The following is a 57,671-nucleotide window of genomic DNA, read 5'->3' as shown; positions in this document are numbered from 1 at the left end:
GTCCTCGGAAGTTTGGCGAGTTCAGCGAAAGCGGCGGCTGAGCGCCGGAGTGGGCGCGCGGCGTCGGCGTGGTCCACGATCGGGGAGATGGTGCCGTCAAAGTCCATGGCCACCAAAAGGTGCTCGGTGCCCGCGATCCTGCGGACGGCGTCGAGCAGTTCGGGCGGCAGGCTCAGCGGGGGAGTGGCTGCTGTCTCAGGAGTCATCGCGCACCACGATTTCTGCTAGGGCCGAGAGGAACTCGGCGGACCAATGATCGACGTCGTGGTCGAGGATTTGCTTGCGCATGGACTTCATACGGCGGCGGGATTCGTTCGGGGGCAGGTGCACGGCCCTCATGATGGTGTTCTTGAGCCCGTCGATGTCGTGCGGATTCATGAGGAGTGCTTGCTTGAGTTGATCGGCCGCGCCAGTGAACTCACTGAGGACCAAGGCGCCCGTGTTGTTGGTCCGGGCTGTGACATATTCCTTGGCCACGAGGTTCATGCCGTCGCGCAACGCCGTCACCAGCATGACGTCGGCCGCAAGGTACAGGGCCACCATCTCCTCAATCGGGTAGCTGTGGTGGAGGTAGCGAACGGCCGTGTTCTGCATCGTGTCGTAGCTGCCGTTGATGTGGCCCACGGTGCCTTCAATTTCCTCACGCAGGAGCCTGTACTGCCGCACGCGCTCGCGGCTCGGGCTCGCCACCTGGATCAGCGTGGCGTCCTCCACGGTGAGCCGTCCTTCCTTGAGGAGTTCCTCGAAGGCCTTCAAGCGGTGGGGGATGCCCTTGGTGTAGTCGAGGCGGTCCACGCCCAGGAGGATCGTTTTGGGGTTGCCGAGGTCCTGGCGGATCTGCCGGGCACGCTCGATGATGTCCGGGCGCCCCGCGAGTTCGCTGATCTGATCCACGGCGATGGAGATCGGGAAGGCCTGAGCGCGGGCAATATGGGTGATCCGGCCATCCGGTCCCTTGACGTGGATCTGTTGCTGTTTGACGCTCGCGCCAATGAAGCGGCGTGCCGAGCGCATGAAATTTGCCGCGTCACTGGGGCGCTGGAAACCCACCAAGTCAGCGCCGAGCAGGCCTTCGATGATGGCCTGGCGCCACGGCAATTGGGCGAAGATCTCCGGCGGCGGGAACGGGATGTGGTTGAAGAAACCGATGCGCAGGTCCGGGCGAGCCTGGCGCAGAATGCTCGGCACGAGCTGGAGCTGGTAGTCCTGAACCCAGACAGTGGCTCCGTGGTCCGCATGCTGGATGACCGCGTCGGCGAACCGCCGGTTGACCCGGCGGTAGCTGTCCCACCATGTTCGGTGGAACTCCGGAGGGGCAATGACGTCGTGGTAGAGCGGCCAGAGGGTGGCGTTGGAGAAGCCTTCGTAATAGAGCTCAACATCGTCCGTGCTGAGGTCCACGGGAATCAGGTCCATGCCTCCGTGGCTGAAGGGCTCCAACGCTTCGTCCGGGGCGCCGTGCCAGCCCACCCACGCGCCGTCGGTCTTGGTCATCATCGGCGCGAGGGCAGTCACCAGGCCGCCCGGAGAGCGGCGCCAACCTTCCTCGCCGTTTTCCCCGTCATCGCTCGTGTAACGGTCTACTGGAAGGCGGTTGGAGACCACCATGAAATCGTGTTTCCGGGCCTTTGGAGCCTGATTGCCTTCGGGTGCGCTGTCGATTTTTTCGCTTGCCGTTTCTTGCATTGCTGCCCCTTGGAGTTGCTTGTGACTCATCTCCCACCCTACCGGCGGGAATCATCAAGGACACTTGCTCGTTCGTCAGACTGGAGTCGAAGACCCCAGCAAAGCTGGCAGTCTTCTCCCGTAAACTGGCCCCGTTGCCATTGCTACAACCAACGCCGTCGATCAATCACGAGGAACTGATGAGCCCCGCAAACGAACCACGCCTGTCCAAGGCAGAGCGCACCGCCCAGGCCCGCGAAAAGGCCCGCGAGATCCGCGAAGCTCAGCTGAAGAAAGACAAGCGCAATAAGTTGCTCATCGGATGGGGCATCGTGGTTGCCGTCGTGGCGATCCTCGCGGTCATTGCCCTCGTGGTCACCCAGAACATTGCCAACAATGCCCCGATCGCCGATCAGGGCCCGACGCCGGCGAACGCCAACGCGCACGGCGGCGTGACGCTGCTGAAGGGCACCGATGTGACGAAGGTGGCCGCCGGCACCGTTAGCCTGGCGTCCCTGCCGTCAGCCCCGGCCACCGCACCCACCACCGTGACTGCTCCCGGCGCCGAGGCTGAAGCTGGCAAACCGGTCAAGGTTGTGGCCTACATTGACTTCATCTGCCCGATTTGCAAGAACTTCGAGACCACGTACAGCCAGCAGCTGACCCAGTTGCGCAACGACGGCAAGATCACCCTGGAGTACCGTCCGTTCGGCTTCCTGGACGCCAGCTCCAGCACCAACTACTCGTCCCGCGCCGCCAACGCCGCAGCGTGCGTGGCCAACACGTCGCCGGACAAGTACTCGGCACTCGTGGACCTGCTGTACGCACAGCAGCCCGCCGAGGGCAGCGCAGGCATTTCGGACAACGACCTCAAGAAGTTGGCCACCCAGGCAGGATCGGCCAATATCGACTCTTGCATCGACAACAAGACCTATCGGCCGTTCGTCAAAGTGGTCACCCAGGAGGCCAAGAACATCGGGATCTCCGGCACGCCCACCGTCTTCGTCGACGGCCAGCCGTGGGACAACAAGTCGGACTTCATGACCGTCCTGAATGCGGCTATCGCGGCGAAGAAGTAGTTCTCGGATTTTGACGGACGCCTGGCGGAAGGCGGCACTCGCTGTATGGCGGCGCGGTGCCGCACCCGCCGTCGTACGACGGCGGGTGCCGCACCGGCAGGCGCGGCGAGGGTCGCACCGGCCGGCGCCCGCGGAATTTCCGTGGGCGGGAGGTCTTGGGCTACCCTTATCTAGCGCTCGCGCGTACTAGCTCCGGTTTGCCGGGGCGCGCCTCCTTAGCTCAGTTGGCCAGAGCACCGCTCTTGTAAAGCGGGGGTCGTCGGTTCGAATCCGACAGGGGGCTCTTAGTTTGGCTCTGAGCTGCGGGTATGTTGATTCTGGTCAGAGCCATTTGAACTTTTTGGCTCCGGACTCACCTTTAACTCACCTAAATCAGATTTGGAGACCGGTCTTGCCAGGCGCTCCTGGTCCCCCGTTGGCTGCGTCAAAGGCGCCGAGCACGGCCCGTGTGTCGATCGCTTCTTTGTATTCCTCGACGTAGTGCTTTCGGGTCATTGACACCTTGGAGTGCCCTGCCTGGTAGGCGGCCGTTTCGGCGCCCATGGTCCGTGCGATGAGAGTCGCGTTGGCCTTGCGGAACGTTTTGAACGTCACCCACGAGTATCCGATTTCGTCTGCCGCTTTGCGCCAGGTCTTGCCGACATTGTTCGGATCGCACACCGTTCCTGTGGATGAGGGAAAGACCAAGTCCAAGGGATTCCCAGTGGCGTTGCTGCGTTGCCTGAGCTGTCGCCTTCGAAGCGACTCGGCGAGATTTGGCGGTATGGTCACGTAGCGGAATCCGTGCTCGGATTTTGGGTGGTCTTGAATGGTGACACCCCCGGTGGAAGTACGGATGACTGTGGCGTGGACATGGACGGTCGGCGGATCTGCGTCGAGGTCGACATCAGGCCAGGAGAGTGCGAACAGTTCGCCTGGGCGTAGGCCTGTGGTGATGAGGACGTCGGCGATTTGGTGGAGTTCCTGGGACCTCGTGCGGCCAAGCACCGATCCCTGTTCCCAGGCAATGAGCTTGGTCCTCAGATCCAGAAACTGTTCCGGATCCAGAGCTTGAGGCTTTGCCGCCCGACTTCTCGGGATGGAGATTCCTAGGACCGGATTGATGCTCACAGCGTCGTGGCGCAGCGCAATTTTGAACATCGACGACAACACGGCCCCGCAAGTGCGGGCCGTAGCCGGGCCGGCCGCGTCGACAACATTTCGAATGAAGTGATCCACGACGCCTGGTGTCGTCTCTCCAATGCGGACAGAGCCGATTCCAGGCAGAATGTACTTCTTGACGCTGAAGGCGTACTTGTCTTTGGTCCGCGATGCCTTGTCCGAGCGTTGCAGCTCTGCCAGATAGACCTCTGAGAGGTCGCGGATCTGGTCTGTTGCGCTGATGAGGGCGTTGCCTTGGGTCTGCCTTTTTTGCAGTTTAATTTGGAGATTTCGCCGTGCCGCTGCGGCGGATGGTCCGCGGGCTTCGATTTTTCGCGTTTGCCCGTCGAGGTCCCGGTATCTGGCCCGTGCACGCCAGCTTCTTGCTGTTGCCCGGTCAGTGCGGATGAGACCCCATGTTCCCAGGGGCAGTGGGTACCTGCTCATTTATCGCGTGCAGGTTTTGGGCCGGTTACGGCTCTGCGTGCAGCGACAGCCAGGCAACGAAGTCGCTTTGCCTGATTCGCAGGTGCCTGCCGATGCGGTATGCGTGTGGCCCGATGTGCTTGGCCCGCCACTGGTAGAAGGTCTGTTCGGGGATCTGTAGCTGTGCGCAGATCTCCTTCGGGGTTAGCCACTGTTGGTCAACCTCGACGGGCTGGTTGCGATTTGGCGTCGTCGTCATTGGAGTCTCCGTGGTCTTGGTCACCTGACATACGGTCAGGCTCTGTTCCCACTTCATGGGGGACAAAGGTGCAGACGGCATGACCGTGCGGAGGAGCAGAGTGATCTTGATGTCAGAGCTGCCAACCGACAGTAATGGGGCTGATCTGTGGGGAGATCGAATCTTCCAGCCATGGACCGGGTTGTTGTTGCCGGTTGGCTTGGGACGAAGCCCGGTCGGCAACGCGCTTGAGGTGTTCGTACTGCGATGACTGTTCCCAATCGTGGTCTGCCGGTGCAGGTCCCAGAGGGAGGGGTGAGTCGTCGATACCCCAGCGGTCCCTATAGATGGCAACCCTGGCGACCAGGCGGGCGGTGTCTGTCGCCGTCACGTTCGGCGGGAGCGTTTGGAGGAGTTTTCGTTTCCATTCAGTGTCCTGCGTCAAAGCGGCCGACGCGACTTGCTTGGCCCGCTGCCTGATCTTATGGGTTACTTGGTTGACCATGTCAGCGAGGTCGGGCCGGTTGGTATGAAGTGGTTCGGGGATGACGGCACGGTCGCTGGCCGGTATGCGGGATGAGAAGTCGACGAGCCGGGCGTGCAGAACCGCTGCGACGTCCTTTGCACCGCCGCTTGTTTCCAAAGCGGCCGTGACAATCCGCTGAGCCCCGGGCCGGCTGGCCGCGGTCGCTCGGCGCCAGGCTGCGACGGCCGCGCCCCACGAGGGGGATTGTTGCAACACCTCATCAATCTCCGGAGTGCGCGCCTTGATGAACCTTGTCAGGTCTTCGGCGGCTGCGATCTGGGCGAGGTAGTCGTATTCGGCGCTGAGCCGGTCGAGCGTGGCGGCGGTGGACTGTTCGGCGTCGCGGACTTCGTGGGCGGTTCGTTCGGCGCCTTCTGCCGCGAGCACTTCGGCGAGGATCTCCTGCCATTGCGGTTGCAAGGAGGGGTCCAGCGGTTCGTGGTCGGTGGGGTCGTTTTCGCTGACGTACGCGTAATTGGCGCCGCGTCCGCGCGTCATGCTGACGTAGAGAAGCTCACGTGTGAGACGTCCTTGGGTGACGACAGTGTGGCCGGTGTCGACCGTGATTCCTTGGGAGCGGTGGGCAGTGGTCGCGTATCCCAGTTCCACGGCCGACTCGACATACTCGCGGTGCAGTGTGACGATGGCGCCGGTGTCCCTCCGGACCGCCACCAGGGAGCCGTCGCGCTTGACGGCACGCACGACGTTGAGCAGCGTGCCGTTGCGGATGAAGTCACCGTTGCTGTCGGCAACGGTGCGGTCGTTGCGGCGAGCGATGACCGTGTCACCGCGCCCGGCACACAGCGTGTCCCCCAGGAGTACTTTCTGTTCGGCGTCTACAAGACCCTGGATCACGCGGTCCGCCTGGGCTCGTTCGTTGAGCATGCTGACGGTGTCGTTGTCGGCGGCAATAAGGATGGACGACCTTCCCCCACGGATGTCGGACTGCCACTGCAGATATGCCTGACCGACCATGTCCAGATAGGTTCCATGCCGGATCCGTTGATGCTGCTCGTAGTCGCTGATGGCTGCGACGTCCCCGGCACGGAGCTTCAACGAGGCATCCCGCTCCCAGGCGTTCTCGAAGCGCCAGATGGTGCTGAGCCGCGCGGTCTTGCCCTGCCGGTCCAGCCAGCCGAGGACACCGCCGGCGTCGATGGCATCCAGCTGCCCGGGATCGCCCACCAATAGGACCTTGGCCCCGGCATCCCTGGCCTGATGCACCAGGGCTGACAGCTGAAGGGTAGACACCATCGAGGCCTCGTCGACGACAACCAGCTGGTTCGAATGGAACCGCCACCGGTCCTGCTCGGCGGAGAGCCAAGCGGCTTTCTGTGCGAGCAGAGCGGTCTGCGGGCTTGACTTAGCCACAGGATTGGTGAGCCGCCGCTCTGCATCGAAGAACCGCTCAGCCCGGCGACTGGCCCCCTCACCGGCGGACTCGTACAGCCATTTGGCGACGTTCTCCGCGACCATGGACAGCTCCCGCCCGAGAACCTCGGCGCTCGCCGCCGCGGGCGCCAATCCGACTACGCTGCCGGGCCCGAATTCTGCTTCCCAGGCTGCCTTGATTGCACCGAGGGCGGTGGTCTTGCCTGTACCGGCGGGTCCGACGACGGCGTCGAGCCGGTTTCCGCTTAGCAGGATCTCTGCAGCGGCGGCCCGCTGGTCGTCGTGCAGCCCGAATTTGCCGTGGTGCTGGTAGCCGGCGAGTTCATCCATGGCGACCATTGGCCGGATGGCGGGGCCGCCGGCGTCGTTCCTTGCTTCCATGACGGTCTCCTCGCACGCGAGGGTGGTGGTGTCGGTGTAGAGGCGGGACCCGTGGAAGTCGAAGACGCTCCGCTTGCCGAGCCGGAGATCGGGCTGCGCGTCCGCGGGGACGCCGTAGCGGTAGTCGTTGAGCGGGACGGATTGGGTTTCGGCGGCGGTGGCGACGGCGTCGATCACGGCGTTGCGATCCTCCGGTGTGTGGCAGCGGATCGCGGCGCAGACCCGTTCGGCCTCGGCGAGGAGGTTCCAGCGATTCCAGGTGGCGCGCTTGGTGGCGACCCGCTCCCGGGTGAGCGACGCGACGGCGTCCACCCACTCGGCGGTGAAGTCGCACGAGCGGAAAGGGGCCGTGCGTGACCGCCGGACGGTGTTGGCAAGAACTAGGCGGGGGTCGAAGCCCTTGGCTGCCGCGCGCGCCTGCCACTGTGCGGAGAGTTGGTGCAGGGGCGCGATGGTTTCGGTTTTGGGGGTTCGTGTGTTGAGAGTTGCCTGCTGGCGGAGTTTGATGGTGGTTGTCGCCGTTGGGGAAGTGCCGTGGTCTGTGGTCCATGTGGCTACGAGGCGGTCGGTTTCCTGATCGATGAGGCGGGAGCGGTGGGAGAATTCGTGGATCAATGTGTTGTGGACCCCGGTGAGCTGCGGGCTGGGGTTGTGGGTGGTGGCTGCGGGCTCGCGGATGTCGGTGTCGGTCCCGAGGTGGTGGTGGAGGGAGTCGAAGAGCAGCCCGTTATAGTGCTCACTGGCAGCAACCGCGGCCTTGTAGAGGGTCCGGGAGTCGAGGGTGACCCAGGCGCCGTCGGTGATCCGCTGGACGCGGTTGGCGATGACCAGGTGCGTGTGCAGCTGCGGGTCGCCGGCGCGCGACTCCCAGTGGTCAAAGGCGGCGGCGATGGCGCCGCGTGTGCCGATGCGGGCAACGCCATTGCGTCCGGATCTTGTGTGGATGACGGACTCTTCGAGCCATTCCAGGGTGGCGGTGACGGCGTCGTGGTGGTTCTGCAGGATCTGGTCTTGGAGGCTCCGTGGGCTCAGTGCCCAGAGCACGGAGACTGATTTGGGGACGCTGAAGGTGAGGTCGAATCCGGCGACAGCGCGGCGCGTGCCGGCTTGTCCCTGGCTGTTTTGGACGAGTGTGGGTTGGCCGTGTGGGCGGCCCAGGGGAGCGCCGGTGTCCGGATGGACAGTTTCGTCGAAGATGGCTTTGGCATCGGTTTCGGTGACTGGGTCGCCGCTGGCGCGGTTGATGCCTTGCAAGCCGGAGCCGAGCCAGCGCCCTTGGGGTGTCCCTGCTTTCATGTAGTAGGTGGTCGCGTCCGGGGGAGTGGGCGAGGCGTCGTCCATCATCGTGGTCTTGAACAGGTACCTCAGACCCGACTGCGCGGAGAGCCTGGCGATGGACATGGTCATGGCCGTCTCCGTATCCGCCGTCGGCGGTCTCGCTGCCCGTTGCCGCAGCTCGTAGAGCAGAATCGCTGCGAGGTGCGAGACTGTTCGAAGTCTTGACCACATTCACCGCAAGTCTTCCCATTCACGATTCTTCATCGGGGTGGCATTACGTCGCGACATGACGTGCCGTGAGACGGCGCTCACGGCGACGACCTTTGGTGCCAGAGGTGTAGCTGATGCGGAAGTATCTTGCGCGGGCCGAGGGGTGAGAATTGTGGTGCCGCTTGGCGACGTCTATTCACATTGGTGCGGGTGAGCCCGTAGAGGTGTATGACGCGGGGTCCGAGCGCGACGGCCTAGAGAGCTGGATGCTCGCCGCGCCAGATGGGCGGCCCCTTCGCAGGCAACTCTTAGGGACATCGTGGCCGATTACCTCGCCAGGCACGGTCCTTTCCCGGACGGCATGAGTGTCGAGGTCGCGCGCCGGGACGGCTCTGGCTGGGAGCCGGTCGTCGTCATGGAGCGACCGGACACCGATGAATGGACCGTCGAGTACGACGTCGGCACCCCGGCTTGGCGCGATCACAGCGATCTGCGTCCACGCCGTTAACAGTCGTTTCCGCCGGGTCCATCCGCTGCCGGTGATATCTGTTCGGTCATCCCGTTGCTTTTGCCCATGGCGGTACGGTCTCGCCTTTAGGCTTCCAGCCGAGCTCGAGGGATATGGACATGGTTGTCGCCAGAAGGTCTGGAACGCTGCGGCGGAGTTCATCCAGGCCGGTCTTCTCCCGGAATGTCGTGATTGAGATCGCGCCTGCTACCCGGTCTGCGTGATCCCAAACGGGTGCTGCGATGCAGTTCGAGACGATGTCGAACTCGCCGTTGTCCTCAGCCCATCCGCGTGCGCGTACCGTTTCAAGTCGTTTCACGAATTCGCTCCTGGAAGTGATGGAGTTGGGCGTCCGTTGTTCGAATGTGGCGTTGTCCAGGATGGCTTCACGGCGGGTGTCATCGATGAACGCGAGAATGGCCTTACTAACCCCGGCTGTGTGGATCACTACGAATCCGCCGATTCTTGTGTTCAGGCTGATGGATTGTTCGGGTTCGACCTTATCGACGTAGACAATGCGGTTTGCTTCCGGCACAGCGAACTGAACGGTGTGCCCTAGCTGTTCGCTGAGCCGGACAATGTGGGGGTGTACGACCGACCGGAGATCGAACTGTTCCAAGGCTGACTGTGCCAGACCGGCCAGTCTGAATCCGACGCCGAAATTTCCGCGCTCGTCCGTCCGTACAAACCCCGCTTCGATCATGGTCTGCAGGATCCTCGATGCCGTTGTCCGGTGAACCCCTAGGTCCGCGGCGATGTCCTTAAGCGTCCGCGGGTGTTCACTGCAATATTCCAGAATTTGGATTGCCCGGGCTACCGTCTGCGACATGGTTTCTGCTCGATCCTGTGTTTTGGTGGTCGGTCGGGAATTACGGTTTATCAGTTGATCAGGTTTCCCAGTTTAGACAGCAGGGCACTTGACGTTGGCGGTGTCACGGGGTTTCGGAGTGTCTGAAGCATGCCCGCCAGCCAGGTCTGGCCGCCTGTCGCTGCCCTTTGCCCTGGGCGCCGAGGACGAACACCAAGTTTGTGCCCGGGAGCATCCCGCATCACCCCTCTCGCCTTGGTGCAACATGTGCACAACATGCGTATAAATCTACGTTTCTCGCCCGGCGACGGTCAAGGCGAATCGGGCCATCCCGCCATGGCCGTGGAATATTCTTGCGCATCCCTTGCACTACATGTGCATATGATGCACACTATTCCTTGAGCACGACCAGTCGCGGGATCGCCAGATGATCCGAGGCGGCTTTGAATTAAGCCAAAGGAGTCTTGATGAAGACATTGATTTCAACCAGGCAGCGCCCGGCCCAGCTCACATTTGGGGAGCTTGGAGACCGGACCCTGGCAAAGGTACGTCGCAGGATCATCCCGGTGATCTGCGTTCTCTACTTCGTCGCATTTTTGGACCGGAACAACGTCGGTTTCGCCAAACTGACCATGAGCGCAGACATCGGGCTGACTGCCTCGGCCTACGGCCTTGGTGCCGGTATTTTCTTCATCGGGTATGCGCTGTTCGAAATCCCGAGCAATGGAGGGATGTACAGGTTCGGGGCGAGGAAGTGGATCGCCCGGATCCTCGTCAGCTGGGGGATCTGCGCCGCAGCTATGGCACTGGTCAACGGTGAGACGACGTTTTACGTCATCCGTTTCCTGCTCGGAGCTGCCGAAGCCGGTTTCTTTCCAGCCGTTGTCTTCTACCTCACCCTCTGGTTCCCGGCGGCACAACGGGTCACCGTATTGGGGCTGTTTATCCTCGCACAACCGGTCTCCAACGCCATCGGCGCCCCTCTCTCCGGTCTTCTGCTGAACCTGAACGGGGTACTTGGACTCCACGGATGGCAGTGGCTGTACATCGTTGAAGGCATACCTGCAGTCATCCTGGGAATCATCGCCCCCCGTTTGTTGACCGACCGACCCGAGGAGGCCCACTGGCTCCGTCCGGACGAACGCAACTGGCTGAGCACGACCATGGCCAACGAGCTGGCGGAGAAACAGCGCGGCGGTTCACACAGCTTCCTCGACGGGCTGAAGGACCGACGCGCCCTCGTATACGCGTTCCTGAACTTCGGTATGGTCTGCGGCATCTACGGCTTTGGATTGTGGCTCCCCACAGTCGTCTCAGGACTTGGCAAACTCGATCCCGCCCAAGTCGGCTTCATCGTCGTCATTCCCTACGCGGCCGCAGCTTTCTTCGTCTTCTACTGGAGCCGCCGGTCGGACCGCACCGGCAAACGCGCAGCCCACGCCAGCATCAGCATGCTCATCGCAGCGTTCGGGCTGACGGGAGCCGCGTTCCTCCTCCCGGTCAACCCGGTCGCAGCACTGGTATTCCTGACGATTGCCGCCATGGGCGTGTTCTCCGCCACCGCACCCCTACTCTCCATGCCATCAGCCGCCTTGGGCGGCGCAGCCGCGGCAGCCGGACTGGCGCTGGTTAACTCCGTTGGAAACGTCGGAGGATTCGTAGCTCCCTACGCGGTGGGACTGCTCAATGACGCCACACACAGCAACCTCGCGGGCCTGCTCTTCCTGGCCGGCTGCCTGGTGATCACGGCAATCGCAACGTTCCTCTACGCCCGGAACCGACCCGAAGGCACAGCCGCTCCCAGCGCCGTCGCCGCAGCCGAACTCGCAAAAAGCAATTAGCCACAGCCGGAGAACCTGCCGGCATGAAAGGAACAAATATCGTGTTTGAACAGTCACTGCGCGGAAAGACCGCTCTGATCACAGGCGGAGGCACAGGCATAGGCCAAGGCATCGCCCTCGCCCTCGCCAAGGCCGGAGCCAGAATCGCAATCACCTACAACAATCACAAGCCCGGACAGGATTTCGCCGACGACGTGGAACGCCACACGGGCTATCCCCTCACCTCCCTGCAGCTGGATGCCACCATCGAAGCTGAAGTCCAGAAGACCGTCGAGGCCCTCGGCCGCGACTTTGGACGGCTGGACATCCTGGCAAACAATGTCGGCGGCCTCATCCAGCGTTCCGGCATCGGCGACATGGATTTCAAACTCTGGAAGCAGGTTCTGGCCGTCAACCTGGACAGCACATTTCTGATGACCCACTTCGCCCTGCCCCTGATGAACGAAGGCGGGAGCATCATCAACATCGCCTCGCTGGCAGGACGCAACGGCGGACACGCCGGGGCGACAGCCTACGCCACATCCAAAGCCGCTATCTTCGGCTTCACCCGCGGGCTCTCAAAAGAGCTGGCGTCATCCGGTATCACGGTCAATGCCGTCGCCCCCGGCTTCATTGAAGCGACACCTTTCCACGACAACTTCACCACCGAGGAATCCAAAGCCGCCACAGTCCAGACAATCCCGATCGGAAGGGCAGGCGTTCCCGAAGACGTAGCCGGGGCGGCATTGTGGCTTGCCTCCGAGCATGCGCGCTTCGTCACGGGCACCGTCGTGGACATCAACGGTGGACAGTACTTCGCATGATCACCGGACAGCTGACGCATCCACGCATCATCTCCGCACTGGCGGCCGCCGGCCACGGTGCAACAGTCCTCATCGCAGACGGACACTATTCAGCAGCGACCGCAGTCGGACCAAACGCAGAAACCGTCCACCTGAACCTGCAGCCGGACTTTCCAACAGTGCCCCAGGTCCTGGCCGCCGTCCTCGGCACCGTCCACATCGAAAAACTGACGCGGATCACCCCCGCCGAAGACGCAACTCCGTGCCTCGTTCATGCAGAGATTGATGTCCTAATGCCCGAAGGCACCGAAACGGAGTTCGTTGACCGACTCGAATTCTATGAACTCGCCAGGTCACAGAACCTTGCCTTGTGCGTCGTGACTGGCGATTCGCGGCGGTTCGCGAACGCACTGCTGACCGTGGGCGTACTCCTAAAGGGCTAAACCCTGCCGGACCCCTGACGCCATGACCAGAAACGCTTTCGTGCGGCATGCAACCGGACTTTTCAGGCTCCAGTCGCTCTGCACTTGGGAACGATCGGGTGACCGTGCCGGTCACAGGCAGCGGCTGCTGTGCCCGGCGCGGGGTCTTCCTGCCCCTAATGAAAATTGGGTGCCCGGCACCATCTCATTTCTATGCCGTGGGACGCCGGGATGCGTCCTCCGGAGCTCAACGAAAACTTGCAGAACGGAGCCGACGCCGTGTCAGGTTACCCTCCAACCGATTCATCAACGCCCGAGCCCTGAAGGCCTATGCGGGCTCAGCCCCAATTACGCGGGCCTCCGGGAAAAAGACCTACGTCGGCCGACGATTCGTCAAGAACCACCGGCTCATGAACGCTGGATTCCTATGGGCCTTTGCATCGCTCAAATGCTCATCAGGGGCCTACGAACACTACCGACGGCGCCGAACAGCTGGCCCAAAGGCGGGAGAGGTCGGATCCTGAGCTAGGGGAAGAGGTTCCGAGCTCCTCCAAAGATCTCAGCCATGGTCCAGGCATCGAAAGAGAGCAGCCTCACGGTACCTTCGGCGGTCAGACTCACGTGCTCGCCGGCCAGGGTCGGGTAAACGCGGGCGGTGAGCGGCTTGCCGTTGGCGAAAATTTCGACGGCGGACCGGTCCACCAGGACGCGCAGGTGCACCCGGCCGTCGGGCATCGGGAGTGGTCCGGCCTTGTCGTCGACATCAACGGTTGGATCGAGGCTGCTCTGAGTACGGTCGAGGCGGAGTGTGCCTTGGCTGCCGCCTTCCGTGGTCCGGCGCAGCTCGATCACTGTTTCCTCCTTGGAACTGCCGGAGACGCCATCGTCAGCTGATCCCAGCAAGCCCAGCCGCAGCACGGCACCAGGCTCGAGCTGCACATCCAGTTCGAGGTCCAGTTGGTTGCTGGACACCCCGGTCGTCATAGGTGCCCCGGGCACCAATTCCTGTACCGGCAGGCCGACGTGGTCCCGGCGCAGCTTCTCGATTTCAGGCACGGGCGCGAACACCAGGGATCCGTCGTCGGCCAGGGTGGTGACGCGCGGCAAACTCATGACGCCCGACCACCCGGCCTCGATCATCGCGGCATTGCTGCGGCCTTCCTGAAGCCAGCCAAACATGATGCGTCGGCCGGACTGATCCTGGAAGGACTGTGGCGCGTAGAAGAACCGTCCTCCGTAGTCGAGCCGATGCAGCCCGGTCGGCTCGAAGGTGTTTTCCGAATAGCGGCCGGTCCAGTACAGCGGGTGTCTGGTGTCGCCGTTGTCCCATGCGGAAAAGACCAGCACGTCGGGCGCGTCGCCAGAAGTAGGAACCGTACCCAACGAGCCCCCGCCTGCCCGAAACAGGTCAACGCATTCCCACATGGTCCCGGTCCAGTCGGTATCGGCAGGATCGCCCTGGGAGGCGTCGCCGATGAACAGGGGCCCGACGTATTCCCAGGAGCGCAGGTCGCGGGACTCGTACAGGAACGCAGTTCCGCCGCGCCCACGGATGCCCGATCCCACCAACTGCCGCCAGATGGAACCCTCGCGCCAGACGCAGTGATCACGATACGCCGTGATGTCCACGCCGGCCGGTGGAGCTGCGATGACCGGGTTCTGAGGAATTTTGCTCCAGCTCAGGAGGTCTGCGGATCCGACGGCAACGCAGGGCAACTCCTGCTCGCCCAGCCGTCCCGAGTACACCAAGGTGGGTGTTCCGCCGTCGTTCACCAACACCCCCGACCAGCAGCCGTCGGCGTCCGGACCTGCGGAAGGTTCCAGTGCCACCGGCTGGTCCGTCCAGCGGACGAGGTCGGTGCTGGTGGCGTGGCCCCACTGGATGCGGTGGTGGAAGGCGCCTTCGGGGTTGTACTGGTAGAAGAGGTGATAGGTGCCGTTCCACTGGCTCACGCCGTTGGGGTCGTTCAGCCAACCGGCCGGGGACACGAAATGGAAGCGCGGCCGAAGGGGGTCCGCATCGGCGCGGGCAATCAGTTCGTCCTGGGGAACGGTGCCGAGTGGGTGCGTCGATTCAGTCATGCGGAGGCCTTGTTATCGGTAGGTTCAGTTGCCAGGGCGTGGCCGCCGGCTCCAGCCTGCGGGCGGTAGAGGTGGCAGCGCACCCAGTGGCGGTTTTCGGGGTCGCCCACACCGTGGCGAACGGGTTCCTCGGCCGAGCAGGCCTGGTTTGGGTCGCCGTCGAAAGCGCAGCTGGTCGAAGCCATCACAGCCTGCCGCAGCTCGGCCCGGCGGACGGGATCGTAGGAGCCCGCCCTGGCCGGATCCGGGACGGCTGAGACCAGCAGTTGCGTGTACGGGTGGGCCGCATTGGCCAGGAGGTCCAAGGACTCGCCCTCTTCAACGAGCTCACCGGCGAACATCACTGCCGTCCGATCCGCGAGGTATCGGGCCGAAGCGAGGTCGTGTGTGATGTAGAGCATGGAGATTCCCTGCTCATCGCGGAGTTTGCGCATCAGGTTCAGAACACCGATGCGGACCGAAACATCCAGCATGGAGGTGGGTTCGTCAGCGAGGATGACCTGTGGTTCCACAGCCAAGGCCCGGGCGATCGCGACTCGCTGGCGCTGCCCGCCAGAGAGCTCGTGCGGGTAGGAGTTCAGCATGTCGGCCTGCAGGCCTACGGTAGTCATAAGCTCCTCGAGTCGCTGCCGTGTCTCTGTCTCGGAGCTGCCGCCCTTCCGGTGGATCGCCAGCGACCTCCGCAGGAAATGCTCCACCCTGTGGGCAGGATTCAGCGAGCCGAAGGGATCCTGAAAGACCATCTGCAGTTGGGAGCGGAAGGCGCGCGATGCCTGGAAGCGGTCGCGCTTGAGGACGTCGACGCCGTCGATCAGGATCTCCCCGGCGCTCGGTCGTTCCAGCCGGGCAACGCAGCGGGCCAGGGTGCTCTTACCCGACCCGGACTCCCCCACGAGGGCCACGATTTCTCCGCGGCCAATGGCCAGGTCAACGCCGTGCAGGGCCCGGACCGACTCCCGGGAGAACAAACCACCTAGAGGGAAAGACTTTCCTAGTCCGCGGACCTCGAGGGCCGCAGCTTCTGTGTCGGCGGAGGGGCGCCGGGATGACAGCACAGCGGGGCTCATCGTGCGGCTCCTTCCATGATGGCGGTGTCAACCGCTGAAGCGTCGGCACTGACAGGTGCCACGAAATGGCCGGGTGCTGCTTCGGTGAGGTCGGGGATGTTCCGGAACTTCACGCCGTCGGGCAGTCCGGTCAGCGGAACCCGCGGACCGGTGAGCGGTGGGAACGCACCCATGAGGGCCTGAGTGTAGGGGTGGCGGGGGTTGGCGTAGACGTCCTGGGCTTTCGCGGTCTCCACGATCCGGCCTCCGTACATCACGGCCATGCGGTGCGAGAGCTCCACCATGAGGGACATGTCGTGGGTGATGAAGAGGACGGAGAATCCCAGTTCGCGTTGGAGTTCCTTGATTTGGGCCATGATTTCTTGCTGGACCACCACGTCCAGGGCCGTGGTGGGTTCGTCGAGGATCAGCAGCGACGGCTTGAGCGCTACGGCCATCGCGATAACCGCACGCTGGCGCATGCCGCCCGAAAGCTGGTGCGGGTAGGACTTGAGTCGAGCGGGGTCGATCCTGACAAGTTCCAGCAGCTGGCCCGCGCGTCGGAGGGATTCCTTGCGGGAGTGGCCGGCGTGTGTGGTGAAGATGTCCACGATCTGCTCGCCGATGGTGAGCACCGGGTTGAGCGAGTTCATGGCCGATTGGAAGACCATAGCGACGTCCTGCCAGCGGAACCGCCGCAGTTCCTCCGGGCTCATGGCCAGGACATCCTTGCCGCCGAAGGAGATGCTGCCGCCGGCGATCTTCGCGGGATCCTTCAGGAGGCGCATGATCGAGTTGGCGATGGTGGACTTTCCACAGCCGGACTCGCCCGCCAGCCCGAACACCTCACCGGTGCCGATGCTGAAGGAAACACGGTCGACGGCGGTGGTGGAGCGGGTGTCGCCGATGTACTTGACGCTGAGGTTCTTGACGTCCAGGACGGGCTCATGGGAGCCGAAGGAAACTTGGGAGACTGTCACTTGGCGGCGCTCCTTTCGGTATTCTTTGGGGTTTTGATCTTCCGCAGCCGCGGATTAGTGACCTCGTCCACGGCATAGTTGATGAGCGCCAGTGCGAACGCGACCAGCGCGATGCAGACACCCGAGGGAACGAAGACCCACCAGCTGCCGGTCAGGAGGGCGCCCTCGTTGCCGGCCCAGAAGAGGTTGTTCCCCCAGGAAACGGTGCTCACGTCACCCAGGCCAAGGAACTCCAGGCCTGCCTGGGCGCCGATACCGTAAATCACGCAGCCGAGCAGGGTTCCCATGACGATCGATGCCATGTTCGGGAGGATTTCCCGGAACATGATCCGGCCCGCCCGTTCGCCGGACACCACGGCCGCGGCCACGAAGTCCTTTGAGCGGATGGACAACGCCTGGGAGCGCAATACACGTGCCGACCCGGCCCAGCCGGTGACCACGAGCACCAGGATCACGGTGCCCAGCCCGGGCGGAAGGAAGGCGGCCAGGATGACAAGGAGCGGGAGTCCGGGCAGGAGCAGGAAGACGTTGGTCACCAGGGACAGTGCTTCGTCAATGAATTTGCCGAAGTATGCCGACGCCAGGCCCACCAAAATGCCGATGAAGGTGGATCCGAAGCCCACAATCAACCCGACGAACAGGGAACTGCGGGAGCCATGGACAGTCAGGGCTAGTACGTCCTGACCTTTGGCCGTGGTGCCGAGCCAGTGCTCGGGAGACGGTTCCAGCGAGGCCATCGCGGTGATCCGCGATGGGTCTCCGGGGAACAGCACGGGGGCCAGCAACGCAAGCGCGATGAACACGAGCATCACGATCATGCCCACCAGGGCCTTCTTGTTGGTGATAAGTCCGTGGACGAAACTGCGGTTAGGCTTGCGGGCAGCTGTGGGCTCAGTGGGCTTCTTGAGAATTGCGGTTGTCATGATGGGTCCCTCAGTTGCTGCGCACACGCGGGTCGAGGCGGACGTAGAGGATGTCCACCAGGAAGTTCGCCAGCAGCACGGCGGCGGTGATGGTCAGGAACAGCCCCTGCATAAGCGGGTAGTCGAGGCCTTGGACGGCGTTAAGGAGTTGGTAGCCGACGCCGGGATACGCGAACACCACCTCGGTGAGCATTGCACCACCGACCACGAAGCCCAGGCTCATGCCGAAGCTCGTGACCGACGGGAGCATCGCGTTGCGGGCGGCGTAGCGGAGCATGATGCGGCCCGGCCGGAGGCCCTTGGCCTCGGCCATGGTGATGTAGTCCTCGGCGTTCGTGGCGATCATGGTGTTCCGCATGCCCAGCATCCAGCCGCCGATGGACACCAGGACGATCGTCAGCGCCGGCAGCACAAGGTGCGCGCCGACGTCGCCGATGAACTCCCAGGTGAAGGCGGGCTCCAGTCCATCCGTGAAAGCGTGGCGGATGGGAAACCAGCCCAGCACTACGCCGAACAGGTACAGGGCTCCCATGGCCAGCCAGAAGTACGGGAAGGATCCAATGAAGATCAGGAGCGGTGGCAGGGCGGAGTCGATCGCGCCGCCGCGTCGCCAGGCGGCCAGGATGCCGAGGAGATTGCCGATGATGGCGGCGAACACCAGGGCGGTTCCGCCCAGCAAAAGGGTCCAGCCGATCTGGCTGGCGATGACCTCGGTGACCGGGGTGGGGAAACGCGAGATGGAGACACCCATCTGGCCGGTCAGGATGTTGTGCATGTAGTCGACGTACTGTTCCCAGAGCGGCCGCGTATCCACTCCGAGCATCTTGCGCAGGGCTTCGATCTGTTCGGGCTGCATCTTGCCCTGGGTACGGGCGAACATGCGTGAGACGGGGTCTCCCGGCATGAAGCGCGGGAGCAGGAAGTTCAGGGTGATGGAGGCCCAGAAGGCGATCAGGTAGAAACCCAGGCGGCGCAGGATGAAGCGCACGGTTGCTCCGTTCGGGAAAGGCGGGGTCCGGGACGACAGTGGTCCCGGGCGGGAAAGATGAGAAGGTTCCCGGCCGGTGGGAACCGGAATGTGGCAACTGCAGCCACCGGCCGGGAACTGGTGCCGGCTACTTGCGTGGTTCCAGAGTGGTCAGGACCAGGACCGTGGTGGGGGAGCGGTCAGAGAGCGTTGCGTAGGGGTTGTCTTGAGTGGGCCATCCCGTGAAGTGAACGTCCGTGTAGTCGCCCCATTCGGGGCCGGAGAACAGTGGAACCGTCGGGGCCACCGCGTTGTATTCCGCCTGAAGCTGGCTCGCGATCTGCTTCTGTGCGGCTTCGTCGCCAGCAGCAGCGAACTGCTGCAGGAGATCATCGGCCTTTGGATCGCCGAAACGGTGGTAGTTCTCGGTGGCCTTGGCGCCCACCGGCTTGACGGTGGAGGTGCCCATGGTGGAGCTGAAGTACTTGAACGGGCTGGGGTCGTTCGCGCTCCAGACGATGCCGGTGTCGAACGTTCCCTGCTCGTAGCCGGAGACGACGGAGGCCCAGTCAGGGGAGTCCACCTTGGCGGTCACGCCGATGGCCTGGAGGTTCTGGGCGATCACGTTGGCCACGGAGAGCCAGTCGGAGGAGCTGGCGCCCACGGAGATCTTGAACTCGAAAGGCTTGCCGTCCTTGAGGGTGCGTTTGCCGTCCGCGCCCTTGGGGTAACCGGCTGCGTCGAGCATCTTGTTTGCTTCGTCGACGTTCATCTTGGTCCAGGTGCAGTTGTTCGCCACATCGGCGTTCTTCCAGCTCGCGTAGTTGCCGGAGAGGCCTGTGCAGTCGGCCGGGGTGGCGTATCCGCTCATGCCGATCTTGGTGACCTGGTCACGGTCAACCGCCATGCTCAGGGCCTTGCGGACCGTCGCGTCGTTGAACGGCGCTTTGCTGGTGTTCAACTGCCAGTTGATCATGGCGCCCGTGGGCGGGAACCAGAAGTGGCGGTGGTCCTTGTCCTTGGCGATGAAGGTCTTCTCGATGTTCGGGATGAACTGGGTGGACCAGTCCACATCGCCGTTGACGCTGGCCAGGTTGGCGGCATCGTTTCCGGACATTGCCAGCATTTTGATGCCGGCGATCTTCTGCTTGTCAGGCTGCCAGTAGTTCGGGTTCTTCTTCAGCACGAAGGACTGGGACTGAAAGCTGTCCACCTGGGTGTAGGGGCCGGTTCCTACGGGGTTGGCGTTGGTGTCCTTCGCGGGATCGGCGATGGATGACCAGATGTGCTTGGGGAGGATGGGGAGCTGCCCGATCTCATAGAGCGCGGGGGACCAGGGCTTGTTGAAGGTGAATGTCACCTTGTCGGTGCCCGACGGAGTGACGGAATCCAGGTACTCGAAGCCGCCCTTGAGCTTCTTCTGCAGCTGGAAGGTGTAGGCCACGTCATCGGCGACGAAAGGCTGCCCGTCGGACCACTTCACGCCGTCACGCAGGGTGAAGGTGACGGATTTGCCGTCCTTGGCAGCGTCCCAGGAGGCGCCCAGCCAGGGGACCGTGTTGCCTTTGGCCGGGTTGAAGACCATCAGGGGTTCGTAGATGGCCTGCTGGACCATGGGGTTCACAGTGGGGGCGAAGGGGTTGAAGTTACGGTCGAAGGTGCTCATGTCCTCGCGCGGGATGGTCAGGAAGGCGTTCGCGTTGGCTCCGGCGTCGGTGCCGGCGGACTTGTTGACGGTGGCAGCGCAGCCGGTCAGCAGCATTGCACCCACAGCCAGTCCGGCCGCTGCAATGCGGGCAGACCTCAAGAATCGGGGTTGTGTCATGATGGGTATCTCTTTCCTATCTTCATCAGCAAGGTGAAGTGGTGGGTAAGGGTTTGCTCTTCGACATTGATTTCACGGTCAGACCGAAGAGCGTTCTAGCAGCGGACAGTCGACCAATTGCTGGTCGGCAGTGATCGGCTGTCCTGCTGTGAGAGCTGCGAGCGTCTGGACTCCCAGAGCGCCCATTTTTTCGAAGGGCAACGCAACCGTGGTCAGCTTTGGCCTGAGGTAGGCCGCAATCAGTTCCTGGTTGTCGAAGCCGATCACGGCGATGTCGCCGGGGATGGTCAGTCCCCGTTCCTTGATGGCGTCATAAGCGCCCATCGCCATGCGGTCATTGAGGCAGAACAGGGCGGTTGGCCTTTGATCTTTCGGATAGCGGTCCAGAATTTGGCAGGCCGCCTCGTAGCCTCCATCCGCCGTCGCATGCCCGGACACCACCAGCTCCGGATCCAGTTCGAGCCCGGCGCCGGCGAGTGCTTCACGGGCACCCTTCAACCGTCCGACGGCCGCGGGAATGTGCGGGTCCAGGTTGATGACTCCGATCCTGCTGTGGCCGGCCCGGAGCAAACGTTCGACGGCGACCCTGCCGCCCGCGCGCTCGTCCGGGACGATCGAGGGCAGCTTCCCGTCCGCATCGAAACAATTGATCAGGACGGTGGGAACCTCGTGGGCGCTTTCCGGAACATGCACGCCGCGGTGGTATGTTGCCGCGTACAAAAGTCCTTCCACTCGTTGTTCCAGCAGCTTTTCCGTTGCTGCATCTTCCAGCCCTTGGTTGGGTCCCACGGCATCGGCCTGGTCCGAAGGCGCGATGAGCAGGAACCGGTGGTCAAGCCAGGCTTGATCCTGGGCGCCCTTGATGATGTCCACCGCAAACGGGGCCGTCACGATCTCGGTGACGAGTCCGTACCAATCACTGCGCTGGGAAGCCAGTGCGCGCGCTCCGGCATTCGGGCGGTAACCCAATGCCTGAACGGCGTCGTTGATGCGGATGCGTGTTTCCTCAGAAATGCTGGCGTTTTCTCGGTTGCTCAGCACGAACGAGACCGCCGTCCGGGAGACACCGGCGTGCCTGGCGACATCACTCATGGTGACACCCCGCTGCCGCACAGCCGCGGCTTTCTGGGGGGTCGTGGGTTTCGCCATTGAATGCTCCGGTGTCTTCGTTGATCCTGCGCGCAGTACCAAGGGTTCGGTCTGAGGTCGTATCGCAATCGTTGGCAAGTAACGCGGGTTACCTTCAACGGCGTGATTGAGGTTACACGCGTTACCTCGTGGCTGTCAACGGCTTCCACCGGCATGCGGACAGTTGGTTCACGACCACTTGAGCCAGGCCGGGCGTCGGAGGATTTGACTGTTGACTTGTCCGGTGGACAAGCCGTAGGTTCCCTTTTTGACAACGTTGTCTTCGTTCGGTGGATCTGACGCAAGTGCAGCATTTGAGTCGATCAAGGCCCCCACACAACCAGCCGAGCGACAACCGGCATTACCTGCCTGTCATTGTCGACACGAAAGGTGAATACGTGCGCCGCACACATTCCGGTCCCGGTCTGACACCCGGACCAAAATCAAAAAAACGTCTCAACGCCCTGATCCTCGCCGCCGCCATGGCCGCTGGCAGCGCCCTTCCGCTGTCCGGCCCGGCTCTGGCCGCGGACACCTCCGGGGCGGCCTCGACGGCTTCCGGCGCGGTCGGAACTTCCTCGCCCTACTCCGAGACATACCGGCCCCAGTTCCACTTCAGCCCGGCAACGAACTGGATGAACGACCCGAACGGCATGGTCTACTACCAAGGCGAATACCACATGTTCTTCCAGTACAACCCCTCGGGGGACACCTGGGGCAATATGTCCTGGGGCCACGCCGTCAGCACGGACCTGGTGCACTGGACGCAGCTCCCGCTCGCCATTCCGCAGGACGACAAAAACATGATCTTCTCGGGCAGTGCTGTCATCGATAAAGACAACACGACGGGCTTTGGCCAGCCGGGCAACCCCGCCATGGTGGCAATCTATACCGCCGCCGACAAGGCTACCGGGAAGCAGTCCCAAGCACTCGCCTACAGCACGGACAAAGGCCGGACCTTCACCAAATATTCCGGGAACCCAGTGCTGGACATCGGGTCAAACAACTTCAGGGACCCGAAAGTCTTCTGGTACGAGGCCGGACACGAGTGGCTGATGTCGGCCGCGTTGTCCGACCAGCACAAGGTGTCTTTCTACAGTTCTCCTGACCTGAAAACGTGGAAGCATCTGAGTGATTTCGGTCCTGCAGGTGCCACGGGCGGTGCCTGGGAATGTCCTGACCTGTTCCCCCTGCCGGATCCCGCCAACCCCGGCAAACAGAAGTGGGTACTGACGGTCAACCTCAACCCGGGCGGGATCGCAGGAGGTTCGGGCGTCCAATATTTCACCGGAAGCTTCGACGGCACCAAGTTCACCTCGGATGACAAACCCTACGTCCCCCCGGCCGGGACATCTCTGGGAAACTTCGATAACGGTACTTACGATGGCTGGCAAACCACCGGGACCGCCTTCGGCACTGCCCCGGCCACAGGAAGCCTGCCGGGCCAGTCCAGCGTTACAGGCTTTGAAGGAACCGGCTTCGCCAACAGCTTCAACGGCGGTGACGGCCCCACCGGCACACTCAGTTCCGAGACCTTCACCGTCAACAAATCCCACCTGAACTTCCTCGTCGGCGGCGGCAACCACCCCTACGCCGCCGACACCGTCCCGTTCGGCACCCTGCCGGCCGGTCAGGTGTTCAACGACTTCTCCGGGACCACCTACGGTGCCGGCTGGACCGCCACCGGTTCCTTCGCCAGCTCCGGGCCCTCGACAGAGAGCCTGCCCAACCAGCTCGGCCCCAAGGTGCTGGACACCTATGCGCCCGCCGGAGATCCCGGCACGGGCACCATCACCTCGCCGACCTTCACGGTCAACAGCCCGTACATCGACCTGCAAGTCGCTGGCGGGAACCACCCCTGGGGCCAGGCGAACGCGACCGCGGTCAACCTGATCATCGGCGGACAGGTCGTCGCGACCACCACCGGCCCCAACAGCCCTGACCTGACGTGGACGAACTGGGACGTGAGCAAGTACCAAGGCCAGCAGGCGCAGATCCAGGTCGTGGACCAGAACGACGGGTCCACCGGCGGATGGGGCCACCTCATGGTGGGCGACATCGTCTTCGCCAACGCCCAGGCCAAGTCCTGGGACACGCAGACCTCCGTTAATCTCGTCGTCGACGGCAAGGTGGTGCGCTCCGCCACGGGCGCAAACAGCGAGAACCTGGACTGGGCGTCGTGGGACCTGAGCGACCTGATCGGCAAGCAGGCGCAGATCCAGGTCGTCGACCACAACACCGGCGGCTGGGGACACATCCTGGCCGACGACTTCACCCTCTCAGACACAGCGGCACAATCCGCAGTCCAACGCGCTCACTGGGTCGACTACGGCAAGGACAACTACGCCGGTGTCACCTTCAATGACGCCCCTGGCGGCAAGCGGATCATGATCGGCTGGATGAACAACTGGGACTATGGAGGATCCATTCCCACCTCACCATGGCGCAGCGCCATGACCGTCCCGCGGGAGCTGTCCCTCCAAACCGTCGACGGCGCACCCCGCCTGATGCAGACACCGGTCAAGCAGCTCAACCAGCTCACTACGGGGCCGTCCGTCCACAAGGAGAACATGTCCGTCCCTGCCGGAAGCACCGTCCTGCCGGCCACAGGGAAGGCGCTCGACATCTCGGCGTCCTTCACTGCCGGTACTGCAAGCTCCTACGGACTGAAAGTCCGCACCGGGTCCGGCCAGGAAACACTCATCGGCTATGACAACAAATCCGGACAGGTCTACATCGACCGGACCAAGTCCGGCGCCGTGGGATTCAACCCCAGCTTTCCCGGAGTCCAGACCGCGCCGCTCACGACAAGCGGAGGAACAGTCAAACTCCGGATCCTGGTTGACTGGTCCTCGGTCGAAGTCTTCGCCGACGACGGGAAAATCGTCCTGACAGACCAGATCTTCCCGGACCCATCCAGCCAAGGCATCGAAGCTTTCGCCAACGGAGGAAACGCTGTTCTTACTTCTCTGGACGTCAAGCAGATGAAGTCGGCCTGGCAATAACCGGAAGCCCCATCGCTTTGATCAGACCGCGGCGCCCGCAACTTCACCGTTGCGGGCGCCGCACCCAGCGGCCCTTGCATCATGCACGTACCGGGGCAATCATGCCGGGTCAGGAGAGCAGCCAGCAGACCTCATCCTGCAACCGGAGCGGGCTACGAAAAAGCGCCGGAGCGGCGCCGCATCAGGAAACAGGCGTCCACGAGTCCTCCTGAGGAGGATGGGACACGACGAATGGCACTTCCAGCCAGTGCCCATCGCTTCCATGACGGAGGGGGTCGTCTGCCCGGCGGTGCCAGATTTCCAGGCGCATCATCCACTCTTGAGTATGCTTCTGCACCCGCCCCATGGTGTCCTTTGCTGGAGCGTGGCCGGGCATAGAGATGGACGGATCCCTTCTGGTGCTGCCTGTGCTTCCTGGCTTCAGTTGAATTGCGTATTAAATGCGCAATGGTCGTTGCTGCTCCCGAAGTAGTCCGGGAGCAGCAACGACCGCTGGGGTGCAGGCGCTTTTCAGCCCTGCGCACTTTTCTGCCTTGGCGGGCCCTAAATCAGTGGGCGGAGCCAGGTCAGGACGGAGCCGTCTTCTTCGATGTGCCCGGCGAGTTCGGCGTTGAATTTCCGGCCGTATTCCGCTCCGATGTGTTCCTCGAACGCCGCTTCATCGCGGTAGACCTCGAACACGAAGTATTCCCGCGGGTTGCTTTCGCGGGTGTAGGGCAGGAACATGACGTTTCCGGGTTCCCGGCGGACGTGGCCGGTGAGCTCTGCCATCATTTCGGCCACCCTCGCTTCGCTGCCTTCCCTGACGGTGAATTCCGCGTACAGTGTTTTGGTCATGTCCGGTCCTTGCTTGGTGGGTTCGGATGTTTTGCAGGGTTGGTTGTTAGTTCAGTGGCGGGATCTCGCCGGATCCCCTGGGGATCAGTTCTGACGGGACGATGTAGGTTTTCGGGGCGCCGTCGTCTCCGTCGATTCTGGCGAGGATCCGTTCGGCGGCGAGTTTGCCGATGCGCTCGGGGTGCTGGGCGATCACGGTGATCCCCGGTTCCATCATGTCGGCCAGGGTGAAGTCGTCAAATCCGATCAAGGCAACTTTGTGATGCAACCCAAGGGATCTCAGCGCGCGCATGGCACCGAAGGTGATCAGGTTCTGGCTGGAGAAGATCGCGGTGGGAGGGTTCTCCGAGGTGAGCAACTCGATCGCCGCCCGGAGGGCGGTCTCTTCGTCGTGGAGTCCGTTGCGCACCGGGATGGTCGAGGTCGCAATTCCTGCCCTGCCGATTTCCTCCAGGAACCCCGTGCGGCGTTTCGTTGCCGTCTGGATGTCCGTCCGGTCGCCGAGGTAGGCGAGTCTGCTGTGGCCGTGGCGGATGAGGTGCGCGGCCGCCTTTGAGGCGCCCACCTCATTGTCCGTGACCACCGCGTCGGCTTCGATGCCCACCGGCTCGCGGTCGATGAACACCATGGGCAGGTTCCGTGAGTGCTCCGGGATGACGTATGCCTGGCTTCTGGCGATCGGGGTCAGGACAAGTCCGTCGACCCGGCGCCCCAGGAAAGCGGAAATCAGCTTCTTCTCCCGCTCCGGATCGTCATCCAGGCTGGAGGCGAAAACCGCAATCCCGCGCTCGGTCAGTGCGTCTTCCAGTGCCCTGTGGATCTCGCCGCTGAAGGGGTTGGAAACACTGGGCAGCAATAACCCGATGGACTGGGTCTTGCGTCCGGACCGTTTCAGGCTGCCCGCCGTCATGTCAAGGTGATACTGGAGCTGTTCCGTGGCCCTGAGCACCCGCTGGCGCGTTTCCTCTGAAACACCGGGTTCGTTGTTCACGACTCTCGAGACCGTCTTGATCCCGACTCCAGCGAGATCCGCGACGTTTTTCATCGTCGGAGGCCTCCGACCGGAAACGGATTGGTAACGATTAGACACCGTTGTCAACGAACTGCTCCTCATCATCGATTAACACTTGACTCCCCAGTGTGAGCTTGGTTACATGATACATGACATCGTTGTCTGACGCCGGAAAGGCGCCACAAACACAGGAGTTTCAATGTTGAGTTCCAAAGCCCCGAGGCCGGCCGCGACCCGCCTTCTTGCCGCCGGCGCAGTCCTGACCCTCGGCGCACTTAGCTTGACCGCCTGCGGAGGCAGTTCCTCCAGCTCGTCCTCCAGCGGAGGCGCCGCCGGAAAGATCGGCGTTTCGCTGATCGTGAAGACCACCTCCAACCCCTACTTCGTAGCGATGGAGGACGGTGCGAAGAAAGCAGCCGAAGGCGGCAATATTGACCTGAAGCTCGCTGCAGGCAAGTCCGACGGCGACGAAGACACCCAGATCCAGGCCATCGAGAACGCCATCTCCAAGGGTGACAAGGGCATCCTGATCACCCCGAACGGGCCCGCCGTCGTCGACGCGATCAAGAAGGCCCGCGACGCAGGCTTGTACGTGATCGCCCTGGATACCCCGCCGGACCCGGCAAGTGCCGTGGACATCACCTTCGCCACCGACAACTTCGCGGCCGGCAAGCAGATCGGTCAGTGGACCGCGGCGCAGCTGGACGGCAAGAAGGCCACCATTGCGCTGGTGGACCTGTTCAGCGACAAGGTCGTCTCGGTTGACTACAACCGCGACCAGGGGTTCCTGACCGGCCTGGGAATCGACACCGCCGACAAGACGAAAAACGGTGACGAGGCCAAGACCGGCAAGTACACCGGCGGCAAGGGCGGGGACTACGAGATCGTCGGCAACCAGGCGTCCCAGGGCGCCGAAGACGGCGGCCGCACGGCGATGGAAACCCTGTTGTCGAAGAACCCGAACATCAACGTCGTCTACACGATCAACGAACCTGCCGCCGCAGGCGCCTATGAGGCCCTGAAGGCCGCGGGCAAGGACAAGGGCGTGCTGGTCGTCTCCATCGACGGCGGCTGCACCGGCGTGAACAACGTCAAGGCCGGCATCATCGGAGCCACCGCCCAGCAGTACCCGGTGAAGATGGCCCAGCTGGGCGTCCAGGCCATCCAGGACCTGGCCACGTCAGGCAAGAAGCCCACGGTCTCAGCGGGCCTGGACTTCTTCAACACCGGCTCCGCACTCGTCACGGACAAGGCAGTTTCCGGACTGCAGAGCATCGACACGACGGCTGCTTCCCAGATCTGCTGGGGCAAGTAACGCCTCCACTCTGCGGGGGGCCGCGCTAAAGCGTCTCCCCGCAGCATACCCAGCACGACAACAGTTATAGAACATTGAAGTTCAGGAGCTATTCAAGTGACCCAGCAACAGACCGCCGGCCCGCCGAGCGCCGGACATGCTGACCTGGCCGAGGAATTCCTCGACCGCCAGACCCCTCTCAGCAGAATCCGCAACATTCTCCACCGCTACCCGGCCCTCAGCCCCGCCATTGTCCTGCTGATCGCGGTGGTGGTCTTCGGGATCCTCAATGAGCGCTTCCTGCGGGTGGAGAACCTGTCGCTCATCACGCAGCAGGTCGCGGTGGTGGGCACCCTGGCGATCGCCCAGACCCTGATCATCCTGACCGCCGGCATCGACCTCTCGGTCGGGGCGGTCATGATCCTGTCCTCGATGGTGATCGCCCAGCTCGCCGTCAGCAACGGCATCCCCGGGCCGCTCGCCCTCATTGCCGGTCTCGCCGTCGGTCTGGCTGCCGGGGCACTCAACGGCTTCCTGGTGACCAGATTCCGGCTCCCGCCGTTCATCGTCACCCTCGGAACGCTGAACATTTTCGTCGCCCTGACGCTGCTCTACTCCGGCGGCAGCACGGTGCGCGGATCAGCGATGCCGCCGGTGCTCACCTGGCTGGGAAGCACGTTCCCGATCGGACCCGTACGCATCTCCACCGGCGTCGTCATGATGATCCTGCTCTACGTCGTGGTCGCTTTCATCCTGGGCAAGACCGCCTGGGGACGCCACGTCTACGCCGTGGGCGATGACAAGGAAGCCGCCCGGTTGGCCGGCATTCCTGTGAGCCGCGTGCTGATGAGCGTCTACCTTGCCGCCGGGGCGGTGCTTGCCGTGGGCGCCTGGATCCAGATAGGCCGGACGAACGCCGCCAGCCCGAACGCCGGGGTCGACCTGAACCTGGACTCCATCACCGCCGTCGTGATCGGCGGAACCAGCCTCTTCGGCGGACGCGGCTCCATCTGGGGTTCCCTGCTTGGCGCATTGATCGTCGGCATCTTCCGCAACGGCCTCTCACTCGCAGGCCTGGACGTCCTCTACCAGACTCTCGCCGTCGGCATCCTGATCATCGTTGCCGTGTCTATCGACCAGTGGATCCGAAAGGTCAAGTCATGACCATGACAGAATTTTCAGCCTCCCACACCGCCACCCGCGAACCCATCCTCAAGGCCAGGAACCTCGTCAAGACCTTCGGCCGCGTCGTCGGCCTCGACGGCGTGAGTCTGGACCTGTACCCGGGCGAGGTCCTGGCCGTGATCGGCGATAACGGCGCCGGCAAGTCCACGCTCATCAAGTGCCTCACCGGCGCCGAAATCCCCGACACCGGGGAGCTCTACGTATCGGGACAGCAGGTGCACTTCAAACGCCCGCAGGACGCGCGGGTCCACGGCATTGAAACGGTTTACCAGAACCTGGCCGTTTCCCCGGCCCTGGATGTCGCCTCGAACCTGTTCCTCGGCCGCGAAGAACGCCTCCCGGGCCTCCTGGGGAGCGTGTTCCGGATGCTCGACACCAAAGGCATGCGCAGGAAGGCCAAGGAAGAACTGACCCGCCTGGGCATCTCCACCCTGCAGGATGTCACAGTTCCGGTCGAGAACCTTTCCGGCGGCCAGCGCCAAGCCGTCGCCGTGGCCCGCGCGGCGGCTTTCGGGTCCAAGGTCGTCGTTCTGGACGAGCCGACGGCGGCACTGGGCGTGCGCGAATCGAACCAGGTCCTCCAGCTGGTCCGCGACCTGCGCGACCGCGGCCTGCCGGTCATCCTGATCAGCCACAACATGCCACACGTGTTCGATGTGGCCGACCGGATCCACATCCAGCGCCTGGGCAAGTGCGCGGCCACCATCACCCCGCAGTCCCACAGCATGACCGACGCCGTCGCCATCATGACAGGAGCCGCAAAGGCCTGACAGGCCCACCGGCACCTCCCGCTCCACCGGAGCCCTTTCTCCGTCCGCGGACCTGCTGACAGGTCCGCGGACGGATCCATACCGGGCTCCCACCAGTCAACCCGAAGAAAGAACCCCGATGCACAAGCCCCAACCGGACGGCTCCAACCACGAGCTGATAGACGCTGTCGTCATCGGCGAAGCCCTGATCGACATCGTCAACGGCCCCGAAGGGTCCATCAGTTATCCGGGCGGGTCCCCGGCCAACGTCGCCTATGGCCTCGGCCGGCTCGGCGTCCGGACCGGGCTGCTCACGGCTATCGGCGACGACGAACACGGCACCGCCATCACCAACCACCTCCACAGCGCAGGCGTCGAGCTTCTTCCCGGATCCGCTTCCCTTGAACGGACGGCAACCGCCACCGCGACATTGGCTGCCGACGGCTCAGCCAGCTACGAGTTCGACATCGCCTGGCAGCTGGCACCTGTGGCGCCGGCCATGATCCCGAAAATTCTGCACACGGGCTCGATCGCCACGTTCCTGGCCCCGGGAGCCGGCACCGTCCGCACTCTTCTCGAGCAGTGCCACCAGTCCTGCCTGGTCACTTACGACCCCAATATCCGCCCTGCTCTCCTTGGCAGCCACACCGAGGCAACGACGATCTTCGAGGACCTGCTTCCGCTCACGGACGTCGTCAAACTCAGTGACGAAGATGCACACTGGCTCTACCCCGGATGGTCCCCGGACGACGTCGCCGCCCACTTGCTGCAACATGGCGCGCGCCTGGCCGTCATCACCAAGGGCGCCGACGGGGCCCTGCTCGCCAGTCCCGGCGCCCGGTTCAGCATCCCGTCCGTGAAAACCGACGTTGCCGACACCATCGGGGCAGGCGACTCCTACATGGCCGCACTCATCTTCGGACTGCTGACCCGGGGCGACGAAGCATTCGGACCGGCCGCACTCCAAGACATCGGACAAACAGCGTCAATGGCCGCCGCAATCACGGTGAGCCGCCCGGGCGCCAACCCGCCGACCGCCGAAGAGTTGCAGACGCGTCTGGCAGGCCCTCGGCGACGTCGGCACGCCGTCGCCTATTCTTAACCATCCACGGCCCGATCTCGGGCTGTCAGTTCGACGCACCGCCGTCCACTTGTGTGTGCGCTCATTCAGGCCAAGAAGCGAGATCTTCAACGACGCTAATGCTCTTCATGTTCCTGCACTGCGACGGAAGCCCCAGCTGAGAGTCCCGGGCATTGGCCAAGGTTCAGCTCGTAAAGGTGACGCTCTCAAAGTCGGCGCTCCGTCAGATCCTTTGCGGCAATCCCAGCGAGAGCTCCTGTGAAACGCAAGAGCCCGGCATGGTCGTCGCTGATGAAGCTGATATCCAGTAGGCCCCGAGCCGGGTCCATCTTTCCCGTCGAGCGAGGCGGCAGTTCGGACCCTGGACCCGTCGAATTCGATTTGGAAGTGCTCGGGTCCGTCCTGTCCGGGGTCCAGGACGGACCCGTACTCGCCGTGTTTGTCTCGGTGTTATCACCCCGTCACGCCGATGTGGTCGGTGTCCAGGGTGATGCACACGAGGCTTTCCTGCGGCCAGAAACTTGGGGTGTGGCCGGGGAAACTGAGGACATCGGCAGCAGTTTTGATCATGAGCGTTTCCATGGTCCTTCTCTTTCCGAGGCGGCGTCGCCAGTGGGCGAGTGGGCGTTAGGTTCCGGCGTCGTTCTGATAGAGGCGCCCCCGCTGGGCATGAGGGGCCGGAGTGCAACTTGGGGAACCGGGAACGATCCGAAAGTTCGCGAGGAAAGAAGCGGAGCGCCGAGCGAAGTTTTGGATTGGGGCCGGCGCAAAACGCCCTGGTTGCGCGGAGGGCCGGCCCAGCGATAATCGACGATCAGAATGACAAACAGCGATGACTACGGCTGCCTGTGGTCAGCGGTAAGGGCCAAACACGACGCCACATCTGTGCGGGAAAGCAGCAGAGCTGTTGGGCTTTACTGTGCTCCTGTGGGCGAGCACGAGAATGTCCAAGTCGGGGACGAGCTCCACAAGCGGCGACTTGGCCGAGCGAGGCCCCGGAAATTGCAACCGACTCACCTTTAACTCACCTTAATCAGCGTCAACCAATGACAACCCATCACCCATCGTCGCCTACAAAAACCCCTAGATTCCGGGGGAGAGGGACATATTCAAGGCGCACAGAGGACCTGGGTCCTAAAGCGGGGGTCGTCGGTTCGAATCCGACAGGGGGCTCTTAGTTTGGCTCTGGAACAGGAAGGGATCGCCCGGCGTGTCCGGGGCGGTACGGTCTACGTCTGCACCGAGGATTTTCATCAACGCCAAGGTCGGCATTTTGCCGCAAAACGACGTATCGCCGAGAAGTTAGTGCCCCTGATCAAGTCAAACCAGGCCATCGGTCTCGATGCATCAACGACGGTCTTTCAGCTCGCAAGCGCACTAAAGGACGTCGAGCAACTCTCGGTTATCACGAACGGACTGGCCACCTTCACGGCCCTTCAACATCGGCCAGGGATACGCGCGCACCTCACCGGAGGGGAATCCGAGGAGCAAAACGCCAGCCTCGTCGGGCCGTTGGCTGTGGGTTCGTTGTCCAGTTTCCTGCTGAATACATGTTTTCTCTCGACGACTTGCATCGACCCGGTCATCGGCACCAGCGAACCCACAATGGCTCAGGTTGAGGTGAAGAAGGCGATGGCGGACGCGTCCCAGTCGTCATTGCCACGGACTCATCGAAGCTCGGTACGCGGTCCGTAGCTCGGTCCGTAGCTCGGTCCGACATCGGTCGACAAGCCCAACAGAAGGCAGTTTCCGAGGCTCAGTGAGGGACTGCGGTAGGGAAGGTCACACCTTGATCCCTGAAATGCAGTGGATCCGTGGTCGGAACGACATCGTTACGGCAACTTATAGCCAGTTCGGATTCCTCCACCAGATCAAGCAGGTCGTCCCAGACGCCAGAGGGGATCCTCCACTGCGCAAGGTCCGTGACAAAATCGGCTTGCGCCGGGGTGCTGGCGCCGACGATCGTTGAAGTGACCCGTGGATCAAGCGTCGAGAACTGCAGGGCAGCTGCCGCCAAGGGGATGCCGTACGCCGCACAGATCAACCGCATCTTATCGCTGCGTTCCAGACGTGCCGGACTTCTCTCCCGGTTTACGCCCTGGGCAGACCTTCCAACCCCATCCAGAAGTAATCTGCCGGTGAATGGCGCGGCATTTACGAACGCCACCTCCCGGGAGACGGCATTCTGGATCAGCGGCTCGGCTGCCCGATCCAGCAGGCTATACGGAACGTGGCTGATCACCGCGTCGAACTCATCAGTTTGCAGGTACTTCAGCTGGAGATCTATCGGACCGCCCGCAATACCAAGATGATTGATCAAGCCCTGATCCCGCAACCCAACGAGCGTTGCAAGGGGGCCGCTACGCGCCGTTGCTGATTCAAAGCTGAACTCTTCGGGATTACGCAGCAAGACGAGCGGGAGAAGGTCGAGGCCAAGGCGCTGAAGGCTCTCTTCCACGGCGCGCAAAATGCCGTCCCCCGAGAAGTCGAGCGCTAAGGCAGGTCCAACGCTACGTGTCAGGACAAATCCATCGGGCAAGCCGCCTGCTTCGGAAATGGCCTTCCCAATACACCGTTCTCCCTCGGCTCCTTGCCAGGATTCACCACTCGCATCGATGAAGTTGAAAGGTCCTTCCAACACCCTCCGGATGGTCTCCGAGGCGGCTTCGAAACCGGGCCCGCTATCCGGCTGTCCAGTGCACACATCAATCGTGCTAAGGCTGATGCCCACTGATGACGCCGACAGGCCCGCACGGCTAAGCATTCGTCTTCTTATGTTTACCCTCGTGCAACCCTTCAAACGGTTTTGTGAGCTTTCCTAGGCTCGGCATCTGAAGCCGAGAAATTCTTTTTTACAATCCACCCCTCGTTGGCCGTGGGCGCCTGCCGGCACCAGCCACCTGCCAGTGCCGATGCAGGCGTCGTGGCCGCCCGGCCTTCTCTAGGCACCCCAATCCCAATAGGCCTCTTCAACGTCTCGCGGCTTGTACCCGCTCGTGTGTGAGCGCGTCGCCGCCGGGAAGGCTGACGAAGGCTTCCTCGTCTATGCCGAGATCCGCGTACACCTTGTGCAGTGCGGCGACCACGGCGCCGACGGCACCCGAGAAGTCGCCCAACTCGGCAGGAGCGAGCCGGGGAGACGCGCGGAGATTCTGCTCCAGGGCCGCCTGGTAGCGGTCGAGTGTCGACGCGAGGGAGTTCGCGATGCCGCCGCCGAGGACGATCGTCTGCGGATCGCATGAAACCGTTGTGGCCGTGAGAACGATCAGGAGAGCTTGATCGAAATGGGCGCGCAATGCCTTCAGTGCGGGGCCCGCATCGCTAGCGAAGAGCTGGCTAGGGGCCGCGAGATCGATGCCCGCTTCGGCGGCACGGCGGATGATCCCGGCACCGGTGACCATGTGCTCAAGGCGAGTCCCAAGGGGGCCGACGGGCAGCTGCCCGAATTCACCGATTAGTCCGTGGTCGCCCTGAAGGATTCGGCCATCGATCGCCAGGCCGGCGCCGAGACCGGAACCGATCGTGACCATTGCAGCGTTGGACGCGGAACGTGCCGCGCCGAAATGCTGTTCACCGAGGAGCGCATAGTTGGCGTCGTTGTCGAAGCCGACCGGCCTGCCCATCGCATTCTCGACGTCGTCCAGGAATGTTGGCGATTCGATCTGGGCCAAGTTGGGTGCGTTGGAAATCGTGCGCTTCTGCTGACTCACAGCCCCCGGCAGGCCAACGCAGAGGTGTTCGACCCGATCCCAGACGTCTCCGGCCGATGTGCGGGCGGTGGAAGCCAACCAGTGCGCAAGCTCGTGCGCAGTCGTCGCAGTGGGTGTCGCGATCTCGAGGGCAAGGAGCGGACGGGCAAGCAGGTCGGCGACAACGAGACGCACGTTGGACGCTCCGAGGTCCACGCCGACGACGAAACTGCGATTAGACACCACGTCCAGCTCGACGGCCCGACGTCCGCGGGATTCGGAGATGATCTCGGCAGTCTCGGTGACGATTCCTTCAGCGATCAGCTGGTCGACGGCACGGGTGACTGTCGCCGCGGAGATGCCCGATGCTTCGGCAATCCATTTGCGGCTGGCAGGTCGCGACGTCATTAGGGCAGTCAAGACCGCCTTGCGGTTCAGTTCTCTAGTGTCTTGAACCATCGGGCCTCCTTTTGCAATCAGTGTGAATTCAAAGTTAGCCTAAATCGCCCTGGCGATCCAGCCATCTCGGGGTCGGTTTACCGGCCGGTTCTTTTTGTGATGACACTTGCCGGACGGGATGCTCCAGCAGAGGCGGTTGCGCGATTGGCCTCGTCCCGCGTGACTGACTATGACCCGTAGCCCTGATTTAACGGGGCCGAACCGTCGGGCGACGGCGCCGCTCAGACTTCTCGGTGAGAGTCATGAACGGGGCGAGAGGGCAGGGCGGAGGATGCCCCGCATCTTCGTCCGTGATCCCTCCGAGACCTATTCGTTATAATCCGAGGGTTGACTTTACTTGCGCGCTGAAATCAAAATGGATTACGCACAGTCGAAGATGACAGGCCACGGACCAGCCGCTACCTGTCACCGGAACTGGCATCCCACCCGGTCACGGAAGGTAGACCCCCATGAGCACAGCACCCACGGTCCGACGGTTCGGCCTTCGTGCCGCCGTCGGCGCATTTGCGATCACGCTCGCCCTCGCTGGCTGCTCCAGCGGAGGCGGCGGCACGGCCGCTTCGTCCGGACCCGCAGCCAAGCCCAGCCTGGAGTTCGCAGGTCCGAACGGCGAAAAGCCCGGTGCCCTCTCGGAGCTTTCGCTGACGAGCAGCGAGCAGGCGAAGGTGAAGGACGGCAAGTACACCGCCGCTTTCGTCTGGCACACGTCCTCGGACTTCGTGACCGCCGTGGAAAAGGGCGCGCGTGAGGAGTTCAAGAACCTCGGGATCGACGTCGTCGCGAGCACACAGGCCAACTTCAACGCCGCTACCCAGGCCAACAACGTTCAGACAGTCCTCGCGCTGCACCCGAACATCATCGTTACCATCGCGGTCGACCCCACTTCCGCCGCCGAGGCGTTCAAGCCCGCCGTCGCCGCGGGAACGAAGCTCGTCATCATGACCACGCCCCCCGCCGGATACCAGGCCGGCAAGGACTTTGTGTCCATCGTGACGGAGAACCTGGCCCAGGCAGGACGAGCCAACGCCGAGATCCTGGGCGACGCCCTCGGCAAGACAGGTGAGGTGGGCTATATCTCGTACAACGCCAACTTCTGGTTCACGAACCAGAGGGACAAGTCGTTCAAGGATTGGCTGGCGTACGAATACCCCGACATGAAGATCGTTGACTCCGAAGGCTTCGCCGATGAGACGGCCACCCAGACGATCGCGGCCGCTATGATCGCGAAGAACCCGAATATCAAGGGCATCTACGTGTCGTGGGCGACGGCCGCGCAGGGCGTCGTGGCCGCGATCAAGGCGGCCGGGCGGAACGACATCCAGGTGGTCACGAACGACCTGGACACCACCCTTGCGGCCTCGATGGCCTCCGGAACGAACGTGGCCGGAATGGTCGGAAACGGATCCCTCGGAATCGGCAAGGGTCTCGCCTTGGCCGGAGCATACGGCGTCCTCGGCAAGACCGCGCCTGCGCTGGTCGCCTCGGACCCGACCAAGGTCACCAAGGCAGACCTCGACAAGGGATGGCTTTCCGACTATGGCACCCAGCCGCCGTCGAGCATCACCGGCGGCTGACCTCCGACCGAACGGGGCGGACGACCTCCCGCACCGTCCGCCCCGCTCGCAACGCACCCCAAACACCAAGCACCACGAAGGAGACATCGATGTCAGGGCAAGTCACAACCGTTCTCGGTACGGTTTCGACCGATGACCTCGGCAGGGTCATGCCACACGAACACCTCCTCTCGCTGACCCCGGGACCCTGGCTCACCGGCGGGCTGCGGGACGACGCCGTCGATCGGGCGGTTGAGGCTCTCGGGTCGCTCCGAGAGCTCGGATTCGGGACCGTCGTCGACCTCAGCCCTTACGGTGTCGTCGGTCGTGACGACAATGGAGACAACGCTGCACTGCTCGCCGAGATCTCGCGCAAGACGGGCATGCACATCGTCTCCGGAACTGCGTTCTACCTTGAGTCCTACTCTCCCGAGTGGGCGCACGACGCCGACGCCGGCGTCCTCGCCGAACGCCTGATCCGGGATGTGGTCCACGGCATTGGCGACTCGGGCATCCATGCAGGCATCTTCGGTGAACAGGCGACAAGCCTGGGAGAGATCACCTCGTACGAGGAGAAGTGCCTCCGCGCGGTCGCCCGCGCTCAACGCGAGACCGGACTCGCGATCATGACCCACACCACCCACGGCACGATGGCGTTCGAGCAGCTCGAGATCCTCAGGTCCGAAGGCGTTGACCTGGACCGAGTGGTCATCGGCCACTTGGACACCCAGCTGAGCCCCGAATTCGTACGCCGCGTCCTGGATGCCGGGCCCCGTATCGCCATCGATACGATCGGCAAGGAGAGCTGGGACTTCTTCCTTGGTCCGGCCCCCGACCCCCGCCCGGACGGCGAGTTCGACAAGCACGCCTTCCACCGGTCCGACGCCGGACGCGCCGACCTTGTCGCGTGGCTGGTCTCACTCGGCTACACCGACCGCATCTTGCTCTCCCAAGACCTCACCGGAGCCGAAGTATGGATGAATCCGAAAACCCACGGGATCCACGGCTACTCCTACCTCGGCGCTGTCTTCGTTCCTGAGCTCCGCGCACGCGGGGTCTCGGACGCGGACTGCGAACGGCTCCTCACTGCCAACCCCGCAAGCGTGCTGGAGGTGCTGTGAACGTTCTCAAGCATTCCTCCGTTCCGGTTTCGCGGTTCGTCGTCGGTGTCGACCTCGGCGGAACCAAGGTGCGTGCCGGCATTGCCGGCCTCGACGGTCGGGTTCTGTTCCAGATGACCGAACCCACCGCTCCGGACGCTGGGCCCGATCTCGTTCCACAGTTGTCCGCATTGGTGGCCGCCCTGGCCTCGGCTGTCGGGGCCGATGTATCGGCTGTCGTCGCCACGGCGGTCGGAGGAGCGGGCGTTCCCGACGGCGACTCGGGCCGATTCGAGCGCGCGCCGAATCTCGGCGAGCTCGACGGGTTCAGCCTGGCAGCCGACCTGGAGGAGGCGCTGGGGCATCCGGTGGTGCTGGAGAACGATGTCAACATCGCCGCTCTCGGCGAACTGCACGACGGCGTCGGCTCCGCGTACGACAGCTTCGCGTTCGTATCGGTCGGCACCGGCATCGGCGTCGGTCTCATCCTCGACCGTCGGCTGTGGGCCGGAGCGAGCGGCGGCGCCGGGGAGATCGGGTACCTGCCGTTCGGTGCCGACCCGCTCAACCCCGCCAGCCACCGTCGCGGTCCGCTCGAAGAGGTAGTTGCGGGCGACGCCATCGGCCGTCGGTATGCGGCCTCCTCCGACGCAGCCGCCCCCGAAGCCACTCCAGATGCCGTCGAGGTCTTCGACCGGGCCGGGCGCGGGGACCCCCGTGCGGCCGCCTCGCTCGACGAGGAGGCGAAGTGGATCGCCCATGCCCTCGTCGCGGTCGACGCCGTCGTGAACCCGGGACTTTTCGTCCTCGGCGGGGGAATCGGCACCCGCATCGAACTCCTCGCGCCCATCCGCGCGTGGATGACGCGCCTCGGTCGAGGCGACCTCGAGGTCGCCATCAGCCGGCTCGGCCCCCGCGCCCCCATCGCCGGCGCCGTGCGCCTGGCCATCGACAAGGCCCTCCAGCCACAAGAAAGAGAAGCATCATGACCATCACGACCCACGTCAAGACAGGGACGGCCAGCGACGTCCTCCGGCACATCGATTGGAGGCAGTATGTCGTCTACATCGGCTTCGTAGTCGTCTTCGCCTACTTCGCCATCACCCAGGCCGGCAACTTCCTCAACACCACGACCCTGGTCAACATCATCACCCAGGCCGCCCCCATCACCGTGATGGCGGTCGGCGCGGTGTTCGTCTTGAGTGTCGGTGAAATCGACCTCTCCATCGGTTCCACCGTCGCACTAGCGTCCCTCGGGTCGGCCGTGACGCTGCAGGCGACCCACCAATGGTGGTTGGCCGCGTTGGCCGGACTCGCCATCGGCGCTGGGGTCGGCGCGGTCAACGGGATCTTCATCACTCTGGTGCGTCTGCCATCCTTCCTGGTCACTCTGGCCACGATGGGCCTGGTGGCCGGACTCGCCCAGCAGGCGACCAACCTGCAATCGGTTCCGGTCACGAACAGCGCCTTCGGTTGGCTGTTCGGCGGCGGCACGCTTCTCGGAATCCCCATTCTGATCTGGTGGACAGTCGTGATCGTCGCCATCGGCTGGCACGTGCTCCGTCAGCGCTCATTCGGCGCGCACGTACTCGCGGTGGGCAACAAATCGTCGGCAGCGGCGGTGAGCGGCATCCGAGTGAACCGCGTGAAAATGGTCGTCTTCATCGTGAGCGGCATGGCGGCGGCCCTGGCCGGCCTCCTCTACGCGGGTCGTCTTGCCGGCGCGACGTACACGCTCGGCAGCTCCGACCTGATGAGCGTGCTCGCCGCGGTCATCGTCGGGGGCACCTCCCTCACCGGAGGCAAGGGCTCCATCATCGGAGCCCTTGTCGGCAGCCTGTTCATGAGCATGATCAACTACGGTCTGCTCCTGGGCGGCCTCAACGTGGCACAGCAGCTAATCGTGCGCGGCATCATCATCCTCGCCGCCGTCTCCCTCTCGCTCCGCGCCAAGAAGAACAGTTAGGCCCACCGATGTTCGTAGACCTCCTTCGCCGCCGCAACCCGGCGCTTCTGCAAGCGGCCGCCCGGTTCCACCAGAACGGTCAGATCCCGGCCAACACCTATGTGATCGACCTCGATGCGGTGACCCGAAACGCGGCCGCCATCTCGGCCGAAGCCAGCCGACTCTCCCTGACGCCCTTCGCCATGACGAAACAGATCGGGCGCAACCCGGACGCCTCCCGGGCAATCGCCGCCGGCGGCATCGACAAAGCGGTCGGGGTGGACCTCGAGTGCGCGATCGCCGCTGCGACCGGAGGCCTCCGGATCGGCCATCTGGGCCACCTCGTCCAGATTCCCAAGCATCGCGCCGCCGAGGCCGCCGCACTCGAACCGCTCTACTGGACGGTTTTCTCGGAAACGAAGGCAGCCGAGGCCGGCGCGGCCGCTATGGCGCGCGGCCGGGTCCAAGACGTCCTGTTGCGTATCCAGGCCCCTGGCGATCGGTTCTATCGCGGACACGAGGGCGGGTTCGACGCCACCGACGTCGTGGGCGCTGCCGACCGGATCGACGCCATTGGGGGCGTTCGGTTCGCTGGCATCACCACCTTCCCCGCAACGCTCTTCGACGCCACAACGGGTGCCGCTCGCTCCACTCCGAACCTCGCCACGCTCACCACGGCCTTGCGGGCGCTGGAACGAGCGGGCCGCCGGGATGTGCAGGTGAACGCGCCAGGAACGACCTCCGTCTCCATCCTGGCCGCGCTCGCCGAAGCCGGCGCCACCCAGGTGGAACCGGGACACGGCCTGACGGGCACCACTCCGATCCACGCGGTGCAGGACCTCGTGGAGGAACCCGCCATCGCTTATGTCTCCGAGGTCTCCCACCTCTGGAACGGTGACGCCTACGTCTTCGGCGGTGGCCTCTACGTCGACCCGGTGCTCGGCGGTTCGACGACCACGGCCCTCTTTGTGGCGCCGGATACCAACGCGGTCACCGCGCCTGAGCTACGGGTGGACATGCCGGCAACCGACGCGATCGACTATTACGCCACCGTTCCCCTCGGCGACCACCGCGCACAACCAGGCGACACCGTGCTGTTCGGGTTCCGCCCCCAAGTGTTCGTCACCCGGGCCCTCACCGCCGGCATTGCGGGTCTCTCCACCGGAACGCCGACGGTCGCCGGTATCTGGTCTTCCGACGGCTCAGCACCCCTCACCATCTCTGACACCCTCGCTGCACCCAGGAGGACAGCATGATCATCGCAGACCCCACATCCACGCCGAAACCCAACGACGGAACGGTCAAACCGCTCCGGCTCGACGGCATCAGCAAGCACTTCGGCGGCATCGTCGCCATCAAGCGGTTCGACCTTGAGATCGAGCCCGGCGAGATCGTCGCCCTTGTCGGCGACAACGGTGCTGGCAAATCGACGCTCGTCAAGATCATCTCTGGCCTCTACCAGCCCACCGACGGGGAGATCTGGTTGAACGGGGAACGCACCATCTTTCGCGACGCCTCCGATGCGCGCACGAAGGGCGTCGAAGTCGTCTACCAGGATCTCGCGCTCGTCGACCTCCAGCCGGTGTACATGAACCTGTTCCTCGGCCGCGAACTGCGCAAGGCGCCGTTCGGTACGCTCGATCGCAAGGAGATGGCAACACGCACACAGGCGCTCGTCGACGAGCTGGATGTGCGCATCCCCTCTGCGAAGTCGACGCTCAGCGACCTTTCGGGGGGCCAACGACAGGGCATAGCCATCGCGCGCGCTACCCATTGGGCCAGCAGCCTTGTGCTCATGGATGAACCGACGGCGGCCTTGGGGGTGGCCGAGACCGCGAAGGTCGAGGAGACCATCCTCAAACTCAAGGAGCGCGGCGCAGCCGTACTCGTCGTCAGCCACAACATGGAGCAGGTCTTCCGCATCGCCGACCGGGTCACCGTCCTCCGACGTGGGACACAGGTAGGAACCCGGCGTGTCGCCGACACGTCCCACAATGAGCTGATCTCGATGATCACGGGGCTCGCCTCATGAGCGCGGCGATCATCGACGGGCCCGGGGCACTAATGCGGGCGGAGATCGCCGAGCAGCCCAGCCGCTGGATCGACCTTCTTGATGACCAGAGGCCCGCCATCGACGCCGCCGCCGACCTGATCCGTGAAACCCAACCAGAATTGCTCGTCTTCGTGGCACGAGGGTCAAGCGACCATGCCGCGATGTACGGCCAATACCTCGTCCACAACTTTCTTCACATCCCGGCCATGCTGGCGACCCCGGCAACGGTGACCGCGTTCGACACCAGCCTCCGCTACCCCTCGGCTGTCGCCCTCGCCGTATCCCAATCCGGCCAGTCCCCGGACCTGCTCGCGACCGCCGAATCCATTGCCGAAGCGGGCGTGCCCATCGTCGCTATCACCAACGACTCCCGGAGCGCCCTCGCCGCACTCGGCCGCGTTCATATTCCGCTCGCAGCCGGGCCGGAACTCTCAGTTGCCGCGACCAAGACATACACCGCGGAGCTCCTGGCCATCGCACTCGTGGTGTTCCGCGTCGCCGGCCTCGATTGGGACGACATCGGAACTCGCGTCCGTGCAACAGTGGAGGAGGCGATCGCAGTCCTCGGTCAGCCGGTCGACGAGCTGGTCGATGCTTTCGAGGGTCGCGAGCGCATCCTCATCGTCGGCCGAGGCTACGGGATGGCTACCGCGAAGGAGTGCGCCCTCAAGCTCATGGAGACGAATGCGATCGCCGCCTCGGGCTGGAGCGCCGCCGATGCGACCCACGGCCCTCTCGGGCAGATCGTGCCTGGTACGGGCATCATCGCGTTGACGCGCGGCGACGCAGGCCGCGACTCCGTCATCTCCTTCGCCGAAGCGGCCACCCGGCTCGGCGGGCTCGTCGCTGAGCTGGGCGGCCGGACAATCGCGGACGCCCAGGTCCGGGTGCCGAGCGACACCGTGGCGACCGAACTGTCGCCGCTCGTCGACATTCTCCCGCTGCAGAGACTGGCCCTGGAACTGGCACTACGCCGCGGACTGGACCCAGACAATCCAGTGGGTCTTGCCAAAGTCACCAAGACCCACTAATCCGCGCCACCACATCTCCCGAAACGGGAGCCGGAATGACGAGCGATTACGTCATAGTAAATCGGGATCGCGGATCATTAGCCTCAGCCAGTAGTTGGCTCTGCATACATGGAAGATGTTCACCACCCCGAAAATACTCACCGTTTGGCAGACGCCAGGCAGGAAGCTGAACAATGAGAGTAGGACTGCGGCTGCAGGGAACCAGCTGCCGGACCGTTGTAATGAACGGGCGGAATGTAGTTTCCGCCGCTCGGGAGGTGCACGCGGGCAGTTTGTCGGAAGCATTGGCATCGTCCCTGTCCATGCTCCGTCGGGAGTTCGGGTCGGGCATCACGGAGATCACTGCCGACGTCGGACGGGTCTTGGGGGAGCGGAAACTGGCCGACGTCGTCGCCATCCGCATTTCGCCCCGTCCCCCCGCGGACGCCTTCCACATGACGGTGCTGCCACCCCTTGTTGAGCCGGCAGTGACCCAGACCATGCATGTCCGCGGGGGTCACGACCTGCGGGGACGGCCTCTGGCCCGGTTGGACCTGGAGGCGTTCCTGGCCGATCTCCCCGGCATCCTTGCCGGTGACGTACGGAATGTGGCGATCACTTCCGTCGGTTCGACGGCGTCAAAGGACCATGAAACGCGCATAGCCGATGCCATCCTAAGCAACGATAGAGATATGCGGATCAGTATTTCCAGTGACTTCTATTCCAGTGTTTTCCGGGACCGCGACTACACGGCCATCCTTAACAGCGCCCTGATGGAGACGGGGGAAGAGCTGGCAGCCATGCTTGAGGAGGCAGGCCGGCGCCAGTTCCCGGCCACCCACTTGTCGTTTGCAAAGAACGACGGCGGCCGCGCACCTCTGTCACGGCTGGGCGTGGCGCCTGTCCACGGGTTGCGCGCCGAGCCCGCGATGGGAATCCTTGGCGCGGCCACGTTGGCGGGAATCCCAGAGGGGGAAGTCATTCTTTGCATGGAGGGTGGGGCCTCCGTGGGCCACACCCGCGGAGGCCTGCCTGTCGCCAGAAGCCTCATTCGCCAAGGATTTGACGCTAGCCTCGCCAGCAACGCCGCCGTTCTTGAGCCGTACACCGTCCACCATCCGGTTCGCGCCGACATCCCGTCCGTGATTGCCGACCTCCGCGAGCGGCAGGAGAGTGAGCTGCCCTTCGGGCTGGTGCCCACTCTGCCAGCGGTGAAGGACGCCGCACTGGTAGGGTCTGCCGCGGCGCCGCTCACGGCGTGGATCGACAGGCTCGAGACCGTCAGCGGCCGGGTTGACCTGAAACGCGTACAGAACCTGGCCGAAGAAGATGCTCACTCAGCGGCGGTCCAGTTAGGCGCCAGCCCCGGGCAAACCCGCATCCTTGAATCGAACGTCTACGCCATGCCCTACGGCAATCCAGGAATCGTTCGAATCCGGGTCCAAGCGGCAGGAGAAACGTCTGCCGACGGGGAATACGTGCTGCCCGCAGCTGCGCGGGGAACCAACCCATGAGCACCGTACTCACTACCGAGGACATCCGGAACCTGCGCACTGGGGCCCACTTCCTGACCTGCACCATCGACCCGACGGCCATCCATATCTACGCAGAGATGATTCAACGGGCGATGGAGGACCGGGCATTGGAACTCATCACCGTCGACGAGCTTTCTCCCGACGATCTCGTGGTGGCGGTCGGAATGGTAACGCAAGGCCTTTTCATCGCCGACATGCCTCCCGTGGGGGATGAATTCCTCGGCTGCATCCGTGCCATCGAGGCAAGTCTCGGCCGGTCGGTGCGGGCGATCTATTCGCTCGCCGCCGCCAACATCAACGGAATCGTCCCCCTCATGGTTGGGCTGCAGTCCTCGCTGCCTGTCATCGATTCCGACCCCATGGGCCGCGTTTTCCCCTTGATCAGCCAGACAACTCTGAACATTGGAAACGTGGCGATCGGCCCGATCGCGCTCATGGGGGTAACCGGGGAACGGGCGGTGGTTGAGGTCGAAAGCCCGCAGCGGGCCGAAACGCTGGTGCGTGCACTGGTGACCGAACTCGGCGGCTGGGCTGCCACCGCCATGTATCCGTGTTCCGCGCAACAGCTGAAGGAGCATGGCGTCCATGGCTCCATCAGCCGGATGATCCGGATCGGGCAAATCCTCGACGCGAGCACCGCGGTTGAGAGAAAGCTGTTGTTGCTCGCTGATCTCCTCGGCGCCACGCGCATCGCCCGGGCCCGCGTGAGCCACATCGAAAGCCTCTCCCGGCCCACTGACCTCGGCCTGCCGGCGCAGCCGTCCAGCGTAACGCTCGAAGACGAAACCACCGGACGCATCGTCCGTCTTGAAATCCAGAATGAGATCCTGCTGGTCCTCGTGGATGGTGCTGTAACAGCAGCCGTCCCGGACATGGTGACGCTACTCAATTCCGAGCAGGGCACGGTGGTCAACATCGACGACGTCCAGGTGGGCGACGTCATTGACATAGTGAAGATCACGGCAGCGGCGCAGTGGTACACGGACGCGGGGCTGGATCTCACCGAGCCAAAGGCCTTCGGCATTCCGATCGCGCACCCAAGGCGGCGAGATGCGTAGATCGAAAAATGAAACCCGGCTCGACGTCGCCGGGCTATTGGCGCACGGCTCCCTTCGTAGCACCACGCCGCTGTATCTCACTCCATCCAGCGGGTTGATAGAAAGTGTTGTTCTCGTCTCCCAGCTTGAGGCAATCCGGCAGGTGCGGCCCAATACTGTGGTGGTCCTCTCCTCAGAGATGGGATCAGGGGGTTGGCTGGTGTCCGCGGCGCTGCGACACGCCTGGGAGCGGCGGGCCAGCGCCGTCGTCGTGGCCGGCAGTGCCTATGCAAGCGCGGCAGTCGGACTGGCGGAGCGGTTGGGCATCACGCTGCTGGCCACTGACGGGGAGCCTGCAGCGCTTGCCTTGGCACTGGCGGCCGAGATCGGAGCGGCCCTGTCAGTGGTCGATGCGGAACTGGCCAGGGTTGCCCGGACAGTCGCAAAGGACACCACACTCGGGGATGTCCTCAAGACCATATCCAGGGAACTGGACGGGTTCGCAGTTTCGCTGGGGTACGACGGGGTGGTTCTGGCCTCCGCCGGAATGCCTCCACGGGAGACTGACGAGGTCGTCACCGTGGAAGCCGGCGAGGCCAATAGCGCCGTCCGCTTCACCCTCACCGCCCGCGTGCCTGCTTCCGGCGTCCACAACCTGCGGCTGGTCCGCTCAATCCTTGAGGTAGCCACCCCCGCGGTGAAGGCCGCCTGGCTGTTGGAGGACCTACTCAGCACTGCCCGGGCCGTTCCCACAGCGGCGATCTCCGGGTTGGATCAGGACTCCGCCGCGTCGGGCGCGGAGTTCGGGGAAAAACACCGACATCTGCTGAACCAGTTGGGCTGGCGCGAAGGGGAGCCATACGTGGCCGTGTGGTTCCGTAGCGGGCAGGTGCAAGAGCATCGGCCCGAGCTGACGGCCGTGTTGCGCCTGCTCTGGCGCAAGGTCACAGTACGCAGCCCCCTGGCTGAGGTTCAAGGCGGTTGGCTGACGCTCGTACCGGCCGGGGACCAGGACGCCTCGACCCAGCTCGAAACCCGAATCAGGACACGTCTTGGGCCGGCTCTTGCCGAGCTTGGCCTGGTGGGGGGACTGTCCCGATGGCAGGAGGATACCCCGGCGCTGGTGTTGATCGTGCGCGAGGCCCGGCTGGCTGCTGAATCTGCCCGGTCAACGGGGCCCGGTACGGTTCTGGGCTTCGCCGGCCTCGGGGTGGTCGCGGCCACGACATTCGTCGACAGGGACGCCGTCGCACTCGTGGCCGAACTAACACTGCCGCGACTGATGGCCTCCCCTGACCGCGACGTGATCATCACGGCGGTGGCCGTTTTCCTCGATCACCGCGGCTCGGTCAGCCTCGCGGCGAAATTCCTTAACCTGCACCGGAACACCCTGCAGGCCCGACTTAACCGGGCACGGGAACTCGGTGTCCCGCTTGATATCCCCTCTGAGCTGCTGTCCGTCCACCTCATCGCCGAAGTGCTGCGGCGATCCATGCCAGACAAAACGACTTCCGAAGACCTCATCGAAAACGAGAAAGGACTCCCATGAGTTCCCGGTTTGATTCGCCGACCCCGGTCCGTGCCCGCGGGACTGTTCCACGGACACGGAGCCAGGCGCATCCGGGCTAACTTATTTCGACGACAATCTTCCCTGACTGTTCGTTCGACTCCATGTAGCGGTAGGCATCAAGCACTTGGTCGAAAGCAAAGACCCGGTCGACTCTGGGCCGCAGGGCCCCGGAGCTAATCCGCTCGAGGATGAAGTCGACACCTCGCCGCCGTTCATCGGCCCGTCCGACGTGGTTGAACATCGAGTACGGGTGGAAAACCGATTGAGTTCTGCACATTGCGGCCATAGGGATAACGGGCTGCAAATCGCTCAGCGTTCCGTATCCGAAGATGACGGCGTTGGGTGCGAGGTGATCGACGTAGGTGCCGAGGGACTCTCCTCCGACAGGATCGAAAGCGACCCGCACGCCTTTGCCATCGGTGGTGCGGTCGATGACCTCGCCGAGGTCGTCGACTCCTACGAGGGCCACTTCGTTTGCGCCGGCCTCGAGGAGAAGCGATCGCTTCTTCTCCGACCGCGTTGTAGCGACCACCTTCGCTCCAAGTGCCCGTGCGATCTCGATGGCGCCAAGCCCGGCCGAACTGGCGGCGGCAGTGACAAGCACCGTGTCTTCGCGTCCGAGATTGGCTGCCTCCGCGAAGGCGAAGTAAGAAGTGAGATATTGCATCCAAACAGAGCAGGCCTGGGCATCCGAAAGTTCCGGCGGAGCAAGGGTTAGGTAGTCTGCCGGTAGGACGGCTGTTGTTCCCTGCACGCCGTCGGTTGCGGTGAAGAAGGGAATGCTCGTGACGCGGTCGCCTATGTTGAAGGTGGTGACGTTCTTGCCGAGCTCGGTGACGATACCCACGGCCTCGGACCCGATGCGCGAGGGGAACGCCGGGATGGTGTAGTGCTCTCCGTGGATGAACATTAGATCTGCCCGGTTGAGTGCGAATGCTGTGACGTTGATGCGGACGTCGTTTTCGGCGACTTGACGTGGAGAAGCAGATTCGACGGCCAGCACTTCGGGGCCGCCTAGTTTGCGGAAGACAACCGCGGATTCCGGCCTGCTCATGGCTGGACCAGCGAGAGGTTGGGCTTGAGGGGGGACCGCAGCCCGATAGGGACATGGTAAGCGCGGGTCGCGGTGGGGTTGATAGATAGGGTCCGTCTGGACATCGCCGTACCTTCGTTTATGCGTGGTGCTATATGCCACGTTTGATTTTGATTGGGTAGCCGGCGCTGATGCCGCCGGGGTCAGGGGAAGGATGCGGGTGCCCGTCCCCGCATTGCTGGTGACCGGCAAGGGTTCCCTCGCCTGCCTCGATCGCGGGATGTCAAGGCAAGCGAGGGTATCGGGGTACCTGCCGGCCAAAGATGCCCTAGGGGTGGAGGGGCTCTGTGACGCGCAAGCAGTCGGCGTGACAAGCGGTGCAATGTATTTACGAGGACACCGTGGTCATTGACACCATGTGCTTTGGCTCGAGGGCCGGGAAGAACCGCTGGCGTTCTTGGGCCGTGGGCCCGTCGTAACCCAGGCGCTTGCTGTGCGTCCAACCGAACCGACGAACCGAGTCGACGAGCTGCTCGGCGTGTTTGAGCGGGGCCACAGTCGCATCGATGACGGGTACGCCGATTTCTTCCTGGACCGTTCGGAAGAATCCGAATTCGGCTGTGCAGCCGAGGATGACGACGTCGGCGCCGTCCTGCTCCACGGCCTTGCGGGCTTCGGTCATGATCCGCAGTTCCGTGAGTGCCGGGTCCTCCTGGAAGTCATCGACGCCCATCTCGAGCACGCGCCATGAGGCAAGACGGTCTGACGCGCCGCAACGATGGACGTTCTCGGCCATCTCGGGAATCCACTTTTTCCTTCCTACGAGGATGGAGAATCGCTCGCCTAGACTTCCGGCGATGCTCAGCGCCGAGTGGGCCGGGCCCACAATCACCATGCGATCGGTGATTTCGCGTGCCGCCCGCAGCGCCGGGTCGTAGAAACAACCGATGACGGCGGCGTCATAGCCTTCTTCTTCCGCCCACCGCACCGTTTGCAACAGCTGCGGGAGCATGAGTGCCTCGAAGGCGTTGTATTCAATGTGGGAGGGGCCCTCTCCGTCAAGGGAGACGACGTCAACTTCGGTGCCGGGACGGACTATCTGGCGGAAGGAATCCGCCATCGCTCGGTTGTAAGCATCGGTGTAGAGCGGGTTGATCCAGAGGATTCGGGCGTCTTCGGAGAGAACGTCGAGGTTGTCGGTGGGGGTGATCATTCCAATTCACTTCCTTCGGTTTCGGGCAAGAACAGGCCGAGGATGACCGTGGCAAACAAGAACATATTGATAAACAGGATTGTCGAGGTGGCTCCAGTAGCCGAGGCTAGGAGGAACCCGACAAGACTCGGTGCGACAGTATTCGCGACGCGCTGACCGAAAATCCCGAACCCGTAACCTGAGCCACGAAGGGCCGAGGGGTAGAGCTCGCCCATCCACGTGTCCCAGACACCCCAGGCTCCCAGAGCGAAGAAGGCCAGAGAGAACATGCCGAGATACATCTCGGTCTCGGTTGAGGCTGTCGCGAAGAAGAAGCCGCCGCCAGCCGCGGCGAGGACGTAGATCGTGAATATCCACTTGCGGCCAAAGCGTCCGGTCAGGTAGGAGGCCGTCATGTATCCGGGGATCATGAGGACCGCGCTCAGGGCAATGAAGGCAAAGCTTGATGAGGCGCTCAGTCCCCGACCTTCAAGCAATGTTGGCATCCACGATTGAAGTCCCCAGTAGCCCCAAGAGAAGGTGAAGTTGATGAGGACCTGAATGACCGTGATCCGGCCCGTCCTCCCCTTGAAGAGGCCCCAGATGGACTGCTTCTTGCCCTCCGAGACAGTGAAAATGGTGCCACGGGAGATGGCGCGTGCTCCCAGATGGTCGAGGACATCGTGCGCCTCCTCGTTCCGCCCCCGCCTCGCGAGCCAGTACGGGGATTCCGGAACGACCTTGTACAGAACGATGCCCCACAGGCTGGCAAGTGCGCTCACAGCAATGACCCAGCGCCAGCCGTGCCCTCCGATCAGAGCGGCGGTGCCGAGGGCGGCCAGGATACCAATCGGCCACCCTGCGGCCAGATAGACCGTGGCCTTTCCGCGGGCCTTAACCGGGAGCAGTTCTTCAAAATAGGGGAAAGTCACAGTGAAGACGCCGGAGAACAATAGCCCGGAGAGGAAGCGAGCCACCGAGAGGGTCTCAAAGTTCGGTGCGAAGCAACTCAGGAGCGTGAAGACGCCATAACCTGCGAAGCTCCATGCACACGTGGCTTTCCTGCCGATCCGGTCAGAGATTGGCCCCCAAACTAGTGACCCGGGGATCATGCCCAGGAAGAGCGCCGAGATGGCTATTCCTACTTGCGTCGTGCCGACCTGCAGGCTGGTAGCCAGATCACCAGCAACGTAGGTGAGCATCAGCATTTCCCAGGCTTCGATTGCGAAAGCGAAGAAGAGGATCGCGCAGATTTTAAAGTGGATGGACCCGAAAGGCATGTCGCGGAACGCGTGCCCGACGGCCATGGAGCGAGGCGGGCTCGCCGTCCCGGGCGCTTGCCCTGAAATGAGTGGGTCGATACTGGACATGTCTTGACCTCCGATATTTTGGACAGGATAAGAAGTACACGCAGTGTTTCTGGGCACGGAGAACAGTCCGGATATCAAGGAATTCACCTCGGAGCAGCTCACCCAAGCCTCCACTCGGAGTAGCTCTTCCTAGCCTCCCGCCGAGTGATTGCACTCACACTACAAATCGCGAGCGCCCAGATAGTGTTCACTTTGCACTTTTTTGATCCGCCCATTTGGGCGCTAAGCACTACTGTCCAAAACGCGCACCCGTTCGCGCAGGCGGGAATACTTTTGCGAAAGACATTGAACGGATTCTCTGTCCTGGTGCGAAGACTTTCGCGACCGGCGCAGGACGTTCAACAGGACCCGGCAAAAAGTGGCGACCAGGCGCGGTCCGTTTCCGCTGTTCCTGCCTGCCGCGATCGGAAGGGTGCGCGGCGCGACTGCCAACCGCTTTTATGCACTCCGCCCATCCGGCTCCAGCAGAATCGTGCAGTATGCCCACCAGCTTGGTCGGCCCCGTATGTACCGTGATTTCCCACACACATAGTTCCATTCCAAGACCATGAGGAGATGTACATGCCGAACTACAGGGTGTCGATGGATATCGGCGGAACCTTTACCGACATTGTGGCGTACGATCAGGACGCCGGAACCTACGCGGCTACGAAAGCGTCCACCACGCCGGGGAACCTGAGTGCCGGAGTCATCGCAGGCCTCGAATCGATAGTTGATGATCTATCGGACATCGATTTCCTGGTCCACGGCACTACCCAGGGCCTGAATGCGTTCCTGGAACGTCGTGGGGTTCCCGTGCTACTGCTGGCAACGGCCGGCATCGAAGATACATATCACATCGCCCGCGGCCCCCGTCTTGAGCTCTACAATGCTCAATACCGCAAACCTGCCCCGCTGATCGATCGCAAGGACGTCATCGGCGTCGGTGGCAGGCTGGACAGTCAAGGCCAGGAACTCCGGCCCTTGGACGAACTGGCAGTCCGCCAAGCAGCGCGCCGGGCAGTGGAGGAGGGCTACGGTGCCGTCGCCGTTGCGTTCCTGTTCAGCTACAAGAACCCCTCGCACGAGCTCAGGGCCCGCGAAATCTTGATCGAGGAACTCGGGGAAGAGTTCACAGTCTCCCTCTCGCACGAAGCAGCCAAGGAATGGCGCGAATACGAACGCACGTCCTCCGCCGTCGTCGAGGCCTACACGGGACCGGTCGTACGCAACTACCTCCTGGACTTGGAAGAGAAACTCGCTGACCGGGGAGTGGAAGCCCCGCTGCACATTATGCAGTCCTCCGGCGGCGTTCTTACCGCCGAGTCCGCCCGTAAGCGCCCGCTGCAGACACTGCTTTCCGGCCCCGTCGGCGGTGCCATGGGCGATGTCGAACTGGCCGGTGTCTCGGGAAACCGCAACCTCATCGGTGTGGACATGGGCGGCACATCCTTTGACGTTTCCTTGGTGGTCGACGGCAAGCCGGATGTCTCCACGGAAGCCCACCTTGAAGGTCTGCCGATGCTCATGAGCGTCGTGAACATCCACACCGTGGGCGCTGGCGGCGGCTCCGTCGCTTGGCTCGAAGCCGGCGGCCTCCGGGTGGGACCGCGTTCCGCAGGAGCCAACCCTGGACCGGCCTGCTACGGCCGCGGCGGGACGGAACCCACCGTTACCGACGCCAACCTGGTGCTCGGCCGAGTCGACCCCGACTGGTTCGCCGGCGGACAGGTCGCCTTGAACCGCGAGGCCGCGATCACAGCCCTTAAGACAGTCGGTGACCAGCTCGGCCTTGACCCCATCGCCATGGCCGAAGGCATCTGCGACGTCGCCAACTCGCAGATGGCCCAGGCCATCCGGACCATCACCATCTCCCGCGGCATCGAACCCCGCGACTTCGCCCTCGTAGCCTTCGGCGGAGCCGGACCCATGCACGCCGTCTTCCTCGCCAAGGAACTTGGCATCCCGGAAACGGTCGTTCCCCGCTTCCCCGGCGCTTTCTCGGCCTGGGGCATGCTGCAGACCAACATCCGTAAAGACTTCTCCGAACCCTATTTCTACCTCGACGAAGACATCGATGTGGCAGATATGGCCGGCATCCTGCGCTCGATGGAAGTCGAAGGTCTGTCGTCACTGGTCTCGGAAGGGGTCCCGGAGGAAAGCCGCGCCACGACGGCGTCCGTGGACGTCCGTTATCAATCGCAGGAGTTCTCCCTGAACGTTCCTCTGACCTCCGCTGACGAACCCGAGTGTCCCGACTTCGTGGCCAACCTCGCTGTCCGCTTCTCCGCGATGTACCACGAGCGCTACGGACACTCCAACCTCGGCGCCCCGATCGAAATCGTCACGCTGCGCACGCAGGCCGTCGGCGACCTGGGACGGCTGGAAGCTCCCAGTTACGTAACCGCAAGGGGCCCGGAGTTCAAGCACGAAATCCGCCGGGTGATCTTTGACCACGTCGAGCAGGACACCATCGTGGTCCGCCGGGACGACCTCGGCGCCGGCCACACATTCGAAGGACCCGCCATCATCGTGGAGCAGACCGCCACCACGGTGGTACCCCCCGGGTTCAATGTCAGGGTCGACGAGTTCGGCTCACTGGTCATCCGCTCTGAAGACGTCGAAGGAAACTGAGGTACCAAAAATGACAATTGCAGCAGTCAAAACCCTGGACCCCGTCACCGTGGAAATCATCCGCAACGCGCTCACCAGCGCCGCGGATGACATGAACGCCACCCTGATCCGTTCCGCTTATTCACCCATCCTCTACGAGGGCGGGGACTGCGTCGTGGCCCTGCTGGACACCGAACACCGCGTGCTGGGGCAGTCCGCTGGCCTGCCGCTGTTCCTCGGCAACCTCGAAACCTGTTCCATCGCTGTGGAGGAGATATACGGCCGCGCGGTCTGGCAGGAAGGAGACATTTGGATCCTCAACGACTCATACCTGGGCGGCACCCATCTGAACGATGTGACCCTTTTTGCTCCGATCTTCGACGAAGGCGCGGTGGTCGGATTCGCCGCCACCCGTGCGCACTGGATGGACATGGGGTCCAAAGATGTGGGCGGTTCGATGGACTCGACAGATATCTTCCAGGAAGGCTTCAGAATGGGGCCGGTCAAGCTGGTCGAAGCCGGAATCGAGACTTCGGTTGTGGACCTGATCCGGACCAACGTGCGCTTCCCCTACCAGACCATTGGTGACATGCATGCGATGATCGCAGCCCTCCGGATGGGGACCACCCGGATGAAGGAGCTCGTGGGCAGATACGGGATGGAGCGGCTGGATGCCGCCCGGGATGAGATCTTCCGCCAAACGGAGGAAATTGAGCGTGTGACCGTCCGCAACATCCCCGACGGGGTCTACGAAGCCGAGGGCTTCCTGGACAACGACGGCATCAATTTGGACACGCCCATTCCGATCAAGCTGCGGATAACTGTAGCCGGGGACACCGTTGACTTCGACGTCACCGGATCGGCGGACCAGACCATGGGGCCGGTCAACTGTGGTGCCGCCCAGGCCGTCTCGGCATTGCGTGTGGGCTACAAACTCCTTGTCAGCCCGGAGTCCAACTCCAACGGCGGTTCCTTCCGGCCAATGACCACTCAGGTGCGGTCCGGCTCAGTGCTCGGGGCCGTAACGCCGGCCCCGTGCCAGTGGTACTTCTCCCACCTTGGGCTGCTGATCGACCTCGTCTCTAAGGCGATGGCCCCTGCAATGCCGGAACGGGTCGCGAGCGCCAGCCACGGTGACTCAATGATCATCACCGCAGCCGGTTTCGACACCCGCTTCGGCCGGAACTTCGTCACCATGGAAGCAACCCTGGGCGGCTGGGGTGCCTGGCAGGGCACGGATGGTGAATCAGCCATGATCAATAACGTCAACGGCTCTCTCAAGGACCTGCCCATCGAGATGCTGGAAACCCGCTACCCGTTCCGGATCAACGAGTACTCCATCCGCGCCAACTCCGGAGGTCCCGGGCAGTACCGCGGCGGCAACGGCGTCGTGCGCGAATACGAATTCCTGGCCGACTGCGTGGTCGGGCTCTGGTTCGAACGGTCGAAGACCCCCGCCTGGGGGCTCTTCGGCGGATCAGACGCCCAGGGCCCGGAGGTTGTGATTAACCCCGGCCGCACTGATGAGGTCCGCACGCTGAAGGCGAACGCCCGCAAAGTCAAGGCCGGCGATGTCGTCCGTCTCGCCGTAGGCGGGGGCGGCGGCTTCGGAGAGGTCTCCAAGCGCTCCCGCGAGGACATCACCTATGACATCGTCAACGGTTTTATCACCGAGGACTTCGCCAAGACGCACTACGGCTACTAGGCACCACCGCCAGCTGATGGTTCCCCATCTAGAAAGGAAAGGACTCTATGAGTTCCCAGTTTGAATCCTTTGACCACGTGTACGCTCACGCCCAGGAGGCAGTCGGTGTCACGCTCTTTACCGCCTCCGTGATTGCCGATAATGGCGCCAGTATGGCCCGCGTCTACACCACGCATCCCGATGTCTATCCGGTGGGCGGGAAGAAGACTCTCGCCGGGGACACGAACCAGGTGTGGCTGGAGCAGGTGCTCAATGGACAGCAGCCGTTCCTGGGGGCGGATAAGGAAGCGGTCCGCGCATTCTTCTTTGATTCGGCAACCATCGAGTCATTGGGCTGCGGGGCCATCGTCAACGTTCCGGTCGTGAGCAACGGCCAGACTATCGGATCCATGAACTTCCTTGGCCCTGAGGGCAGCTACGACCAGAGTTCGGTGGACGCAGCCGTGGACGTCGCACGGCGGTCGGTCCATCTGCTCGAAGAATCCCTTACCGCCGCCAACTAGTTCCTTCACGGGCGGGCACCAATTGGGGGCCCGCCCGCGGGGGGTAACAGGAAGGAACCGCACGTGACCACTCCGGAACGCTTGACAATACGGAACGCCCTGATCTTCGACGGTGAATCACCTGAGCTGATTGAGGGCTCTATCAGCATCCGGGATGGCCGGATCACCGCCGTAGGACGGGAGGTGGAAGAGACCGGTGCCATCCTTGACGCCGGCGGCCGAACCGTGATTCCAGGACTTATCGATGCGCATTTTCATGCTTACGCGCTCAGCCTGACGTCCGCCAGGAACGAGACGGGGCCACTGAGCTATTCCGCACTGGCCGGGGCAAGGCGCCTCGCGGCCACACTGCTCCGCGGGTTCACTGCGGTTCGTGACGTAGCCGGTGGTGACGTTGGCCTTGCCAACGCCATCGAGGAGGGTCTCTACCCTGGTCCGCGCTACTTCTTCACCGGCCCGGCGCTAAGTCAGACAGGCGGACACGGCGATATCCGGGCCGCGAACCACGGAGGATGCTTCCATGGCGGGCACATGTGCGAAGTGGTGGACGGCGCCGAAGACCTGCTGCGGGCCGTGCGTCACCGCTTCCGCACAGGCGCGTCCGCCATCAAGCTCATGACCTCCGGAGGCGTCGTTTCACCGGTCGATCCGATTCGGGTTCCGCAGTACAGCGCGGCGGAAATCCGCGTCGTTACGGAGGAGGCTTCCCGCCGGGGCAGCTACGCCACGGCTCACGCATATTCGCCCGAGGCCATTCGCCATTCAGTACTTAACGGGGTCCGCTGCATCGAACACGGCAATCTGCTGGATGCGGAAACCGCCCAGCTAATGGCTGACAATGACGTCTATCTGGTCCCCACCTTGGTGACCTACGAAGCCATGGAACGGCGCGGCAAGGAGGTCGGCCTCACCGAAGTGGGAGCGGCCAAGAACCGGGAAGTGCTAGAGGCGGGGAGGAACGCCGTGGCACTGGCCCGAGATGCGGGGGTCCGGATCGGGTTCGGAACAGACCTCATGGGTGAACTGGAAGATGAGCAACTGGCCGGACTACGCCTGCAGTGTGAAGCGCTTGGCGTGCATGGTGCACTCCGGTCGGCAACATCAACCAACGCAGCCCTGCTTCGGCGCGATGACATTGGACGGATCACCCGAGGGTCCTGTGCTGATTTGGTGGTGCTAGACGGGAATCCCTTCTATGAACCCTCGATCCTCTGGGACGAAAGCAAGACGCGTACCGTCATGAAGGACGGGCAGATCATCTCCACGGGCGCCCTTCAGGGCGCTGCGGATTTCCGTTAGGCGCTACGGTTGCCTGAGAAGGCCGGAAGACGGACTTGTGCGCGCCCCGGCACCGACCCGGTCAAGCTGGACGTAGCTCGCTTAGTGCTAACAGCGGTTTGTTTTCGGTCAGATCAGTCGGAAACCTTTCCTGCCTGGGTCGGGAAGCCAATGTTATGCACAAGGCACCTTCTCGCGTCGAGTAAGTTCCCCGTTCGACCTGAATGAGCCAGAAAACGAAAGGATGGGATGTCCGCTCTCACTGACCCCATCGACGTGCGCGTCACCGGCCACTCCGTCCTTGACGAGCGATTGGAAGCAGCTGTACGCCCCCTTCAGGGAGACGCCGTGTTTAGTAAGTCGCGCGGGATCCTGGTCACGACAGACCCAAGCGGGCTTTACTGGCGGACAGCGAGCCGGCCATTGCAACCGACTCACCTTTAACTCACCTTAATGAGCGGCAACCACTGAAAGATCATAGTCTGTCGTTGCCTGTAAAACCCCGAGAATCCGGGCGAAAACGCTGGGATTCAAGGCGCACAGAGGCCCTTGGTCCTAAAGCGGGGGTCGTCGGTTCGAATCCGACAGGGGGCTCTTAGTTTGGCTCTGACCTGCGGGTTTACTGGTTCAGTTTGTCCGGCCCCTCGCCTGTCACTCGGAAGGTTCGTCGTTTCGGATCCAGCAGCTGATCCAATATGGTTCTGGTCTGCGGGTTTGGTTCCGTTGGTGGCCAGAAAGAGGCAGATTCCAGCCGGGGCTCACCTTTAACTCACCTGAATCGCCGGTTTTGTTGTGTAAACGGGTTGGTTCTCGGCAACCTAAAGCATTCGTCGTCCCCCAGATCTTCGGTCGAAAATCGAACGCCAAGCACCCGTATCTCGCGCCAGTAGTAAAGAGCCGACGGGGAAGTGGCAGCATCTACTCCCTTATGCGTCTTTCAGCCGATCGGTTGCAAGAGAACGCCAGTATCTCTTGAGTGCCGCTCCGTCGTGTCCATTCGAGTTTCGTCCACGCGATCCGGGAACGAATAGGCGCGGCCTGATCCATGGCCGTGAGCACACTCGCCAGGACCCGATTAAGTACTGCTAACTGGGGCTGCGTACTGCCCTTACGGGGTTTGCAAACGTTTCGCCGTTGACCGGAATACGGACGCGGCTTGCTGGCCGGCGGGGCTGAGCCTGCGGTGGGCGAGGAGGATCCTCCGTGTCGGGGAGCCGGCGAGCGGAACGGCGATGAT

The 57,671-nt window shown here is 63.2% G+C and carries 45 protein-coding genes, 1 tRNA gene and 1 pseudogene (1 of these 47 running past the window's edge); 27 read left to right on the top strand and 20 right to left on the bottom strand.

Annotated features, from left to right (window positions below; genetic code table 11):
• Positions 1–206, bottom strand: the start of a protein-coding gene (otsB, locus tag QRN59_RS24180) for a trehalose-phosphatase (protein WP_284984968.1). 619 nt of this gene lie to the left of the window's left edge; only the first 206 of its 825 coding nucleotides appear in the window; the start codon lies at positions 204–206; its stop codon lies off the left edge, out of view.
• Positions 196–1,686, bottom strand: coding sequence for an alpha,alpha-trehalose-phosphate synthase (UDP-forming) (locus QRN59_RS24175; protein WP_284984967.1), 1,491 nt, complete (start codon positions 1,684–1,686; stop codon positions 196–198). Before QRN59_RS24175 ends, otsB begins: the two co-directional genes overlap by 11 nt.
• 179 nt (positions 1,687–1,865) lie before the next feature.
• On the opposite strand from QRN59_RS24175, the gene QRN59_RS24170 reads away from it, so the two are divergent.
• Together QRN59_RS24170 and QRN59_RS24165 are read left to right on the top strand one after the other, a co-directional pair.
• Positions 1,866–2,744, top strand: a complete 879-nt coding sequence (locus QRN59_RS24170; RefSeq protein WP_284984966.1) for a DsbA family protein — start codon at positions 1,866–1,868, stop codon at positions 2,742–2,744.
• A gap of 209 nt (positions 2,745–2,953) precedes the next feature.
• Positions 2,954–3,027: transfer RNA gene (locus QRN59_RS24165), tRNA-Thr, on the top strand.
• 89 nt (positions 3,028–3,116) lie between these two features.
• Here the strand turns inward: QRN59_RS24165 and QRN59_RS24160 are convergent.
• The 3 genes from QRN59_RS24160 to mobF form a co-directional block, all read right to left on the bottom strand.
• Positions 3,117–4,331: a site-specific integrase gene (locus tag QRN59_RS24160; protein ID WP_284984965.1), complete on the bottom strand. Its 1,215-nt coding sequence runs from the start codon at positions 4,329–4,331 to the stop codon at positions 3,117–3,119.
• Positions 4,332–4,356: 25 nt separating this feature from the next.
• Entirely contained in the window at positions 4,357–4,569 is a 213-nt protein-coding gene (locus QRN59_RS24155; RefSeq protein WP_234751373.1) for a helix-turn-helix domain-containing protein, read from the bottom strand.
• A gap of 112 nt (positions 4,570–4,681) precedes the next feature.
• Positions 4,682–8,254 carry a MobF family relaxase gene (mobF, locus tag QRN59_RS24150; protein WP_284984964.1) on the bottom strand — a complete coding sequence of 1,191 codons (3,573 nt, stop codon included), beginning with the start codon at positions 8,252–8,254 and terminating at the stop codon, positions 4,682–4,684.
• A gap of 400 nt (positions 8,255–8,654) precedes the next feature.
• Here mobF and QRN59_RS24145 point away from each other — a divergent pair, with 400 nt between their 5' ends.
• Positions 8,655–8,843 (top strand): hypothetical protein, encoded by a 189-nt coding sequence (locus tag QRN59_RS24145; protein WP_284984963.1) that lies wholly within the window; start codon positions 8,655–8,657, stop codon positions 8,841–8,843.
• A 46-nt stretch (positions 8,844–8,889) separates the two neighbouring features.
• Here QRN59_RS24145 and QRN59_RS24140 read toward each other — a convergent pair whose 3' ends face one another.
• Complete coding sequence (locus tag QRN59_RS24140) at positions 8,890–9,672, bottom strand: IclR family transcriptional regulator (protein WP_284984962.1); 783 nt, start codon at positions 9,670–9,672, stop codon at positions 8,890–8,892.
• A 446-nt stretch (positions 9,673–10,118) separates the two neighbouring features.
• Between QRN59_RS24140 and QRN59_RS24135 the strand changes: the two genes are divergently transcribed.
• The 4 genes and pseudogenes from QRN59_RS24135 to QRN59_RS24120 all read left to right on the top strand — a co-directional run.
• Complete coding sequence (locus QRN59_RS24135; RefSeq protein ID WP_284984961.1) at positions 10,119–11,492, top strand: MFS transporter; 1,374 nt, start codon at positions 10,119–10,121, stop codon at positions 11,490–11,492.
• A gap of 41 nt (positions 11,493–11,533) precedes the next feature.
• Entirely contained in the window at positions 11,534–12,295 is a 762-nt protein-coding gene (locus QRN59_RS24130; protein WP_284984960.1) for an SDR family NAD(P)-dependent oxidoreductase, read from the top strand.
• Positions 12,292–12,717: an RbsD/FucU domain-containing protein gene (locus QRN59_RS24125; protein ID WP_284984959.1), complete on the top strand. Its 426-nt coding sequence runs from the start codon at positions 12,292–12,294 to the stop codon at positions 12,715–12,717. Before QRN59_RS24130 ends, QRN59_RS24125 begins: the two co-directional genes overlap by 4 nt.
• 275 nt (positions 12,718–12,992) lie before the next feature.
• A pseudogene (locus tag QRN59_RS24120) lies at positions 12,993–13,193 on the top strand (transposase); the annotation flags it as partial.
• 28 nt (positions 13,194–13,221) lie between these two features.
• Here the strand turns inward: QRN59_RS24120 and QRN59_RS24115 are convergent.
• From QRN59_RS24115 to QRN59_RS24085, 7 genes are all read right to left on the bottom strand, one after another.
• Positions 13,222–14,778: a glycoside hydrolase family 32 protein gene (locus QRN59_RS24115; RefSeq protein ID WP_284984958.1), complete on the bottom strand. Its 1,557-nt coding sequence runs from the start codon at positions 14,776–14,778 to the stop codon at positions 13,222–13,224.
• Positions 14,775–15,845, bottom strand: a complete 1,071-nt coding sequence (locus QRN59_RS24110) for an ATP-binding cassette domain-containing protein (protein ID WP_284984957.1) — start codon at positions 15,843–15,845, stop codon at positions 14,775–14,777. Before QRN59_RS24110 ends, QRN59_RS24115 begins: the two co-directional genes overlap by 4 nt.
• Complete coding sequence (locus tag QRN59_RS24105; protein ID WP_284984955.1) at positions 15,842–16,804, bottom strand: ABC transporter ATP-binding protein; 963 nt, start codon at positions 16,802–16,804, stop codon at positions 15,842–15,844. Before QRN59_RS24105 ends, QRN59_RS24110 begins: the two co-directional genes overlap by 4 nt.
• Complete coding sequence (locus tag QRN59_RS24100) at positions 16,801–17,727, bottom strand: ABC transporter permease (RefSeq protein ID WP_284984953.1); 927 nt, start codon at positions 17,725–17,727, stop codon at positions 16,801–16,803. The genes QRN59_RS24105 and QRN59_RS24100 overlap by 4 nt, the downstream gene beginning before the upstream one ends.
• 10 nt (positions 17,728–17,737) lie before the next feature.
• Positions 17,738–18,715, bottom strand: a complete 978-nt coding sequence (locus QRN59_RS24095) for an ABC transporter permease (RefSeq protein ID WP_241708015.1) — start codon at positions 18,713–18,715, stop codon at positions 17,738–17,740.
• Between the two features lie 127 nt (positions 18,716–18,842).
• Entirely contained in the window at positions 18,843–20,519 is a 1,677-nt protein-coding gene (locus QRN59_RS24090) for an ABC transporter substrate-binding protein (protein WP_284984952.1), read from the bottom strand.
• Positions 20,520–20,597: 78 nt separating this feature from the next.
• Positions 20,598–21,668: a LacI family DNA-binding transcriptional regulator gene (locus tag QRN59_RS24085; protein ID WP_284984951.1), complete on the bottom strand. Its 1,071-nt coding sequence runs from the start codon at positions 21,666–21,668 to the stop codon at positions 20,598–20,600.
• A 377-nt stretch (positions 21,669–22,045) separates the two neighbouring features.
• On the opposite strand from QRN59_RS24085, the gene QRN59_RS24080 reads away from it, so the two are divergent.
• Entirely contained in the window at positions 22,046–24,652 is a 2,607-nt protein-coding gene (locus QRN59_RS24080) for a glycoside hydrolase family 32 protein (RefSeq protein ID WP_284984950.1), read from the top strand.
• A 543-nt stretch (positions 24,653–25,195) separates the two neighbouring features.
• Here QRN59_RS24080 and QRN59_RS24075 read toward each other — a convergent pair.
• Together QRN59_RS24075 and QRN59_RS24070 are read right to left on the bottom strand one after the other, a co-directional pair.
• Positions 25,196–25,489 (bottom strand): putative quinol monooxygenase, encoded by a 294-nt coding sequence (locus QRN59_RS24075; RefSeq protein WP_284984949.1) that lies wholly within the window; start codon positions 25,487–25,489, stop codon positions 25,196–25,198.
• Between the two features lie 46 nt (positions 25,490–25,535).
• Positions 25,536–26,534 (bottom strand): LacI family DNA-binding transcriptional regulator, encoded by a 999-nt coding sequence (locus QRN59_RS24070; RefSeq protein ID WP_284984948.1) that lies wholly within the window; start codon positions 26,532–26,534, stop codon positions 25,536–25,538.
• 166 nt (positions 26,535–26,700) lie between these two features.
• On the opposite strand from QRN59_RS24070, the gene QRN59_RS24065 reads away from it, so the two are divergent.
• The 5 genes from QRN59_RS24065 (at position 26,701) to QRN59_RS24045 (ending at position 32,505) form a co-directional block, all read left to right on the top strand.
• Positions 26,701–27,816 carry a substrate-binding domain-containing protein gene (locus QRN59_RS24065; RefSeq protein ID WP_284984947.1) on the top strand — a complete coding sequence of 372 codons (1,116 nt, stop codon included), beginning with the start codon at positions 26,701–26,703 and terminating at the stop codon, positions 27,814–27,816.
• 96 nt (positions 27,817–27,912) lie between these two features.
• On the top strand, positions 27,913–28,959 hold the full coding sequence (locus QRN59_RS24060) for an ABC transporter permease (RefSeq protein WP_234750546.1): 1,047 nt from the start codon (positions 27,913–27,915) through the stop codon (positions 28,957–28,959).
• Positions 28,956–29,750: an ATP-binding cassette domain-containing protein gene (locus tag QRN59_RS24055; protein WP_284984946.1), complete on the top strand. Its 795-nt coding sequence runs from the start codon at positions 28,956–28,958 to the stop codon at positions 29,748–29,750. The genes QRN59_RS24060 and QRN59_RS24055 overlap by 4 nt, the downstream gene beginning before the upstream one ends.
• Positions 29,751–29,868: 118 nt before the next feature.
• Entirely contained in the window at positions 29,869–30,831 is a 963-nt protein-coding gene (locus QRN59_RS24050; protein ID WP_284984945.1) for a carbohydrate kinase family protein, read from the top strand.
• A 1,158-nt stretch (positions 30,832–31,989) separates the two neighbouring features.
• The gene (locus QRN59_RS24045; protein ID WP_284984944.1) at positions 31,990–32,505 is read left to right on the top strand and encodes a DeoR/GlpR family DNA-binding transcription regulator; all 516 of its coding nucleotides are present in this window, start codon (positions 31,990–31,992) and stop codon (positions 32,503–32,505) included.
• Between the two features lie 61 nt (positions 32,506–32,566).
• Here QRN59_RS24045 and QRN59_RS24040 read toward each other — a convergent pair whose 3' ends face one another.
• Both QRN59_RS24040 and QRN59_RS24035 read right to left on the bottom strand, forming a co-directional pair.
• Positions 32,567–33,541: an aldo/keto reductase gene (locus QRN59_RS24040; RefSeq protein WP_284984942.1), complete on the bottom strand. Its 975-nt coding sequence runs from the start codon at positions 33,539–33,541 to the stop codon at positions 32,567–32,569.
• A gap of 238 nt (positions 33,542–33,779) precedes the next feature.
• Positions 33,780–34,958: an ROK family transcriptional regulator gene (locus QRN59_RS24035; protein ID WP_284984941.1), complete on the bottom strand. Its 1,179-nt coding sequence runs from the start codon at positions 34,956–34,958 to the stop codon at positions 33,780–33,782.
• A gap of 449 nt (positions 34,959–35,407) precedes the next feature.
• Here QRN59_RS24035 and QRN59_RS24030 point away from each other — a divergent pair, with 449 nt between their 5' ends.
• The 10 genes from QRN59_RS24030 to QRN59_RS23985 all read left to right on the top strand — a co-directional run bounded on the left by QRN59_RS24030 (position 35,408) and on the right by QRN59_RS23985 (position 46,740).
• Positions 35,408–36,532, top strand: coding sequence for a substrate-binding domain-containing protein (locus tag QRN59_RS24030; RefSeq protein WP_284984940.1), 1,125 nt, complete (start codon positions 35,408–35,410; stop codon positions 36,530–36,532).
• A gap of 89 nt (positions 36,533–36,621) precedes the next feature.
• A complete protein-coding gene (locus tag QRN59_RS24025; protein WP_284984939.1) occupies positions 36,622–37,632 on the top strand; it encodes a phosphotriesterase family protein in 1,011 nt (336 codons plus the stop codon).
• Complete coding sequence (locus tag QRN59_RS24020) at positions 37,629–38,600, top strand: ROK family protein (protein WP_284984938.1); 972 nt, start codon at positions 37,629–37,631, stop codon at positions 38,598–38,600. Before QRN59_RS24025 ends, QRN59_RS24020 begins: the two co-directional genes overlap by 4 nt.
• Positions 38,597–39,577 carry an ABC transporter permease gene (locus QRN59_RS24015; RefSeq protein ID WP_284984937.1) on the top strand — a complete coding sequence of 327 codons (981 nt, stop codon included), beginning with the start codon at positions 38,597–38,599 and terminating at the stop codon, positions 39,575–39,577. Before QRN59_RS24020 ends, QRN59_RS24015 begins: the two co-directional genes overlap by 4 nt.
• An 8-nt stretch (positions 39,578–39,585) precedes the next feature.
• A complete protein-coding gene (locus tag QRN59_RS24010) occupies positions 39,586–40,812 on the top strand; it encodes an alanine racemase (protein ID WP_284984936.1) in 1,227 nt (408 codons plus the stop codon).
• Positions 40,809–41,588, top strand: a complete 780-nt coding sequence (locus QRN59_RS24005) for an ATP-binding cassette domain-containing protein (RefSeq protein ID WP_284984935.1) — start codon at positions 40,809–40,811, stop codon at positions 41,586–41,588. Before QRN59_RS24010 ends, QRN59_RS24005 begins: the two co-directional genes overlap by 4 nt.
• A complete protein-coding gene (locus tag QRN59_RS24000; protein WP_284984934.1) occupies positions 41,585–42,640 on the top strand; it encodes an SIS domain-containing protein in 1,056 nt (351 codons plus the stop codon). The genes QRN59_RS24005 and QRN59_RS24000 overlap by 4 nt, the downstream gene beginning before the upstream one ends.
• Before the next feature lie 272 nt (positions 42,641–42,912).
• Positions 42,913–44,133: a hydantoinase/oxoprolinase N-terminal domain-containing protein gene (locus QRN59_RS23995; RefSeq protein WP_284984933.1), complete on the top strand. Its 1,221-nt coding sequence runs from the start codon at positions 42,913–42,915 to the stop codon at positions 44,131–44,133.
• Positions 44,130–45,212, top strand: coding sequence for a DUF917 domain-containing protein (locus tag QRN59_RS23990; protein ID WP_284984932.1), 1,083 nt, complete (start codon positions 44,130–44,132; stop codon positions 45,210–45,212). Before QRN59_RS23995 ends, QRN59_RS23990 begins: the two co-directional genes overlap by 4 nt.
• A complete protein-coding gene (locus tag QRN59_RS23985; RefSeq protein WP_284984930.1) occupies positions 45,205–46,740 on the top strand; it encodes a helix-turn-helix domain-containing protein in 1,536 nt (511 codons plus the stop codon). The genes QRN59_RS23990 and QRN59_RS23985 overlap by 8 nt, the downstream gene beginning before the upstream one ends.
• A 76-nt stretch (positions 46,741–46,816) precedes the next feature.
• Here the strand turns inward: QRN59_RS23985 and QRN59_RS23980 are convergent, their stop codons facing one another.
• The 3 genes from QRN59_RS23980 to QRN59_RS23970 form a co-directional block, all read right to left on the bottom strand.
• Complete coding sequence (locus QRN59_RS23980; protein WP_284984929.1) at positions 46,817–47,815, bottom strand: zinc-dependent alcohol dehydrogenase family protein; 999 nt, start codon at positions 47,813–47,815, stop codon at positions 46,817–46,819.
• Positions 47,816–48,182: 367 nt separating this feature from the next.
• Positions 48,183–49,007: an aspartate/glutamate racemase family protein gene (locus QRN59_RS23975; RefSeq protein WP_284984928.1), complete on the bottom strand. Its 825-nt coding sequence runs from the start codon at positions 49,005–49,007 to the stop codon at positions 48,183–48,185.
• Entirely contained in the window at positions 49,004–50,356 is a 1,353-nt protein-coding gene (locus QRN59_RS23970; RefSeq protein ID WP_284984926.1) for an MFS transporter, read from the bottom strand. Before QRN59_RS23970 ends, QRN59_RS23975 begins: the two co-directional genes overlap by 4 nt.
• 561 nt (positions 50,357–50,917) lie before the next feature.
• On the opposite strand from QRN59_RS23970, the gene QRN59_RS23965 reads away from it, so the two are divergent.
• From QRN59_RS23965 to QRN59_RS23950, 4 genes are all read left to right on the top strand, one after another.
• Positions 50,918–52,969: a hydantoinase/oxoprolinase family protein gene (locus QRN59_RS23965; protein WP_284984925.1), complete on the top strand. Its 2,052-nt coding sequence runs from the start codon at positions 50,918–50,920 to the stop codon at positions 52,967–52,969.
• Positions 52,970–52,979: 10 nt separating this feature from the next.
• Positions 52,980–54,653: a hydantoinase B/oxoprolinase family protein gene (locus QRN59_RS23960; protein ID WP_284984924.1), complete on the top strand. Its 1,674-nt coding sequence runs from the start codon at positions 52,980–52,982 to the stop codon at positions 54,651–54,653.
• Positions 54,654–54,700: 47 nt separating this feature from the next.
• A complete protein-coding gene (locus QRN59_RS23955) occupies positions 54,701–55,156 on the top strand; it encodes a GAF domain-containing protein (RefSeq protein WP_284984923.1) in 456 nt (151 codons plus the stop codon).
• Positions 55,157–55,219: 63 nt separating this feature from the next.
• Entirely contained in the window at positions 55,220–56,455 is a 1,236-nt protein-coding gene (locus QRN59_RS23950) for a metal-dependent hydrolase family protein (RefSeq protein ID WP_284984922.1), read from the top strand.
• Positions 56,456–57,671 lie beyond the last annotated feature (1,216 nt).

Origin of the sequence: Arthrobacter sp. efr-133-TYG-118, from assembly GCF_030209755.1 — a bacterium.
Lineage (GTDB): Bacteria > Actinomycetota > Actinomycetes > Actinomycetales > Micrococcaceae > Arthrobacter.
The sequence above is the reverse complement of the archived record's forward strand: the minus strand, read 5'-3'. Positions and strand labels throughout refer to the sequence as shown.

Excerpts from the sequence above, each read along its gene's own strand:
- QRN59_RS23975 (WP_284984928.1), bottom strand. The coding sequence starts at position 49,007 with ATGATCACCCCCACCGACAACCTCGACGTTCTCTCCGAAGACGCCCGA.
- QRN59_RS24050 (WP_284984945.1), top strand. The coding sequence starts at position 29,869 with ATGCACAAGCCCCAACCGGACGGCTCCAACCACGAGCTGATAGACGCT.
- QRN59_RS23990 (WP_284984932.1), top strand. The coding sequence starts at position 44,130 with ATGAGCACCGTACTCACTACCGAGGACATCCGGAACCTGCGCACTGGG.
- QRN59_RS24090 (WP_284984952.1), bottom strand. The coding sequence starts at position 20,519 with ATGACACAACCCCGATTCTTGAGGTCTGCCCGCATTGCAGCGGCCGGA.
- QRN59_RS24005 (WP_284984935.1), top strand. The coding sequence starts at position 40,809 with ATGATCATCGCAGACCCCACATCCACGCCGAAACCCAACGACGGAACG.
- QRN59_RS24170 (WP_284984966.1), top strand. The coding sequence starts at position 1,866 with ATGAGCCCCGCAAACGAACCACGCCTGTCCAAGGCAGAGCGCACCGCC.
- QRN59_RS23955 (WP_284984923.1), top strand. The coding sequence starts at position 54,701 with ATGAGTTCCCAGTTTGAATCCTTTGACCACGTGTACGCTCACGCCCAG.
- QRN59_RS23980 (WP_284984929.1), bottom strand. The coding sequence starts at position 47,815 with ATGAGCAGGCCGGAATCCGCGGTTGTCTTCCGCAAACTAGGCGGCCCC.
- QRN59_RS23985 (WP_284984930.1), top strand. The coding sequence starts at position 45,205 with ATGCGTAGATCGAAAAATGAAACCCGGCTCGACGTCGCCGGGCTATTG.
- QRN59_RS23970 (WP_284984926.1), bottom strand. The coding sequence starts at position 50,356 with ATGTCCAGTATCGACCCACTCATTTCAGGGCAAGCGCCCGGGACGGCG.
- QRN59_RS24010 (WP_284984936.1), top strand. The coding sequence starts at position 39,586 with ATGTTCGTAGACCTCCTTCGCCGCCGCAACCCGGCGCTTCTGCAAGCG.
- QRN59_RS24140 (WP_284984962.1), bottom strand. The coding sequence starts at position 9,672 with ATGTCGCAGACGGTAGCCCGGGCAATCCAAATTCTGGAATATTGCAGT.
- mobF (WP_284984964.1), bottom strand. The coding sequence starts at position 8,254 with ATGACCATGTCCATCGCCAGGCTCTCCGCGCAGTCGGGTCTGAGGTAC.
- QRN59_RS24055 (WP_284984946.1), top strand. The coding sequence starts at position 28,956 with ATGACCATGACAGAATTTTCAGCCTCCCACACCGCCACCCGCGAACCC.
- QRN59_RS23960 (WP_284984924.1), top strand. The coding sequence starts at position 52,980 with ATGACAATTGCAGCAGTCAAAACCCTGGACCCCGTCACCGTGGAAATC.
- QRN59_RS24155 (WP_234751373.1), bottom strand. The coding sequence starts at position 4,569 with ATGACGACGACGCCAAATCGCAACCAGCCCGTCGAGGTTGACCAACAG.
- QRN59_RS24135 (WP_284984961.1), top strand. The coding sequence starts at position 10,119 with ATGAAGACATTGATTTCAACCAGGCAGCGCCCGGCCCAGCTCACATTT.
- QRN59_RS24035 (WP_284984941.1), bottom strand. The coding sequence starts at position 34,958 with ATGGTTCAAGACACTAGAGAACTGAACCGCAAGGCGGTCTTGACTGCC.
- QRN59_RS24160 (WP_284984965.1), bottom strand. The coding sequence starts at position 4,331 with ATGAGCAGGTACCCACTGCCCCTGGGAACATGGGGTCTCATCCGCACT.
- QRN59_RS24065 (WP_284984947.1), top strand. The coding sequence starts at position 26,701 with ATGTTGAGTTCCAAAGCCCCGAGGCCGGCCGCGACCCGCCTTCTTGCC.
- QRN59_RS24025 (WP_284984939.1), top strand. The coding sequence starts at position 36,622 with ATGTCAGGGCAAGTCACAACCGTTCTCGGTACGGTTTCGACCGATGAC.
- QRN59_RS24125 (WP_284984959.1), top strand. The coding sequence starts at position 12,292 with ATGATCACCGGACAGCTGACGCATCCACGCATCATCTCCGCACTGGCG.
- QRN59_RS24015 (WP_284984937.1), top strand. The coding sequence starts at position 38,597 with ATGACCATCACGACCCACGTCAAGACAGGGACGGCCAGCGACGTCCTC.
- QRN59_RS24070 (WP_284984948.1), bottom strand. The coding sequence starts at position 26,534 with ATGAAAAACGTCGCGGATCTCGCTGGAGTCGGGATCAAGACGGTCTCG.
- QRN59_RS24030 (WP_284984940.1), top strand. The coding sequence starts at position 35,408 with ATGAGCACAGCACCCACGGTCCGACGGTTCGGCCTTCGTGCCGCCGTC.
- QRN59_RS24115 (WP_284984958.1), bottom strand. The coding sequence starts at position 14,778 with ATGACTGAATCGACGCACCCACTCGGCACCGTTCCCCAGGACGAACTG.
- QRN59_RS24100 (WP_284984953.1), bottom strand. The coding sequence starts at position 17,727 with ATGACAACCGCAATTCTCAAGAAGCCCACTGAGCCCACAGCTGCCCGC.
- QRN59_RS24175 (WP_284984967.1), bottom strand. The coding sequence starts at position 1,686 with ATGCAAGAAACGGCAAGCGAAAAAATCGACAGCGCACCCGAAGGCAAT.
- QRN59_RS24075 (WP_284984949.1), bottom strand. The coding sequence starts at position 25,489 with ATGACCAAAACACTGTACGCGGAATTCACCGTCAGGGAAGGCAGCGAA.
- QRN59_RS24000 (WP_284984934.1), top strand. The coding sequence starts at position 41,585 with ATGAGCGCGGCGATCATCGACGGGCCCGGGGCACTAATGCGGGCGGAG.
- QRN59_RS24085 (WP_284984951.1), bottom strand. The coding sequence starts at position 21,668 with ATGGCGAAACCCACGACCCCCCAGAAAGCCGCGGCTGTGCGGCAGCGG.
- QRN59_RS23965 (WP_284984925.1), top strand. The coding sequence starts at position 50,918 with ATGCCGAACTACAGGGTGTCGATGGATATCGGCGGAACCTTTACCGAC.
- QRN59_RS24110 (WP_284984957.1), bottom strand. The coding sequence starts at position 15,845 with ATGAGCCCCGCTGTGCTGTCATCCCGGCGCCCCTCCGCCGACACAGAA.